At 57.1% G+C, this 57,671-nt stretch carries 47 protein-coding genes (1 of these 47 running past the window's edge); 4 read left to right on the top strand and 43 right to left on the bottom strand.

Features of this window, described 5'->3' with window-relative positions; translation table 11 throughout:
* The 10 genes from BLO51_RS08540 to BLO51_RS08495 form a co-directional block, all read right to left on the bottom strand.
* On the bottom strand, positions 1 to 1,974 hold the 5' portion of the coding sequence (locus BLO51_RS08540; RefSeq protein WP_090669782.1) for an HD family phosphohydrolase. Its footprint begins 312 nt before the window's first position; the window shows 1,974 of its 2,286 coding nt (coding positions 1-1,974); it begins with the start codon at positions 1,972 to 1,974; its stop codon lies off the left edge, out of view.
* 20 nt (positions 1,975 to 1,994) lie between these two features.
* Positions 1,995 to 2,957: a PhoH family protein gene (locus tag BLO51_RS08535; protein WP_090669779.1), complete on the bottom strand. Its 963-nt coding sequence runs from the start codon at positions 2,955 to 2,957 to the stop codon at positions 1,995 to 1,997.
* A 294-nt stretch (positions 2,958 to 3,251) separates the two neighbouring features.
* A complete protein-coding gene (yqfD, locus tag BLO51_RS08530) occupies positions 3,252 to 4,433 on the bottom strand; it encodes a sporulation protein YqfD (RefSeq protein WP_090669775.1) in 1,182 nt (393 codons plus the stop codon).
* A gap of 21 nt (positions 4,434 to 4,454) precedes the next feature.
* Complete coding sequence (gene yqfC / locus BLO51_RS08525) at positions 4,455 to 4,733, bottom strand: sporulation protein YqfC (protein WP_090669772.1); 279 nt, start codon at positions 4,731 to 4,733, stop codon at positions 4,455 to 4,457.
* Positions 4,734 to 4,903: 170 nt separating this feature from the next.
* On the bottom strand, positions 4,904 to 5,407 hold the full coding sequence (locus BLO51_RS08520; RefSeq protein WP_090669769.1) for a hypothetical protein: 504 nt from the start codon (positions 5,405 to 5,407) through the stop codon (positions 4,904 to 4,906).
* A gap of 34 nt (positions 5,408 to 5,441) precedes the next feature.
* Positions 5,442 to 6,434: a flotillin-like protein FloA gene (floA, locus tag BLO51_RS08515; RefSeq protein WP_090669766.1), complete on the bottom strand. Its 993-nt coding sequence runs from the start codon at positions 6,432 to 6,434 to the stop codon at positions 5,442 to 5,444.
* A 52-nt stretch (positions 6,435 to 6,486) separates the two neighbouring features.
* Positions 6,487 to 7,887, bottom strand: coding sequence for an NfeD family protein (locus BLO51_RS08510; RefSeq protein ID WP_090669763.1), 1,401 nt, complete (start codon positions 7,885 to 7,887; stop codon positions 6,487 to 6,489).
* A 132-nt stretch (positions 7,888 to 8,019) separates the two neighbouring features.
* On the bottom strand, positions 8,020 to 8,463 hold the full coding sequence (locus BLO51_RS08505; protein ID WP_010491814.1) for a GatB/YqeY domain-containing protein: 444 nt from the start codon (positions 8,461 to 8,463) through the stop codon (positions 8,020 to 8,022).
* Between the two features lie 12 nt (positions 8,464 to 8,475).
* The gene (rpsU, locus tag BLO51_RS08500; protein ID WP_010491812.1) at positions 8,476 to 8,649 is read right to left on the bottom strand and encodes a 30S ribosomal protein S21; all 174 of its coding nucleotides are present in this window, start codon (positions 8,647 to 8,649) and stop codon (positions 8,476 to 8,478) included.
* A gap of 129 nt (positions 8,650 to 8,778) precedes the next feature.
* Positions 8,779 to 9,123, bottom strand: a complete 345-nt coding sequence (locus tag BLO51_RS08495; RefSeq protein WP_090669760.1) for a histidine triad nucleotide-binding protein — start codon at positions 9,121 to 9,123, stop codon at positions 8,779 to 8,781.
* Positions 9,124 to 9,427: 304 nt separating this feature from the next.
* On the opposite strand from BLO51_RS08495, the gene BLO51_RS08490 reads away from it, so the two are divergent.
* A complete protein-coding gene (locus BLO51_RS08490) occupies positions 9,428 to 11,338 on the top strand; it encodes an FAD-dependent oxidoreductase (protein WP_245719586.1) in 1,911 nt (636 codons plus the stop codon).
* A 92-nt stretch (positions 11,339 to 11,430) separates the two neighbouring features.
* Here the strand turns inward: BLO51_RS08490 and BLO51_RS08485 are convergent, their stop codons facing one another.
* From BLO51_RS08485 to gnd, 9 genes are all read right to left on the bottom strand, one after another.
* Entirely contained in the window at positions 11,431 to 11,886 is a 456-nt protein-coding gene (locus BLO51_RS08485) for a stalk domain-containing protein (RefSeq protein WP_245719585.1), read from the bottom strand.
* 109 nt (positions 11,887 to 11,995) lie between these two features.
* Positions 11,996 to 15,454 (bottom strand): AAA family ATPase, encoded by a 3,459-nt coding sequence (locus tag BLO51_RS08480; protein ID WP_090669754.1) that lies wholly within the window; start codon positions 15,452 to 15,454, stop codon positions 11,996 to 11,998.
* Positions 15,455 to 15,493: 39 nt separating this feature from the next.
* The gene (locus BLO51_RS08475; RefSeq protein ID WP_090669751.1) at positions 15,494 to 16,672 is read right to left on the bottom strand and encodes an exonuclease SbcCD subunit D; all 1,179 of its coding nucleotides are present in this window, start codon (positions 16,670 to 16,672) and stop codon (positions 15,494 to 15,496) included.
* A gap of 131 nt (positions 16,673 to 16,803) precedes the next feature.
* On the bottom strand, positions 16,804 to 20,805 hold the full coding sequence (addA, locus tag BLO51_RS08470) for a helicase-exonuclease AddAB subunit AddA (RefSeq protein ID WP_090669748.1): 4,002 nt from the start codon (positions 20,803 to 20,805) through the stop codon (positions 16,804 to 16,806).
* Positions 20,802 to 24,485, bottom strand: coding sequence for a helicase-exonuclease AddAB subunit AddB (gene addB, locus BLO51_RS08465; protein ID WP_090669745.1), 3,684 nt, complete (start codon positions 24,483 to 24,485; stop codon positions 20,802 to 20,804). Before addB ends, addA begins: the two co-directional genes overlap by 4 nt.
* A 248-nt stretch (positions 24,486 to 24,733) precedes the next feature.
* Complete coding sequence (gntK, locus tag BLO51_RS08460) at positions 24,734 to 26,281, bottom strand: gluconokinase (RefSeq protein ID WP_090669742.1); 1,548 nt, start codon at positions 26,279 to 26,281, stop codon at positions 24,734 to 24,736.
* A gap of 17 nt (positions 26,282 to 26,298) precedes the next feature.
* Positions 26,299 to 27,660, bottom strand: coding sequence for a GntP family permease (locus BLO51_RS08455; RefSeq protein WP_090669739.1), 1,362 nt, complete (start codon positions 27,658 to 27,660; stop codon positions 26,299 to 26,301).
* 134 nt (positions 27,661 to 27,794) lie between these two features.
* Positions 27,795 to 28,466: a GntR family transcriptional regulator gene (locus BLO51_RS08450; protein WP_090669736.1), complete on the bottom strand. Its 672-nt coding sequence runs from the start codon at positions 28,464 to 28,466 to the stop codon at positions 27,795 to 27,797.
* A 113-nt stretch (positions 28,467 to 28,579) separates the two neighbouring features.
* Positions 28,580 to 29,479: a phosphogluconate dehydrogenase (NAD(+)-dependent, decarboxylating) gene (gene gnd / locus BLO51_RS08445; protein WP_090669734.1), complete on the bottom strand. Its 900-nt coding sequence runs from the start codon at positions 29,477 to 29,479 to the stop codon at positions 28,580 to 28,582.
* 178 nt (positions 29,480 to 29,657) lie between these two features.
* Between gnd and BLO51_RS08440 the strand changes: the two genes are divergently transcribed.
* A complete protein-coding gene (locus BLO51_RS08440; protein WP_217266704.1) occupies positions 29,658 to 30,581 on the top strand; it encodes a hypothetical protein in 924 nt (307 codons plus the stop codon).
* A 25-nt stretch (positions 30,582 to 30,606) separates the two neighbouring features.
* Here the strand turns inward: BLO51_RS08440 and BLO51_RS08435 are convergent, their stop codons facing one another.
* The 20 genes from BLO51_RS08435 to gpr form a co-directional block, all read right to left on the bottom strand.
* Positions 30,607 to 31,209 (bottom strand): nitroreductase family protein, encoded by a 603-nt coding sequence (locus tag BLO51_RS08435; protein WP_090669727.1) that lies wholly within the window; start codon positions 31,207 to 31,209, stop codon positions 30,607 to 30,609.
* Between the two features lie 150 nt (positions 31,210 to 31,359).
* Positions 31,360 to 32,730 (bottom strand): class I SAM-dependent rRNA methyltransferase, encoded by a 1,371-nt coding sequence (locus BLO51_RS08430; protein ID WP_090669724.1) that lies wholly within the window; start codon positions 32,728 to 32,730, stop codon positions 31,360 to 31,362.
* Between the two features lie 66 nt (positions 32,731 to 32,796).
* Complete coding sequence (locus tag BLO51_RS08425) at positions 32,797 to 33,228, bottom strand: NUDIX hydrolase (RefSeq protein WP_025851299.1); 432 nt, start codon at positions 33,226 to 33,228, stop codon at positions 32,797 to 32,799.
* 136 nt (positions 33,229 to 33,364) lie between these two features.
* Positions 33,365 to 34,771 (bottom strand): tRNA (N(6)-L-threonylcarbamoyladenosine(37)-C(2))-methylthiotransferase MtaB, encoded by a 1,407-nt coding sequence (gene mtaB / locus BLO51_RS08420; protein ID WP_090669721.1) that lies wholly within the window; start codon positions 34,769 to 34,771, stop codon positions 33,365 to 33,367.
* A complete protein-coding gene (locus BLO51_RS08415; RefSeq protein ID WP_090669718.1) occupies positions 34,772 to 35,548 on the bottom strand; it encodes a 16S rRNA (uracil(1498)-N(3))-methyltransferase in 777 nt (258 codons plus the stop codon).
* Positions 35,549 to 35,681: 133 nt separating this feature from the next.
* The gene (locus BLO51_RS08410; RefSeq protein ID WP_090669715.1) at positions 35,682 to 36,368 is read right to left on the bottom strand and encodes a site-2 protease family protein; all 687 of its coding nucleotides are present in this window, start codon (positions 36,366 to 36,368) and stop codon (positions 35,682 to 35,684) included.
* Positions 36,369 to 36,378: 10 nt separating this feature from the next.
* Positions 36,379 to 37,359 carry a 50S ribosomal protein L11 methyltransferase gene (gene prmA / locus BLO51_RS08405; RefSeq protein ID WP_090669712.1) on the bottom strand — a complete coding sequence of 327 codons (981 nt, stop codon included), beginning with the start codon at positions 37,357 to 37,359 and terminating at the stop codon, positions 36,379 to 36,381.
* 167 nt (positions 37,360 to 37,526) lie between these two features.
* Positions 37,527 to 37,922: a hypothetical protein gene (locus BLO51_RS08400; RefSeq protein ID WP_090669709.1), complete on the bottom strand. Its 396-nt coding sequence runs from the start codon at positions 37,920 to 37,922 to the stop codon at positions 37,527 to 37,529.
* A gap of 21 nt (positions 37,923 to 37,943) precedes the next feature.
* Positions 37,944 to 38,102, bottom strand: a complete 159-nt coding sequence (locus BLO51_RS08395) for a YfhD family protein (protein ID WP_090670055.1) — start codon at positions 38,100 to 38,102, stop codon at positions 37,944 to 37,946.
* Positions 38,103 to 38,241: 139 nt separating this feature from the next.
* The gene (gene dnaJ, locus BLO51_RS08390; protein WP_090669706.1) at positions 38,242 to 39,357 is read right to left on the bottom strand and encodes a molecular chaperone DnaJ; all 1,116 of its coding nucleotides are present in this window, start codon (positions 39,355 to 39,357) and stop codon (positions 38,242 to 38,244) included.
* A gap of 82 nt (positions 39,358 to 39,439) precedes the next feature.
* On the bottom strand, positions 39,440 to 41,287 hold the full coding sequence (gene dnaK / locus BLO51_RS08385; protein WP_090669703.1) for a molecular chaperone DnaK: 1,848 nt from the start codon (positions 41,285 to 41,287) through the stop codon (positions 39,440 to 39,442).
* A 69-nt stretch (positions 41,288 to 41,356) separates the two neighbouring features.
* Positions 41,357 to 41,965, bottom strand: a complete 609-nt coding sequence (grpE, locus tag BLO51_RS08380) for a nucleotide exchange factor GrpE (protein ID WP_090669700.1) — start codon at positions 41,963 to 41,965, stop codon at positions 41,357 to 41,359.
* A gap of 98 nt (positions 41,966 to 42,063) precedes the next feature.
* Entirely contained in the window at positions 42,064 to 43,602 is a 1,539-nt protein-coding gene (locus tag BLO51_RS08375; RefSeq protein ID WP_090669697.1) for a TCP-1/cpn60 chaperonin family protein, read from the bottom strand.
* Positions 43,599 to 44,630 carry a heat-inducible transcriptional repressor HrcA gene (gene hrcA / locus BLO51_RS08370; RefSeq protein ID WP_090669692.1) on the bottom strand — a complete coding sequence of 344 codons (1,032 nt, stop codon included), beginning with the start codon at positions 44,628 to 44,630 and terminating at the stop codon, positions 43,599 to 43,601. Before hrcA ends, BLO51_RS08375 begins: the two co-directional genes overlap by 4 nt.
* A 335-nt stretch (positions 44,631 to 44,965) precedes the next feature.
* A complete protein-coding gene (locus BLO51_RS08365) occupies positions 44,966 to 45,433 on the bottom strand; it encodes an N-acetyltransferase (RefSeq protein ID WP_090669690.1) in 468 nt (155 codons plus the stop codon).
* Between the two features lie 78 nt (positions 45,434 to 45,511).
* A complete protein-coding gene (gene hemW / locus BLO51_RS08360) occupies positions 45,512 to 46,690 on the bottom strand; it encodes a radical SAM family heme chaperone HemW (protein WP_090669688.1) in 1,179 nt (392 codons plus the stop codon).
* A 63-nt stretch (positions 46,691 to 46,753) separates the two neighbouring features.
* Positions 46,754 to 48,568, bottom strand: coding sequence for a translation elongation factor 4 (gene lepA / locus BLO51_RS08355; RefSeq protein ID WP_090669686.1), 1,815 nt, complete (start codon positions 48,566 to 48,568; stop codon positions 46,754 to 46,756).
* Between the two features lie 121 nt (positions 48,569 to 48,689).
* On the bottom strand, positions 48,690 to 49,091 hold the full coding sequence (locus BLO51_RS08350) for a hypothetical protein (RefSeq protein ID WP_090669684.1): 402 nt from the start codon (positions 49,089 to 49,091) through the stop codon (positions 48,690 to 48,692).
* Between the two features lie 42 nt (positions 49,092 to 49,133).
* Positions 49,134 to 50,384 carry a stage II sporulation protein P gene (gene spoIIP / locus BLO51_RS08345; protein WP_174551215.1) on the bottom strand — a complete coding sequence of 417 codons (1,251 nt, stop codon included), beginning with the start codon at positions 50,382 to 50,384 and terminating at the stop codon, positions 49,134 to 49,136.
* A 222-nt stretch (positions 50,385 to 50,606) separates the two neighbouring features.
* Positions 50,607 to 51,605: a GPR endopeptidase gene (gene gpr, locus BLO51_RS08340; RefSeq protein WP_090669679.1), complete on the bottom strand. Its 999-nt coding sequence runs from the start codon at positions 51,603 to 51,605 to the stop codon at positions 50,607 to 50,609.
* A gap of 188 nt (positions 51,606 to 51,793) precedes the next feature.
* Between gpr and rpsT the strand changes: the two genes are divergently transcribed.
* Together rpsT and BLO51_RS08330 are read left to right on the top strand one after the other, a co-directional pair.
* The gene (gene rpsT / locus BLO51_RS08335) at positions 51,794 to 52,066 is read left to right on the top strand and encodes a 30S ribosomal protein S20 (RefSeq protein ID WP_090669676.1); all 273 of its coding nucleotides are present in this window, start codon (positions 51,794 to 51,796) and stop codon (positions 52,064 to 52,066) included.
* A 132-nt stretch (positions 52,067 to 52,198) separates the two neighbouring features.
* Entirely contained in the window at positions 52,199 to 52,690 is a 492-nt protein-coding gene (locus tag BLO51_RS08330; protein WP_090669673.1) for a EutP/PduV family microcompartment system protein, read from the top strand.
* Positions 52,691 to 52,739: 49 nt separating this feature from the next.
* Here the strand turns inward: BLO51_RS08330 and holA are convergent, their stop codons facing one another.
* The 4 genes from holA to BLO51_RS08310 form a co-directional block, all read right to left on the bottom strand.
* Positions 52,740 to 53,759: a DNA polymerase III subunit delta gene (gene holA / locus BLO51_RS08325; protein ID WP_090669670.1), complete on the bottom strand. Its 1,020-nt coding sequence runs from the start codon at positions 53,757 to 53,759 to the stop codon at positions 52,740 to 52,742.
* A gap of 285 nt (positions 53,760 to 54,044) precedes the next feature.
* Positions 54,045 to 55,382 carry a zf-HC2 domain-containing protein gene (locus BLO51_RS08320; protein WP_090669668.1) on the bottom strand — a complete coding sequence of 446 codons (1,338 nt, stop codon included), beginning with the start codon at positions 55,380 to 55,382 and terminating at the stop codon, positions 54,045 to 54,047.
* 53 nt (positions 55,383 to 55,435) lie between these two features.
* The gene (locus tag BLO51_RS08315) at positions 55,436 to 55,993 is read right to left on the bottom strand and encodes an RNA polymerase sigma factor (RefSeq protein ID WP_090669665.1); all 558 of its coding nucleotides are present in this window, start codon (positions 55,991 to 55,993) and stop codon (positions 55,436 to 55,438) included.
* 279 nt (positions 55,994 to 56,272) lie between these two features.
* Positions 56,273 to 57,490 carry a YbfB/YjiJ family MFS transporter gene (locus BLO51_RS08310; protein WP_167670138.1) on the bottom strand — a complete coding sequence of 406 codons (1,218 nt, stop codon included), beginning with the start codon at positions 57,488 to 57,490 and terminating at the stop codon, positions 56,273 to 56,275.
* Between the last annotated feature and the right edge of the window lie 181 nt (positions 57,491 to 57,671).

Genomic DNA, 57,671 nt, shown 5'->3' with positions numbered 1-57,671 from the left:
TGCTTCCTTCGTCTGGGCTTTCGGACCGGGATAGCGGTACTCCGTCTCCTCCGGCGGCTTCTCCTGACGTTCTTCGGCGAGCTTTTTCGCTTTATGATAAAAAAATTGCAGCAAGGTCGTGCCATGGTGCTGTTCCGCAATATCGCGGATCGGCTTCGGAATGTTATGATCCTTCAGCATTTCGACGCCGTCGCGCGCATGGGCCACAATGATCGATTTGCTCAGCGCCGGCTCGATTTTGTCGTGCGGGTTTTCCGAATGCGACTGATTCTCGATAAAATAACTCGGCCGCTTCGTCTTCCCGATATCGTGATAATAGGCTCCGACCCGACAGAGCAATCCGTCGGCGCCAATCGCGCCCGCCGCAGCTTCCGACAAGTTGCCGACCATGATGCTGTGATGGTAGGTTCCAGGAGTCTCGGTCAGCAGCTTGCGCAGCAGCGGATGGTTCGGGTTGGAAAGCTCGACCAGCTTGAGCGGCGACAAAATGCCGAAGGCGACTTCGAAAAACGGCAGCAGGCCCATAACGAACACGGCGGTCAGCAGTCCGCTCCCTAAGGCGAACGAAGCGGCAAACAGCACGTTCTTTCGCGTTTCGTGATCTTCGAGCAGCAGCAGCGCGGATACGAGCGCCACAGCGAATAGCGATACCATCATCCCCGCTTTCAGGATCGAGGAGCGCTGGCTTGCCCGCTGGATCGAGAAAATCGCCGCAAATGAGCTGGTCAGCGTCAGCAGGCTGTATTTGAATTCGAACGACTGCAGATGATCCGAGTTAAAAATGACGCTGGAAATGACGCTCAAAACGACCGCGGTCACAAATGCAAGATGCGAATTGAGCAAAATCGTCACCATCATGGCTGCCATCGCCGTAGGGGCCAAGTAGCCGATATACGGGTAATCCAAATTTTGCAGCAGTGAGAACAGCTTCATCCCGGCAATCGTCAAGACGACGATCAGCACGTACATGAACAACTGAGCGTTATTCTGATTGATCGGAAGCGAGCTTTGTCTGACATACATATACAAAAACAGGCAGCACAAGACGATAAATAAAAAGAGTCCGAGATTCGGCCAATAGCTGGCTTCGTCTTTCAGCAAATCGAGCGAAGCCAAACGTTGATACAGTTCTTCCGTTACTTTTTCGCCCTTGGGAACCAGCACTTCGTTTTTGTTGATCATCACCTGCTTGACATTGTCGCGCGCGTGTCCCTTGGCTTCCTCGGTTCCTTTTTGGTCGTAAAATTTGTTCGGTGAAAGCGCCGCGCGCACGAGCTCCTGAACCAGCTCGCGCGCATTGTTCTTGGTCAGCGTCGAAGAATTCACCAATTCCGGCACCTTGACTCTTGTCGTCTGCGCATCTGTAATCTGGTCGCTCACCAACTTGACGACGATCTCTTTCGCCACGGGCTCCATCGCGGTCAGGTCTTCTTTGGCGAGCCGTGGAATTTTGTAGAACGTTTCCTCCGGAATCCGGTACTGCTGCTCACGGATGTTTTTGCGCATTTCCGCCAGCAACAGGTCATTGTATTGACCGCTATCCGTGAAGCTCTTGGTCTGGCGGTCCAAATGATCCTGAATGATCGTCGGAATGACCGTTTTGTAAATATTGACTTTGTCCGCGACGGAAACCTCGGCATCGCTGTTGATCTGCTGCAGCTTCTCAAAAATCGCTTCGACCGCCGCTTCGTTGCGCAGCGAGGCGATCTTATATACCGGCTGCACCCGTGCGGCCGCTTCTTCCTTCGCTTTTTCCGTTGCTACTTCGTTCGCAATCGCCCTGGGGGCCAGAATATCCTTCTCCGTAACGCTTCCCAACTGAATGTCATACGTCTGCGGCACAATGCGGTACAGCAGAGCGACGTAAAACACGACGGCAAGCGCTAAAAACAGAAGAAAGCGCACGATGGCGCTGTATCTCCAGCCGGCAAGCCGGTATTGAAATTTGCCTTGAATGGAAACGCGGTTGTTCATGACGAAAGGTCAGCCCTTCCTCAGCCTTCTTTGTCCTCATTATAGGCCATGATGATTTTTTGCACCAATGAATGTCTGACAACGTCCTGCTCGGCAAACTGGATAAAACCAAGCTCTTCAATGTTCGCAAGGATGCGCTGCACCTCCACCAGCCCCGATGATTTGCCCCGCGGGAGGTCGATCTGCGTCACATCGCCGGTGATGACCATCTTCGATCCGAATCCGAGGCGCGTCAAAAACATCTTCATCTGTTCCGGCGTCGTATTTTGTGCTTCGTCCAAAATAATGAACGAATCGTCGAGCGTCCGGCCGCGCATATAGGCGAGCGGGGCGATCTCGATGAGGCCGCGCTCCAGCGATTTGAGCACCTGCTCCGGCCCGAGCACGTCGTTAAGAGCATCATACAATGGACGCAAATAAGGGTCAACCTTTTCCTGCAGGTCGCCGGGCAAAAAGCCGAGGCTCTCGCCCGCTTCGACCGCAGGTCTCGTCAGTACGATCCGCTTCACTTTGCCTTCCTTGAGCGCGGAGACGGCGAGCACGACGGCGATGTACGTTTTGCCCGTGCCGGCCGGTCCGATCCCGAAGACGATATCTTTTTTCTTAATTTCGTTGACATACTGCTTCTGCCCGATCGTCTTGATGCGAATCGGCTTGCCTTTGTGGGTATGGGCGATTTCGCCTTTAAACAAATCGAGCAGTTGATCGGCCTTCATCTCTTTGGCCAGGTCAATCGCGTAATGAATATCCCGCTCCGTCAGTGCATATTGGTTGCGGACCAGCTCCAGCAGCACGGTGAACAGCTGCTCAAGGCGCGCCGTATCGGCAGCTTGACCCTGGATGACGATCTCTTCCTCGCGGGTAAAGATGGCGGCCTGCGTATCCTGTTCGATCAGGTGCAGGAATTTGTCCTGCGGCCCAAAGAGCGCGAGGGCTTCGGCCGTATTTTTGAGTCTGACTTTTACGGTGGTCTCTTGATCCATGTACAGGGCTTAATCTCTCCTCCGGGTTTTCGGCGGGAAGGCGATTCATTCACCCAAGTGGCGCGAAGCTGCGAGCAAGACGTTGCTGCCTCCGGCCGCTCTTGAATTCGGATTCTATGAATATATAAATGATCGGGGAGAATCCGAATTCAAAGGCGGCACGTAAACTCCAAGTTTTCCGTAAGGAGAACTGCTTCGAAAGCATACGCTACGGCAGCAATGTGCAGCTCTTCGCCCGCACTGCTGTTGATGAATAAAAAACCTTCCGGCCGTAAACCGCTCCGTCAGTAGTCTTTATGGGACGATCGGTTGCTCGGTTGCGATCGGTTCTTCCACTTCCAAAAGTACTTCCATATAAACTTTACCATTCTCCGCCTTTTCATGCAAAATTTTTTCCGAAACGATACGCGAATCGCTGCCCGACGCCGACAAAATTTGCGCTTTGGCCTGCTCGATACCGAGCTCCGAGGCTTCCTTCGGGTCAACCGTCTGCTCGACGATCTGCACCTCCAGCAGCTTTTCGCTGAGCCATCCGATCGGGAGCGTGTAGCCCCGCCAGCTGAGCGTTTTCCGTTCGGGGACCGTTTCGTACTGCTCAAACGGAATTTCCCCGTAGCCGCTTAGCTGAAGGCCGCGGCTGCCAAAGACGAGGTACGAGCGGTTTTTCGTTTCGCCGGTATAGGTCTTGTACTGGAGCGTAAGCGGCACTTCGACGGTCGGCTTGTACCACACAATTCCCTTGACCTTTCCCGCGGCGACAACGCTCTGCTGGTTCGCCTCGACGCCGATGATGCCGGATATCAATACGTCTCCTTTGCGTACATACGTATTCGGCTTAACAAGCGGCCTGCCTTTTTCGGCGAAAATTTCGGTGACCAATGCGCTCTTGGAAGCGACCAGATGCCTCGGGCTAAGGAGCGGCGGTGTATCGGGCACGGTCGATTCGACGACCTTAATAATCACATGCGTCCCGCTTACCTCCACACCGACCCAAGCGGTGCCCGGCAGCTCCCGCTGCAGCGCCCGGGACAGCTCGGCGGGGTCTTTCAAGCGGAATTTCCACTGCAGCTTGTAAATGCCTTGCTGCTTCGCGGCTTGCAGGACCTGCCCCTGGCTCAGCTTCTCGTTGCCTTCTACGCGAACATGCCATACGAGCGAGGACAGCACATAGATTCCGATAACAAAAGCAAGTACGCCCAGAGCAAAAAATTTGCGTTTCTCCAGCTTGTTTATCCAAAAAGGAAATCCCTGTTTCTGGCGAATACGAGTGCGAGAGCCTGTCTCCTTCAATAGCGGGCGAAGCCGGAAAAAGTCGCGGATCGTGATCGACAGCTCGGCTTTATTTAGCGCCGCATACTGGATGTCCCAGATAGCCATCTGCCGCTCCGTCATACGGTTCAGCAGCTTCTCGAGCTGCCCGCCTTTTACTTCGACCCGAACAAAGCCTCGCAGGCGTTGGATATACGAAGATTTCACGATCGACTTCTCCTTTCCGGGCTACGGAATATATTTGATATCGTGGATCATGCCTTCGATGAACACTTCTTCCGTCAAGATGGCGCGGATCACAAGCTCCGAGCCGTACACCTCCACCCGCCCCGTCGCCAGCGCCAGCTTGAGCATCTCGTTGGAAAAATGCAATACGCCGCGGTGATTTTCGATATAAAGCTGCCTGTTTCCGATCATCGTTATACGGGGCAAGTCCATCACGACATCCTGCGGCAGGTCGAGTAATTTGGCGGTCAATTGATTGAATCGGCGGGTCAGCTTTCGCATAGGCAACCTCCTCCGCAGTCCAAAAAGCATAACACGGCTATTTACACCTTATGCCGGGAATTGGAAAATATGACCCGGAACACGGTATGCTCCTCTCGTGCCACAACAAAAAGCGCCTTCCCGCCAATCCCGGAAACCGGGACCGAAAGGAAGACGCTTCGTATGAACGATTAACGCCGGAACGGGCGTTTGGCCCGCGGAGGGCCGAGAATCTCGGCCCACAGCACACCGCGCGCCGCATCCTGCGGCGTTAGGCCGCCGAAGGCAGCGGCTGCGCTTTCGCCTGAGCTCCTTGGCTCGGCGGAAGGAAACGCTGCAGCGGCCGCAGATGGCTGCTCGGGCGCCGGTGAAGCCGCAGCGACATCCTCGGGCAGAGGCGCCAGCTGCGACCGGCGGGGCTCCATTTCGGCAGGCCGCGGACGGACGCTGCCCGAAGCAGCCGGCCGCGCTTGGACCGGCTGTGCCTTAGGCATCGGCTTCGCCGAGCCTGGCCAGCCAGAGCCGTCGCCACCGAAGGGCGGCATGCTGTCTTTCGGCGTTCTTCTCTGCGGCTGCGGAACGCCTTGCCCGCCCTTGCCGCCGGTCTTTAATTTTTTCACGATGCTGCTTAACACGATATACAAAATAACGACGACAAACCAGTTGCTCAATATCAGATCCAAGATGGTACGCATCGGTTATCCCGCCTTTCCGCCCGGCTGGAGGCTATCAGGCATTGTCGTCGTTTTTGCCCGGCTCGTTCATTTTGCCAAGGCTGGAGCGCATTTGCGTGTCCGCGTCGATGTTCTTAAGGTTCATGTAATCCATCACGCCGAGCTTGCCTTCACGCAGCGCTTCCGCCATCGCGAGCGGCACTTCGGATTCGGCTTCCACAACCTTCGCTTTCATCTCTACGACCTTCGCCTTCATCTCCTGCTCTTGGGCAACGGCCATTGCGCGGCGCTCTTCCGCTTTCGCCTGCGCAATCCGCTTGTCGGCTTCTGCTTGCTCCGTTTGCAGGTGCGCCCCGATGTTTTTGCCTACGTCCACATCGGCAATATCGATGGACAAAATCTCAAACGCCGTACCGGCATCAAGCCCTTTGCCCAGTACCGTGCGGGAAATCATATCCGGGTTTTCAAGCACGTCCTTGTGCGAGCTGCTGGAACCTACCGTGGTGACAATCCCTTCGCCGACACGGGCGATGATCGTTTCTTCCCCTGCGCCCCCAACCAGGCGGTCGAGGTTGGTGCGTACCGTCACCCGTGCGATAACCCTCACTTCGATCCCGTCTTTGGCGACGGCGGAGACGACCGGCGTTTCGATCACTCGCGGGTTGACGCTCATCTGTACAGCCTGAAGCACGTCGCGGCCGGCCAGATCGATCGCCGCCGCACGCTCGAATTCCAAGTGAATGTTGGCGCGGTGCGCCGCGATCAACGCATTGACTACCCGATCGACGTTACCGCCGGCTAAGAAGTGGCTTTCCAGCTGGTTAATGGTTAAATCCAGTCCGGCCTTGGTCGCTTTGATCATCGGATTGACGATCCGGCTCGGAATGACCCGGCGCAGCCGCATCGCCACGAGCGTAATGATGCCGACTCGCACCCCGGACGCCAGCGCGGAAATCCACAGCATGACCGGGACAAACGTAAAAAATACGGATAGCGCGATAATCACGACAGCTGCCAGCAAGAAAATTGAAATAAGGGATGTATCCATCGTACAAATTCCTCCTTTGTTGTAGGTCCATCGACGTACCGGCAAGGCGCGTTCAGCCTAGGTCCTTGACTTCCTGTACGACAACCCGGACGCCTTCGACATGAGTAACCTTGACCGTTCGGCCGGCTTCGACAAAATCCCCCACTGTGACGACATCGACGCGCTCGTCGCCGAACAGCGCGGTCCCGGCCGGTCGGAGCGGCGTCACCGCCTTGCCTGACTGACCAAGCAGATCGCTGCGGGACGACGCGGAAACGTAGCCTTTATCTTCGGTGAGCTTTTCCCGCAATATAAACCGGTTCCAGACGCCGCGATGCTTAAAATATTTCACGACAATGGCGACGACGACGACCGCAACGACGAAAGCAATACCCAAGTTCATCGCGGCCGCTTTCGTGCTGTACGCGGCAAGCACGACGCCGCTGATCAAGCAGGCAGCGCCGAGAAAACCCAAAATCCCGAAGCTCGATACGAACACCTCGATCAACAGCAGCAGGATACCGGCGATAAACAGAGCAATCTCCTCGAACCCGGCGAATCCGGCGATATAATGTCCGAAAAAGTATAGTCCGAAGCCGAGTACGCCGACGATTCCGGGCAGCCCGAAGCCGGGGACGAACAGCTCGATCGCGATACCGGCGATCCCGATGATCAACAGCAGCGTCGATACCAAAGGCTGGGTCACGTACCGTGCGAACGATTCCGCCAGACTCGGTTTCAGCGTGACGAGCGGATGCTCTTCCCCGCCGATGAACTGTACGACCTCCTGCAAGCTGGCGGCCACTTTCTCCGCATAACCGACTTTTAGCGCTTCCTCCGCAGTTAGCGTCAGGATTTCGCCCCTAGGCAACGTTCGGCCAATCTCCGGCATGGACACGCCGACGTTTTTGTCGACCATCGCTTCGGCGATTTGCGTCTTCCGTCCGCGCAGTTCCGCGGCAGCTTTCATCTGGCCGGACCAATACGATACTACTTTGACGCTTTCGATTTCATTCCCGGCCCCATCCACTACGGCTGCCGCGCCGAGCGAGCTTCCCGGCTCCATGGCGATTTTGCCGGCATTCAGCGCAATGTAGCTCCCTGCCGAGATGGCTTTGCCGTGCACGTAAGCAATCGTCGGAACCAGGCTGTTTTTGATCAGTTGACCGATTTCCTGCGCCGAATCGACGCGGCCGCCAAGCGTATCAACGTCCAGCACGATGTAATAGGCGCCCATCGATTGCGCTTCCTCCAGCGCCCGCTGCAAAAAGGTCTGCAGCCCGTTCTCCACCGTTTGATGCACCGGAATCACGACGACCGGGGCAGCTTTCGGCGGCGAGGACGACGATTCGGCGCTTGCGGGTTCCGCAGGCAGAAATCCGGTTAGAGCGGACAGCAGAAGCGCCGCTGCGAGAAAAAAGATAAGCGGAAGCCGAAAAAGCAGCGCTGAGCGCTTGTTCCCGAATGAATGCACAAGATGACCTCCTTTTCGCGCGTTTTTTGCAATGCTTCCAAGAGGTACTACGCAATAATTGCAAGTTTGATTCACAGCACTGCGAACAAAAAAGAAAAACACTCCTACTATTCGGAGTGTTTCCCGCTGTTGTTAAGACAATAACTGTTGGACGAACTGATTGACGACTTTGCCGTCTGCTCGTCCTTTAACCTTTGGCATCAATGCGCCCATGACTTTGCCCATGTCCGCTTTGGAAGAAGCCCCCACTTCTTGGATGGTCTGCTGTACAATGGCTTTTACTTCTTCATCGGTAAATTGCTGCGGCATGTACTCCATCAATATGGCGACCTCGGCCTTCAGGTTTTCTGCCAAATCGTCACGACCGGCCTTTTCAAATTCTTGGAGGGAATCTTTGCGCTGTTTGATCTCGCGATTCAAGACGTCAAGTACTTCTTGTTCATCTAAGGTTTTACGCTGATCTATCTCAAGATTTTTGATAGCTGCACGAACCATACGGATTACGGAGAGTTTGAACTTGTCTTGACTCTTCATCGCAAGCTTCATGTCATCGTTTAGTCTGTCGCTTAAGCTCATCGATTAAGCCTCCTAGAACTTTCTCTTGCGAGCAGCCTCTGACTTCTTCTTGCGTTTCACGCTTGGCTTCTCATAATGCTTGCGTTTTTTGACCTCCGCCAAAACGCCATCTTTGGCGATGGAACGCTTAAAGCGACGAAGTGCAGCATCTATAGTTTCGTTCTTGCGAACTCGAGTTTCTGACACCAGTTTTCCCTCCCTCCGAACAGACCGTCCAAGACGAAAAAAGACATTCATCAAACCTCATTATAGGTGATAAGGAAACTGGGTGTCAACCTATCCGGAACAAAACTTCAAAAATGAGCCGCACCGGGTTTAGCGGGCATTGAGCGGCCCCAGTTTTTCTCCGCCAAGCAGGTGATAATGAATATGGAATACCTCCTGCCCGCTGTGCTTGCCGCAGTTGTTGATCAGACGGTAGCCGGATTCGGCAACGCCCTGTTCTTTGGCGATTTGCTGCGCCGAGCTGTGGATTTCTCCAAGCAGATGCCAGTCGTCCGCTCCGACGTCGTTCATCGATGCGATATGTTTTTTCGGAATGATTAAAATATGTACAGAAGCGGCCGGATGAATGTCGTGAAAGGCAACGACATGCTCGTTCTCGAACACTTTTTTCGAAGAGATCGACCCTTCGACGATTTTGCAAAAAATGCAGTCCACGTTCTCCCCTCCTTCCACTATCAGGTTCAGGTTTGTCTCCTTCCACTATACCCGAAAACTTGGCAAAAAGAAAACTCATCGCGGCAAAAAAACAAGAACACGATTTTTTTGCGCGGCACTGTCTATCGTGAGCTGATCGTTCTCAAAATGTGATCTATTTTAACGAAAATAAGCATCGATTTAGGCCCGAAAACAGGGATTCATTTATAGACTATCGGTCTAATATTATCTATAATACTAATTGGAACGATTCAATGCTTGGCAAACGGTGCTAACCAAAGGGGGTTTAGGGGTGGACCGGTTCATGAGAGCGTCGACGCGAAAAAAACGCGACTACCTGATGGATGTCGCCCTGAAGCTGTTTGTGGAACGCGGATACGAGCATGTGTCCGTGGACGATATCATCGCCGCGACTCAGACGTCCAAAGGAACGTTCTACCATTATTTTGAAGGCAAAGACGAAATTCTGCGAGAGATCCCGAGAAAACAGATGGAGCTTATTCAAGCCTGGTGCAGCCGCACGCCTTCGCAAGTGCGGTCACTGGAAAGCCACGTCAACCGGCTGATGCTGGATTTGACCGAAGCGCTGGGCGCCTCCAGGCGGCTGATCCGCAGCTGGATCGCCCTTTCGATGCAAAACGAAGGCCTGAAGGCGGCCATGGAAGAGCTGAAACGAACGCTGTACGAAAGCCTGCTGCGCTGGCTGCCCGAGTCGGGCAAAGCCAAAATGCTGACCACCGCTTATTTCGGCACGGTCATGCTGTGGTGCACGATCGAAGAAGAGACGGATTTGACCGAGCGGATGCGGGAGCAGCTCGCTTGGATTTGGACAGGGCTTCGCCATAACAAGGAAGCGGAACCGATTCTACTTGAAGCAGAACGGAAAGGAGAACACAACATGAAGGTTGCTATCATCGGAGGAGGGCTTGCGGGGTTGACCGCAGCCGCTTATTTATCGGAGCATCAAGGAATCGAAGGCGTCCTGTTTGAGCGCAGTCCGCAGCTGGGCGGACGGGCATTTACTTATGAAAAAGCGGGCTTTACGCTGAATTACGGCGCACACGCGATTTACGGCATCGACCGCCATACCATCGGCGATATGGAGCGCGAGCTGGGACTATCGTTCAGCTCGAAGCAGGTGGATAGACGGCGGGTCATGTATTGCAAGAACGACCAGCTGACGCCGGCCCCGCTCGACTTTGTCAACCTGATGCGGACGGAGCTGCTGAATCCGCTCCAAAAGATGCGCTTCGTCGGGGAAATTACGGCGACCATCGCCAACATTCACAACGTGCGCAATTACAATACGCTGGGCGATTATTTGGCACAGTCGGACGCAGACGAAGACGTGAAGGAGCTGTGGGAGCATCTTGTCTGTACGAACTTCTTCATCACGCCGGAAGAGGCGCGGAAGGTTTCGGGCGCGGTGATCAGCGAATATTACCAAAATCTCTTTTTGTCGAACCGTCCGGTTAACTATGTGCTCGGCAGTTGGGCCGTCATTACGAACCAACTCAAGCAAAAAATCGACTTGACCTCCCGCTGGGAAATCGCGCTGCGCGAAGGCGTAGACAGCATCCGGTACGCGGACCGCAAGTTTCGGCTGCAGACGAAAACCCGCGAGCTCGACTTCGATCGCGTCATCTTCGCCATGCCGGTACAGCAGGTGTGCAAGCTGCTCAAAGATACGCCGTGGGAGCCGTTCATGGCCCCTTACGAGGACAATACGTCGACGGAGGTCATGGTGTACGACATCGGCCTGAATCGTGTAGTAGCCCGCCCGTTCAGCTACATCAGTGACATGGACAACAAGCTGTTCATCAGCGACGTCTCGGCGACCGACCACACGCTCGTTCCAGAAGGCGGGCAGCTGCTGCAGGGCATCGCGTACCTGAACGACAACTTCGAGGGCGAGGATGAGCGTAAGGCGTATCTGGATAAAAAGACCGAGCAGATGGAAGCCTTGTTCGATCAGCACTATCCGGGCTGGCGCGAAGCGACGGAAGTGAAGCGCGTTTCGAAAAAAGCGATGGTATCGAGCGTCAAAAATATCGCAAGCAACCGGCTGCTGCCGAACCGGATCGAGAACGTGCCGTTCTACTTCTGCGGCGACGGCTGTCAAGGCAAAGGCGAGCTTGCGGAACGCGCCTTCTCCAGTGCGCGGCTGTCGGCCAAGGCGATCTTGGAGGAAACTCCGCAGCTTCAAAGAGCATAATCCGATTATAGACGTGCGAAATATAAAGCTCGAATGGCTCGGTTCTGTGAAAGGCGGAACCGGCCGTTCGAGCTTTTTTGGCAATTCAATCGTTATATCAGATCGTTCCAAAGCTTGGTTAGCTGCTGCACCACCCAGCCAAGCCATGCGCCGACCGCCTGAAGCGGCCCCGGTTTGGTATCGGACGGCGACTTTTGCTCCGTTGAGAGCACAGTGACGGTCGTCGAGCCTTTTTTCCCTATGGCCGTCCGGGTCGCCTCGTCCCATTCCACCTTCGCCCCCATCGCTTCAAAAATCGCGCGCAGCGGTGTCAACGTATTGCCCTCGATCAGAACCGGAGGCTGCTCGAACGGCACGGCTTTTCCGTCCACATCGACGGAAATTCTGGAGGTGATCGGAAACGAACGGGAGCCGCTCTTCTGTCCTTCGCGATTATAGACTGCGAGTTCAAGAACCGAGCCTTCCGGGATCGCGTCGGCCACTAGGTCGATCCCGAATGGCGGGGCTATCTGCGTCGCAAGCAAGCCGCGCGCGCTTCGGCGGTTCATGCCGTGCTCCCCGGACGGTCCGGCTTGCGATTGGTGATGGTCATTCCCTTGCGCTGCAGCTTGTTCTATTTATTCTATCATTAGCTATGACCGTCCGCGTAGAAGTATGCTACATCGTTTCCAGCGTCACCCGGCTGCCTCGTCCGTTCGGCTCGGCGGGGTGAACGACCAGCCTGCGCGGCAGCCGCGCTCGCAGCTCCGGCACGTGGCTGATGACGCCGACGGTCAGCTTGTCCAAATGCAGCTTTTCCAGCGCGGTGATAACCGTGTCGAGCAGCTCTTGGTCCAGCGTGCCGAACCCTTCGTCCAGGAAGAAAAATTCGAGCGGATGCTCTCCCTTCAGCTGGATTTGCGTCGAAAGGGCGAGCGATAGCGACAGCGAGGTCAGGAACGTTTCGCCGCCGGACAAGGTGGTCACTGGTCGCTTCACGCCGCCATTCGCGTTGTCGCGGATGACGAAGCCGCCGCCGGAGTCGACCTCGATCGCATATTTTTGCCGTGTCAGCTGACCGAGCCGTTCCGATGCCACACGGCTGACGTGTATGAGCTGCTCCTCCGCCAAAAATTCGACGAAGGCGTTGCCGCGCAGCACGCTTTGCAATTTGCCAAGCAGGGACAGCTCCTGCTGGCTTTTCTCCCGCTCCGCCTCCAGTTCGCTCCACCGGGCATGCTTCGCCTGCAGCTCCTCGTGGTCGCGCTCCGCTTTGGCCGTCGCCTGCAGCGCCGCTTCGTCCTCGGCTTTGCACCAGGCCAGCTCTTCCTCCAGCGCTATCCACTCTTCTTCGGTGACCTGCCGTCCCGCCAGCTCGGCGTCAAGCTCCGCTTGCCGCGCGGCGAGCTGGTGCTCCTGCTTTCCGTGGGCTTCCACTTCGGCAGCCCATGCCTGCTGCTGCTCCGGTTCGACCAGCGCTTGCATCACTTCGTCTGCCGTCGCGAAGCCTTCCGCGGACGCTTGCTGCGTCCATTCCGCTTCCGCTTCCTCGTAAGCGAGCCGAGCCGATTCGGCCGCTTGGCGCGCCGCGGCTTCCGCCTGCGATTCGGCCTGCTGGCGGGCCTGCGCTTTTTCGAGCAGTTGCACAGACCGTTGTGCTTCGGTGCGCAGCTTGTGCAGCTCCGCCTGCGCCTTGGCAGCCAATGCGGAAGCGTCTTCGTCTCCTACCCAAGCCCGCAGCCGCTCCGCCTGTTGTCCCGTCTGCTGCTCAAGCGCTTGCCGTTCCGCCGCTAACCGGACGGATTCTTTCTCGGCCTCGCTCAGCTCCTGCTGGAGCTGCTCCATCCGGTTCCGCTTCTCGTCCAAAAACTCCACGCTTTTGTCCAAGCGGCCCCGCAGTTCCTCCGCCAGTTGATCCTGACGCTTCAGCCGCTCCGCCAGCTCTTCCAGCTCGTCCGGCCGGAACTCCGGAAATTTGGCCTGCCAGCCGGCACGGACGGCGTTCAGCGCTTCGCGGGTCTCGCCCGCTTTGGCCGCATGGGCGTCGAACAGCGTTTGCGCCGTTTGCTTGCGCGCTTCTCCGTCATGCCGCTGCTTGTCCAACTGTCGCTTGCTTTGCAGCAGCTCTTGAAGCTTCACTTGCAGCCGCTGAATCTGGCGACCGACCTCCGCAGCAGATTCCGCCGCTGCCCACAGCGTTTCCGCAATCCGTTCGCCGGCGATGCCGGGCTGCGCGTTGTCCGCGGAAGATTCCGTTGCGGTAATAGCCGAGGAGACGGCCGCTTCGCCTAGCGCAGCGGGCAGCCCTTGCGGCTCTTCCTCCACCGCCTGCCGCCACTGTGTTTCCAGCGCTTGCAGCGACTGCAAATGGCCTTGGACCGCAAACCGGCTTTCACGGGCTTCGTTCTGCTGCCGCTCCAGCATTGCCGCTTCGTCTTGCCGCGCAGGCGAATTCCCGTTCGAGGCTCCCACGGCCTGCGGCAGCGCCGGATTTGGATGCGCCACGGAGCCGCAAACCAGGCAAGCTCCGCCGTGATGCAGGTGCGCCGCCAGCGCCTCGGCCATTGCCGACAGCTCCGCTTGCTGCTGAGCTTTGCGGCGGTGCGCCATCTCCTCCGCGATGCGGCTCTCCAGCCCCGTCAGCCGGCTTTCCGTCTCCCGCGACGCCCGATAAGCCGCGAGCAGTTCCTTCGCCCACTCCTCGGCGCGCAGCTCCCATTCCCGCTGCGCCGCTTGCAGCGACGCCTCCGCCTGACTCAGCCGCTGCAGCTCCGCCTGCAGGCGGCTCGTTTCCGCCTGCTGCTCCGCCTCCTGCTTCGCAAGCCGCTCCAGCTCGCGCTTGTCCTGCAGCGCCTCCTGCAGGCGCTCGCGGTGCGCGGCGGGCACCTCCGCCCGCTTCAGCTCGTCGCGCAGCTGCGCCTGCCGCTGCAGCGCCTTCTCGCGCAGCTCGCGCTCGCGCGTCTGCTCCGCGCACAGCGTCGCCAGCTGCACCTCGCGGCGCCCGCCTTCGGCGGCCAGCGCGGCCAGCCGCTCGCGCGCCGCGGCGAGCTCGGCCGCGAGCTGCGCGGCCTGGCGCAGCTGCTCGAGCCGCGCAGCCAGCGGCGCCTCCTGCGCGGCCAGCGCTTCGCGCGCGGCAGCGTGCGCCGCCTGCGCTGCGGCGAGCGCGCCCTGCGCGGCGCCGAGCGCCTCCGCGGCGGCGCGGGCAGCGCCGCGCTGCTGCGCGAGCTGCGCCTCTGCGGCGCTGCGCCGGCGCACGAGCGGGCGCAGCCGCTCGGCCTGCGCCGCGCGGGCGAGGCGCGCCGCGAGCTGCGCCACGCGCGGCGTCTGCGCGGCCAGCGCGGCCTGGCGCGCGGCCAGCGACGCGCGCTCGCGCTGCAGCTCGCGCACGGCGCGCAGCTCCGCGGCGCGGCGCTCGCAGGCGGCGAGCCGCTCGCGCAGTCCGCGGGCGGCTTCGCGCGTTTCCGCGAGCCGCTGCTCGGCCTGCGCCAGCGCCGCTTGCGAGGCGTCGCCGAGGCCCTGCTGCTCCGCTTGGAGCGCCCGGATCGCCACGTCCGTTTCCTTGAAACGGGCGGCAGTTTTCGCGCTCAGCCGGTCGCCGTACGGCTCCAGATGGAACAAACGCTGAAGCATCGCCCGCCGGTCTTTGCCCGTCAGCGTTAGAAACTCCGCAAACTTCCCTTGCGGCAGCACGACCGCCCGGGTAAAATCGGCCATCGACAAGCCCAAAATATCCTGAATCCGCTGATTGACCTCGCCCGCCTTGTCGGCCAACACGACCGCTTCGTCGTCCCGGTACTGAATCAGCCGGCACAGGCTGCCTAGCACCGAGACGTCGCCGCCCCGCTTGAATTGGCGGTCGACGCGGTAGCGCTTGACGCCGAGCGCATGCCCCAGCTCGAAGGTAAACGAGACGGACAACGTCTGCTCCGCCTGGTTCATGATCGCCTGCGTGCCGCCCTGCGCCCGCTCCACCTTCCCGAACAAGGCCAGCGTCATCGCATCGAGCAGCGTCGACTTGCCGCTGCCCGTCGGCCCGAAGATGCCGAAGACCCCCGCGCCCGTCAGCGCGCTGAAATCGATGTCCTGCGCTTCCCGGTAGCTTTGCAGCCCCGCGATTTGCATATGAATCGGCCGCATGAGCAAGCCCCCTCTCCAATCAACTCTATAACTATCCGGCTACACGGCCGGATCATCTTCCTCCGTATGTAACAGCTCCAGAAACAGCCGGAGCAGCTCCGGCTCGGGCTGCGCCCCGCCGGTCTGCCGCTCGTAAAAGCAGCGGAACAGCTCGTCCATCGGCAGCTTCGTCGCCGAGACGGCTTCCTGCAGCGACGTCTCCAGATCCGGGTACACCGGCCGGATATGAATAAACCCGTCCCGGGCCAGCCGCAGCCGGTGCAGCTGCTCCATCGACATCGTCTCCTGCAAGTGAACCTCCAGATCGATCCAAGCGTTGGCGTCCTTGCCTTCGTCCAGCCAACGATGCACCTCCGCGAGCCCGCCCTTGGCTTTCCATTCCACAAGCGGACGTCCGCTGGAGAGGAAGATTTCTTCCAATTGGGGAGCCGCGCCCGGCTTTAGATCGAGCACCGTGACCGATTTGGCCTGCCCGGCCTCCGAGAAGCTGTAGGCGAGCGGCGAGCCGCTGTAGCGAATCGTCGTCGTCTCTGACTTCAAAAATTGCGGCCGGTGCAAATGGCCGAGAGCAACGTACTGCGCCCCGGCTTCCAGCGCCGACGTATCTACCGTATAAGCGCCTCCGACTTGAATCGGCCGCTCCGATTCCGTTTCCTGCCCGCCTAGCACATACAGATGGCTCATGAGCAAATTGACCGTATCAGCGCGGTAATGCTTTGCCTGCTCCGCGACGATATGCCGCACCCGCTCGGAGTAGACGGTCCGCAGCAGCGTCTCGTCGGCCTCCTCCGACAGGAGCTCGCGCAGCCGCGACTCGGACGGATACGGCAGCGCGAACAGCACCGCCGTTTCGCCCGTGCGCCGGATGTCCACCGTATGCACCCGCGCTTCCGGCAGACCGACCAGCGTGACGCCAAGTTTGTGTGCCAGCGGGTCGGCGGCAGCCAGCCGGTCAGGGTGATCGTGGTTGCCCGCAATGACGTACACCGGCCGCTGGCCTTGATCCGACAGACGCGCCAGCGCATCGTAAAACAACTGCTCGGCGGCGGCCGGAGGATTCACCGAATCGTAAACGTCTCCTGCCAGCAGCACCAGATCGATCTGCTGGTCCTTCACAAGAAGGGCCAGCTCGTCGACGAACGCTTCCTGCTCGGCGAGCCGGCTTCTTCCTTCCAGCGTCCGGCCGAAATGCCAATCCGCCGTATGCAATATCCGCATAGCTTTTCCTTCCTTCCCTAATAGCGGCGCAATGGAGCGGCGCTTGGCTTAAGCCAAGCTCTATGTCTTGCTCCCGCTTCCATGGTCGACGCCCGCTCATATCGTGCGTCTGCTTCCACTCGTACTTTTATTCACAGCTGCACCACATGAGCGCCGTCGAATAAAAAGATATATTTTCCGGTTACCGGCCGCTTCCAGATTGTCTCGACGGCTCTGGCGTACAAGTCAAGCTGCAGCCTGTATTTTTCCGCCAGCCGGAGCGGAGAAGCGCCTTTTAACTGGTCCGTCTTGAAATCCACCAGCACGAGGCCGTCGCCTTCGTCGATCAGACAATCGATTACGCCCTGCAGCATCACCGTCTCATCCGATAAACCGCCCCGCTCTGGGCCGTAGACGTCTCGCGCAGGCAGCCCAAAGCTGAACGGCGTTTCCCGGTGCACCCGCTTGGCGTGAAGCAAACGCCGTCCCAGCTCGCTTTCAAAGAACGTCACGATCACCGCAGGGTCAACCAGACCGCACTGCTCCTCCGTCAGCAGCTCGCGCTGCACCAGAGAGGCCAACAGCTCGCGGACGTCGGATTCCGAAGGAAGGCGATCCATCGGCATATGCTGCATCACCGTATGAAACACCGTTCCGCGCTCGGCAGCATTCGGCCCGCTTCGCTCCATAAAGCGCGGCCTTCGGACAATCACTTTATGAAAAGCCCCGCTATCGGCCCCCCGCCCGGACCTTTCTTCCGTTACCGCTTCTCCGGAATCCGCCCCGATTCCCGGCCACAATGCTGCAGACGGCTCGTCCGACAGCAGCTCAAGCAGCTTCCGGTGCTCCGAATGCCGCTTCAGCTCCGTAACGGACGTTTTGGACAGCACCCGCGTCGCATCCTCCCGGGGATAGCTCCAAGACAAGCGCCGCCATACTTCGTGCTCCCACCGCTCCGTTTCGTCGACCGGCTCCAACCGGACCACCGACTGCCATCGGGTATCGGCGAAGCTCACCGCCGCCGCAGCCTGGGACATCCCGGCGAACAGCTCCGGCCTCAGCAGGCGCACCTGCCATTCAGAGGGCTCGCCATCCATAAACGACCAGAGCTGATAGTCCAAAGCACCCGCTTCCCGGAGCGGTTCCGCATCAGGATGCCGGATCAGCGCCGGACCGATCCAGTCCAAATAACAACGCGCGCCCGCCAGCACGTCGTCCGGCAGCGCAAGCCGATCGTGCAGGACAAACCGTCCCCACGCGTCCAACTGCTTCTGCAAATTTTTGACCGACGCAATCAGAATAAGCTTCTCCCGTGCCCGAGTCAGCGCCACATACAGCACGCGCATTTCTTCGGCCAGCATTTCCATTTCGATTTTGCGCCGGATCGCCAGCCACGGCAAGGTCGGATAACTGACCCGCGTGTCCGTCTCCATCAGCTTCGGTCCGAACCCAAGCTCCTTGTGCAGCAAAAAGCTGTCCGTCAAATCCCGCCGGTTGAACGCCTTGGCCATCCCGGCGACGAAGACGACAGGGAATTCCAAGCCTTTACTTTTATGGATCGTCATGATGCGAACGACATCTTCCTGCTCCCCAAGCGCCCTCGCCGTTCCCAGATCGCCGCCTCTGTCCTGCATCCGCTCGACAAAACGCAAAAACCGGAACAGCCCGCGAAACGACGTCTCTTCGTACTGTCGCGCCCGATCGTAAAGTGCGCGCAAATTGGCCTGCCGCTGCGGACCGCCGGGCATGGCGCCGACAAAATCGAAATAGCCGGTTTTCCGGTAAATATCCCAAATTAAATCGGCCAGCGAGCTTTGCTGCGACTGCAACCGCCACTGCCCGAGCCAGTCGAGAAATGTCCGCAGCTTGCGCCGCGTTTCCGGGTTCCGCTGAAATTCGTCCCTCGTCCCGCCGCTCTCGCAGGCCGGCTCCTCCTCGCCCGTTCCATATGCTGCGAACGTTTCGGCAGTCCCGTCTTCGCGGTCCGTTTCGGCACCTGCAGCCTCTCTCGGCGCGCAGGCCCTCACGGCGTCGAAGTATGCCCCGTGCGGCCGGCATATGCGGATATGCGCCAATTCCTCGGCGTCGAGCCCCACGATCGGAGAACGCAGCACGGCGGCAAGCGGAATGTCCTGATACGGATTATCGATCACTTTGAGCAGCGACAATACCATCTGCACTTCAACGGCTGTAAAATATCCGGTGCTCAGCTCCGCGTAAGCGGGAATGCCCTGCTGCCGCAGCTCCTCGATCATGACAGGCGCCCACTGCTGCGTCGCCCGAAGCAGCACGACGATGTCCCGGAACTGGGCGTCACGCATGCCTTTGGCGGATTTGTCGTATACCTGCCGACGGCTTCCGCCGTCCATTCCCATCATCTCGCGGATTTGCCGCGCGATATACCGCGCTTCGAGCTGTACCGTCTCCAGCTCGCGCACCTCGGCTGCCGCATCGTCCGCGGACTCCTCCGTCCCGGCGGCAAAGCCCTCCGGGGAATCTCCCGCGTTTTCTCCCGGCGCCCCGGCATCCTGCGGCGTCCGGTCGATCAGCACAAGCTCGGCCGCAAATGCGCCGCTTGCGTTCGGCGGCTCGGGATAGCCCGCGCCGTAGACGAGCTCCGCCCGCTCGTCGTAGTCGATCTCGCCGACATCTCCGTGCATCAGCTGGCGAAAAATAAAATTCGTGCCGTCCACCACTTGACGGCGGCTGCGAAAGTTGCGCGCCAGATCGATGCGCCGCCCCGGCCCGCCGCCGTCGGTACGGTAGCTTTTGTACTTCTCTTGAAACAAGCCCGGCTCCGCCAAACGAAACCGGTAAACACTTTGCTTGACGTCCCCAACCATAAACCGGTTGCCCGGCGTGTCCTTGGCGATCAGTTGGACTATCGCTTCCTGCACACGGTTCGTATCCTGATACTCGTCCAGCAGCACCTCGGCGAACTGCTCCCGGTATTCCAGTGCTGCGTCGGAAGGAGCGGGCTTCTCGGGAAGCGATTCATCGGCGCTGAGGATCTTCAGGCAAAAATGCTCCAAGTCCGCAAAATCGACGAGCCGCTTGCTCATTTTGGCCGTCCGGTAGCGCTCGCCGAAATCGATTACCAGACCGAAGAGCGCCTCCATAAGCGGTCCCATTGTCCGCAGCTCCGCCTCGTACTGTTCCGGCGTCCGTCCGAACAATTCTTCCTTCAGCTCGTTCAGCCGATCTTTGACCTCGCCCCGCATGTCCTTCACTTGCTCCTGAAGCGCTTTGTCGAAGCCGTCCCCCCGGCAAGCCTTCAGCTTGCCGAAAGCGGCGCCCTGAAACGCTTGATACAGCGGTTCCCACGAGCCTTCGGCAGCCAGCTCCAGCAGTTCGCCGACGACCACACCGTCATCTTGTAGATTCGTCAAATACGGCGCTGGTCCTTCGGGCTGCTCTGCGATCCGCACGGCTTCCCGAAGCCGCGACGCCATAGCCTGAAGCTCCAAGCGGACGTACGCTAGCAAGCTCGCCAGCCACGGGTTGTCGCCGGAAGCGACGGGCCGCTCGAACATGCGGACGCACTCGTTCAGCCAATGCTCCGGCCACGGGTGGCTCCGCGAATCGTCATACAGCCGCTGCACAAGCGAGAACAGCGCGTCGTCGTTTTTATCCCCGCTGAACGAATCCGCCAGCCGCCAGAACAAATTACCTTCATCGGCTTCGCCATACCTCTCCTCCAACAGCTCCTCCAGCAAATCCTGCCGCATCAGCGCGCTTTCCGTTTCATTGGCGATTCGGAAGTTCGGATCGAGTCCGATCCGCTGGTAATGCCGTTGAATGACCTCCATACAAAAAGAGTGCAGCGTCGTAATCGAAGCCTGCGGCATCAACGCAAGCTGCTTGCGCAGGTGATCCGAGCCCGGATTGTCCGCCAGCGCCTTCTCCAGCGCCTCGCTGATCCGGTGGCGCATTTCGGCGGCCGCCGCCTTGGTGAACGTAGCGACCAGCAGCCGGTCTACGTCAAGCGGCTCGCGCTCGTCCGAAATACGGCGGATAATCCGCTCGACCAGCACGGCCGTTTTCCCGGAGCCTGCAGCGGCAGCGACGAGCGTGGAACGGCCGCGGACGGCGATGGCCTGCCATTGTTCGTCCGTCCAAGTGCTGTTCTCAGGCTTCAGCATCGTTTCCGTCATTGTTCGTTCCCTCCATTCTCGTTATCCGGCTCTTCCAAGACGTTCTCTTCCTCCGGCTCCGCTATCCGGCTCTCTTCCGCAGTCGGCCGTTTTGCGGCGGCGCGCGGCCGATAAGCCGCTCCGGCGGAACGGGGAGCGGATGCAGCCTTCTGCTCCATCATTTCCCATATCCTGTCTTTGCCAATCGGCGTAAGCTGCTTGTACGCATTGCCGTCGAGCTGCGTGTCGAATTGGCATACGGAACGGTAAGCGCACATCGTGCAGGCCGTCGCTTGGCCCATCCGGTAAGGCGCAATCTCGATGGTACCGTCCGTCAGCGACGTCCCGATCTCGCGGATCGTCCGCTTGACGTACCGCCGAACGGTGTTCCACTGTTCTTCGGAGGCGACCGACGACGTTTTATAGAAGCTGCCGTCCGTCTTGAGCGCTACCGGCAGCAGGTCGGAATGCCCTCCGGCTTCCGCCAGCCCTCTGTCCATCAGCCGGATCGTATCCGCGTCGGCGCGAAGCAGCCCTCTCATTTTGAACCGCTTCTTCAACTCGCTGTCGATCTCTTGGGCGGAAAGCCCGTTTCTTGCGTTCAGCACCGGATTATGTACATGGAAGTACAACACGCCCGCCGGCTGCGCTTCGTGTCCGAGCCAAATCGGCGCATGCGTCAGAATGACGTCCAAATACGTGAGCATTTGCAGCGATAACCCGTAATATACTTCGGTCATGTTCAGCGACTTGGAACTCGACTTGTAGTCAATCACCCGCAACAGCGTTCCTTGCTCGGTATCCGCCCGGTCGATCCGATCGATTCTTCCCCGGAGCTCCATGCGCACGCCGTTGTCCAAATCGTAAAGCAGCGGCGGGATCGGCTGTCCGCTACCGAAGCCGACCTCCAGTCCGATCGGCCGGAACTGCCCCCGCCGGGCATGCTCGCCCAGCATCAGCGCCGCTCGTCCGATCACCTGCTTGAGCTTGCGCGCAATATAGGAATACCGCTTGGAGCTGAGCAAAATTTCGCCCTGCAGCTTCGGCGCAAGCGCGTCGACGACAAGCGCCGCACGCTGCTCGCATTCCGCGGCCGACAAGCCGCCCCAGTCGAATCCTTCGCGCTCCGCCTGCTCCGCAAACTTGGTCAATGCGGCGTGAAACAGCTGCCCGATATCGGGCGCTTCCAAGCGAAAAATACGGCGTTCCTTCAGCCGCAGTCCGTGAGAGACGAACTGGGAGAACGGACACGCGACGAAGCGCTCCATCCGGGATACGCTCGTCTGGATGCTTTCCCCGTACAGCTCGCGGCTCGTTTCGGCGCTCAATTCCTTCGCCCGGTTCGCATAGAGCAGCGCCTGCACCATCCGCGACAGCTTCAGAGCGTGTTCGGGTTGGCGGGCGAACCAGTTGTACACCGACCACCAGACGGCGTTCATCGGAGCCCCCCCCATCCACTGCTTCAACTGCACCATCAACAGGGACAACGCTTTATCCGGATGTGCGACATACTCCATTTGCTCCCCGGCATGGCCGTCCGGGGTCGGATCGTTCAACAGCAGCCGCTCCTGCAGCGACGGGTACATCCGCTTCACTTGACGGATCACGTCCGAGGGCAGAAGCGACCTCCCTTCCTCGTCGGCCAGCGGATAGCTGAGCCATAATCCGTGCGAAGGCGCGCAAAACGCGCAGTAGATCAGGAACGACTCGTCAAGCAGCCGCCTCCGGCTCCCTTCAGCGGTTTGCAGCCCGTTTCCAGCCAACTGCTCGCGCTCCGCTTCCGACAAGACGCCACTTTCGGGCATTTTGGCGGGCATGACCCCCTCGCTCACGCCGAGCACGAACATGTGCTTGACCTGGCCGGAACGGGTCCGGTCCATGCTGCCGACCAGCACCTGATCGAGAGTGGGCGGGACATGGCCGAGCTTGATGCTTTCAAGTCCCGTGTCCACCAGCTCCGCGAACGTTTCCGGCGTCATCGTCTCGTCTCCCATCAGCTCCGCGAGCTGATCGAACATATCCACGACCCGCTCCCATACTTGGGCGTGCTCCCGCGCTTTCTCCGCTTGTCCTTGCGCAAGGGCCGCCTGGCTCCAAGATTCCAGCCGCTCCGGCACCCGCAGCTGCTCCAGCAGGCCGTACAGCGCCTCCACCCGCTGAAGCACCGTCGCTTTCCGGCGCATGCGTTCCTGCAGCGCCCCGAGAGGTTCCGCCACCAGCCTGCGGCAGGCGTTGAGCTTTCGCAGAAACGCCTCGTCCGCCTCGCTGGCTAGCGTATCGTCCTGTTCGAGCGTGGTCCGGTACGAATACGTCCAGTCCTTCATCCATTTGTGTCCTTGAATGCCGAACGCCAGCGCATAGTTTTCGAGCTGGTCCATCGCATGCCGGTCGACGATTAAACCGTCCTCTCGCGCTCTTGCCTCGCCGAACGGCAGGAAAAATCCGGTTTTGACCGCGCGAAAAACCGCTTCGTATTTCCAATAACGGTTGACCGTTTCGAGCGCGGAACGAATCAATTCGACGAGTGGGTGATGAACGACCGGCCGCTTATGATCCAAAAAGTGCGGGATGCCGTAGTCGGCAAATGTGCCCGAGATCAGCTCGCCATATGATTCCATGTTGCGGACCGACACGGCGATGTCGCGCCATCTAAGCCCTTCGTCACGGACGAGCTTGACAACGTCCCGGGCCAACGCCTCCACCTCCGCCCTGCGGCTGGCCGCCGCCGATATGCGAACGGCCGACAACCGGTTATCCCCCGGCTCGGATCGGTAAGGCTTTTTCACCCGTTCCTCCCATTGCGCCTCCAAAAATCCGAGCGACGGCGTATCCCGGAACCTTGCCGGAGGCGACGACGGCAGGATGATCGAGGCTTCGGTTTCCACCTCCAAGGCATCCAGGCGCTCCCGGAGCGTCTTCATCGTCCGGGCGGTCGGATGGAACAAGTCCAGCTCGTGCGGCTGCTCCCCGCCCGCATACGGACGGTTCAAAGAGAGCGTCATCGTGACCCGGCCGGCGTACAGCGCAAGCTGTTCCAGGACGGCAAGCTCCTGAGGGGTAAACCCGTGAAATCCGTCGACCCATAGTTCTGCGCCCCGTAAATACGCCGATTCGCCGACCTGACGGGCCAGCAGCGTCAAATAATCTTCCCCGTCCAGATACAGCTTGGACAATTCCGCCTCGAATTCAACGTACAGAAGCTGCAAATCGTGCAGCTTGTCCGGAAGCGTGCCGGAAACATTGCCGCCGTCGGATGCAAAGCGTGACGAATAAAACTGCTCAAGCTGATCGGGGCTGATACAGTACCGTTTCAGCTCCGCAAACAGCTCGTTCAATTTATCCAGAAAGCCCGTTTGTCCTGCCGACGCTTGAAAACGGCGCAGACGATCTTTTTGTTTATGTAAAATGCGGTGCAGCAGCAGTTTTTTACCTGTTTCATCGATCGGCAGGCGCGAGGCGCCGCCTACCTCCTGCATGACGCGCCAAGCAAGCCGCCGGAAGCTGAGCACTTGAGCGCGCAGCGTGCCTCCGAGCTCCGGGGATGACACCAACGCATATTCCGCCTGAAAGGTAGCCTGCTCCGGCACGAGCCAGATCAGCGGCGCACCATTCGGCTGATCCAGCAGCTTTTGCTTGATCGCGCTCAGGCAATACGTCGTTTTGCCACTGCCCGCACGGCCCAGCACAAATTGAAAAGCCATAGTCGCTCCTCCAAATTTCACTTCAATTCACGTAACTCTACTATTCTACCAAAATGTCGGACATTACGGAAAAGACAGGTTTTGGTATAGTATAGCACAATCGAATACACCGGAACACTCGTTCCGCCCCGACTTATCCTTTGGTTGCAGCATCGGCTCGGCAAAATAGGAAAAGCCGGGAAAAGGGCTGCCCTTTAAGACAGCGCGCTTTTCCCGGCTTTTTCCGTGTGATCGAAGCTTGAAGCTTGCTAGAGACGTTCCCGCTTTTGCTGAAATCGAGCGATCGCCTCGTATTCTTCCTCCATGCTTCGCGCAATTTTAATGTAGATGGGCAGAAGCTCATGATAGATTTCGGCATGCTCCCGTATCGGCTTATGCACATGCGTTGCACCGACCATCCGGGAAACGATATGCAGCGAATCCGCTCTCCCTGTCGCGTATAATCCAAGCACGACGGCTCCAAGACAAGAGCTTTCGAAGCTTTGGGGCACGACCACTTCCTGATCGAAAATATCCGCCATGATCTGACGCCAGAGAGAGGAGCGGGCAAAGCCGCCGGTGGCCTGAATTTTTTTGGGTCGCCCGATCCGCTCCCCCATCGCCAGCAAGACGGTGTACAGATTAAAAATAACCCCTTCCAGCACAGCGCGGATCATATGCTCCTTGCGATGGTGCATCGTCAAGCCGAAAAAGGAGCCTCTCGCATTCGCATTCCATAAAGGAGCGCGTTCCCCAGTCATATAAGGATGAAAAATCAAGCCGTCGGAGCCCGGGCTCACCTTCTCCACAATTTGCGTCAACAGATCGTAGGCGTCGATTCCAAGACGTTTGGCCGTTTCGACCTCCGATGCGGCAAACTCGTCCCTTGCCCACCGGAACAGCATGCCGCCATTGTTGACCGCTCCGCCGATGACCCAATGCTTTTCCGTCAGGGCATAGCAGAAGATTCTCCCCTTGGGATCCGTTGAAGGCCGGTCAATCACGGTGCGGATCGCGCCGCTGGTGCCGATGGTCGCCGCCACGACTCCGGGCTCAATCGCATTCATGCCAAGATTGGAAAGCACGCCGTCGCTCGCGCCGACAATAAACGGCGTCGATTCGGCAAGGCCCGTCTCTTCCGCAAAAACGGCTTTCATTCCTTGCAGCGCATACGTCGTCGGAACGAGTCTGGACAATTGATTTCTCGATACCCCGACAACGTCCAGCGCCTCTTCGTCCCAGTCCAGCTTCTGCAAATTCATCAGACCGGTCGCCGAGGCGATGGAATAGTCGACCACGTATTCGTCGAACAGCTTGGCAAACACATATTCCTTGATCGAGATGAATTTGCCGGCGTGTTGAAACAGCTCCTGATGATCATGGCGAAGCCACAGCAGCTTGGAAAGCGGCGACATCGGATGGATGGGCGTCCCCGTCCGCAAATAGATCTCATGGCCGTTCATGTCCCGCTTCAAACGTTCCGCCCAGGCGGCGCTTCGGTTATCCCCCCATGTGATGCAGCGCGTTAGTGGCTTGCCTTCGGCATCGACCACGATAACGCTGTGCATGGCCGAGCTGAAGGAGACAAACAGGACCTGCTCCGGCCTCGCGGCGCTCTGCGTCATTACGCGCTTCAGCGTTTGGATCACCGCGCGGAATATGCGGTCCGGGTCCTGCTCGGCTATAGACGAAGTAGGCGTATACAAAGGATATTCCTCGTCCGCCTTGGTCACGATTTTCCCGTCTTCCTCGAATAAGACGGCTTTCGTGCTGGTCGTTCCGATGTCAACGCCAATCATATAGGCAGGCTGGCTCAATGAAATAACCCTCTTTCTTAAACCACGACGCTAAGGAGAAGAATGAAGATCAGTCCCACCACGGATAAAATCGTCTCCATCGCCGTCCATGATTTTAAAGTTTGCGATACGCTCATATTAAAAAATTCCTTGACCATCCAAAAGCCCGCATCGTTTACGTGGGACAGTACAAGCGATCCTGCGCCCGTAGCCAGCACGACCAGCTCTACATTCACGCCCGGACTCAGCGCAAGGACAGGAGCAATGATGCCTGCGGCCGTCGTCATGGCAACCGTGGCCGACCCTGTCGCGACACGGATGAGAGCCGCGACAAACCACGCGAAAAAGATAATGTTTACATGCGACTGGGTGGCCATCGCAGCTATAGCGCCGCCTACCCCGCTGTTAATCAATACTTGTTTAAAGGCTCCGCCTGCCCCGATGATCAGAATGATCGTCGCGGTCGGAGCCAAGCATTCGCTGGCAAAGCGGGAAATATCCTCTTTCTTAAAGCCCCTCGCAAAGCCGAGCGAAAAGAAGGAGAAGACGACCGCGATAAGCAGAGCGATAATTTCATGGCCAATAAATGCGCTGAACCGGGTAAGGCCGCTCGTCGCTTTCGGGTCGACGATGGTGGCGATCGATCCGATCAGCATGAGAAGGACGGGCAATAAAATCGTGAGCAGCGTGATCCCGAACCCCGGAAGGCCGCGGTTATCCTTCGCCGCGAATTGCTCTGCCAGATCGGCCGGCGGCTCTACCGCCAAGCGTTTGCCGATAAATTTGCCGAACAGAGGACCGGCAATAATGGCCGTCGGCAGCCCGATCAGAATGGAATACAGAATCGTCTTCCCCAGATCGGCATTATAAGCGGCAATGGCGATCATCGGCGCCGGATGAGGCGGAACAAGCCCGTGCACGGTGGAAAGCCCGGCCAGCAGCGGAATTCCGATTTGCAAGAGCGACATTTTCGTCTTGCGCGCCACGATAAATACGATAGGAATTAAGAGGATGACCCCCACCTCGAAAAACACGGGAATCCCTACAATGAATCCGACAACCATCATCGCCCAGTGAACGCGTTTTTCGCCGAACCGGTCGATCAGCGTGGTCGCGATCCGCTCCGCGCCTCCGGACTCCGCCATCATTTTGCCCAGCATCGTCCCCAGCCCGATGACAATGGCGATCGTCCCAAGCGTGCTGCCAAGCCCTCCTGTAACCGCTTTAATGATGTCCGCAGAATTCATGCCGGCCAAAAAGCCTAAAAGCAACGAAGAAATCAAAAGCGCCACAAAAGGGTTCCATTTGAATCGAGCAATCAGAACAACAAGAAAAATAATGGAAAGTAACGCCCAAATGATCAAGGTCAAGTTGGGATCGAGACCAAAAATACGGTTCATAAGCACTCTCCTTATTATTCATGCGAGCATGATTTGTATCCAGAGTATGCCCTTTTTATAGTGTGGCAATGAATTTATACATGTGTACTTGTCGACAAGTATGGTGATAAAAAAGCCTGCATAGCAGCGGCCTTTTAAGGAAACCTGCTATGCAGCGTTTTATGCGAGTCGGCAAAATATTGCTGAACGACAGATTGAATGACGGTGACGTCCTTCGACTCGAGCCCGGCGACAATCGACCGGTGCTTATCGACGACGGACTTGAGTTTGTTCTCGCCTTTGGAGAATATCTCCGACGTCGTAAGGTACATGACGGTCAACACGATTTGGCGGATGCTTTTCCACAAATGCAAGATCCTTGCATGCTTGGCCTCCACGATGATCGATTCGTGAAAGGAAAAGTCCAGATACGAAAATTCCGCGATATCGCGATGCTTCATCGCCAATTCCATCTTATCGATGTTCCGTTTCAGATTGGGGAGCAGCGACTCGTGGTTTCCTTCGGCCAATCGCTGCTGCGCAAAGCTCTCGATCAAAAACCGGACGTCATACAGCTCTTCGACATCCTGTGAGCTGAGACCGTTCACGACGGCGCCCATTCTCTCTAGGCGAATGAGACCTTCGTTTGACAATGTTTTCAAGGCTTCTCTGACGGGTGACCGGCTTGTTCCGAATTCCGCGGCCACCTTGTTTTCGGATATGACTTCGCCTAGTTTTATGTTCCCAGCGATAATTTGCAATCTTAATTCGCAAGCCATCCTTTCTCCCAGAGACAACCCTTGCAACCATGCAGCAGGATAACGCATGAACAACTCCCCCATACAGACCGTTTTTCGATAACCGCGATAAAGTATCGTAGACAAGTATTTCTAGATTTTATCACATAGTTACGAAACGAATCCATCAGGAAAAATCGATCTTACGAATTTCTTACGACTTCATGACCGCCAAATTCATTGCGCAAAGCGGCCACCACCTTGCCGTGGAACGTATCGTCTTCCATAGACCGGTATCGCATCAGCAGGGACAACGCGATGACAGGCGTGCTGATTTCCATATCGAGTGCCGTTTGAACCGTCCATTTTCCTTCTCCGGAGCTTTTCATAATTCCCCGAATCCCGTCCAGCTTGGGATCTTTGGAAAACGCGTTTTGGGTCAGCTCCATCAGCCATCCCCGAATCACCGAACCGTTCGCCCACACCCGCGCAACCTCTTCGTAATTGAAATCAAACTGACTTTTCGATAAAATTTCAAAGCCTTCTGCAATCGATTGCATCATGCCGTACTCAATGCCGTTATGGACCATCTTGAGAAAATGCCCGCTTCCGTGCCCGCCGGCATACAAATAGCCTTTGTCGACCGCGATGTCTTGAAAGAGCGGTTCAATGGTTCCAAACGCGTCTTGGTCGCCGCCGATCATGAAGCAGCCGCCGCGGGCAGCGCCCTCCGTGCCTCCCGATGTTCCCACGTCGAAAAAATGGACGCCCCGCTCCTTCAGCTTATCCGCACGAGCCACCGATTGCTTGTAGTGGGAGTTCCCGCCGTCAATCACGATATCCCCTTGCTCCAGCAGCGGACCAAGCGTGTCCAGCACCTGATCCACAATCGGACCGGCCGGAACCATGATCCAAACGATGCGGGGAGTTTCCAGCTTCTCTACCAGCTCGTTAACGGAAGCGGAAAGCTCTGCGCCACATTCTTGCAGTTTCTTTCCCGGTTCGGGATTGACGTCATACACCACCACCTCATGCTGCTGCTGAAGCAAATTTCGCACGAGGTTAAACCCCATTTTTCCAAGTCCGATCATCCCTAGCTTCATAATTATCACCCCAACAAATATTGTGTACTTGTATACAAGTATTCATGTGTTTAAAAATAATATACCTCGATCCCGCTTGTCTGTAAACTACGAATTGTTCTCCTCCTCTGTCTTGAGAGCATTGGATTTCGGAACACCTCCGTCTTGCGCCGGAACAAATGCCTTGCCCGTAGAACGTATGTTTGGTAAACTCGTGGTAAGATATAACAACGTAACGTTTGAAACGGAGGAATTTATTATGATGCCGCTTGCCGAACAAGACTGGAGGCGCGATGCGGCGGACGCCGCCTCCAGCGGCTCAGCTTCCGCCTTAACGGCTGTCCTGGGCCCGGTCCTCGGTACGCTGCCCGATAAACAAGCGCGCGCTGTCAAGCATCAAGCGCTGCAAGTGATCGAAGCCGCGCTGCCCGATCCGAAGCGGCTCGTCCGCTTGGCTTCCGGACTAGCGCAATCCGGGGACGAAACGGCGCAGGAGCTCGCCGTGTTTCTATTGTCCGGCCATTACACAGCCGCTCCCGACGAGACGGCCGAACGGCTGCGCATCTTGGCCGAAAGCCCGCACGCCACCGTCCGGCGCTGGACGGGCGAAGCCTGCGGAACGCTGCTGGTCAAGCAATTTCAGGCGTTTTATCCGCAGCTAGCCGCATGGTCTGCCTCGCCTATGCCGCACGAGGTCACAGCCGTCGCTCACGCCGTCCGGATCGCGGCAAAAACCCGTAACCCAGCATGGAGCCGGCCGCTGCTGGATTTGATCGAGCTGCTGATGTCGGGCACCCCGGTCTCCGCCGGAAAACCAATAAGCCCGCTCACGCTCGGTGAGGGGCTTCTCGCTTCGTACCCGGAGGAAACGGCTGCACGGCTTGACGTATGGATCGCCAGTGCGAAAGAGGCAGTCCGCATCCACGCGACGAATATGTATGCCTCAACCGCAGCGGCTGAGCATTGGGACCTTCTCGCGCCCGCCTTCGCCAAGCTGGAGCAGGATGTATCGCCGGCGGTCCGCAGAGCCGTTGTCCGGGCCCGCAAGCAGCTGCTGAAACGACTGCCTCCGGATCGGTCCGCCCCATCCGTTCAAGTCCGAAGTCAGACGGATTCGGAATAGCCCCTGCCAAGGTATGGGAAGCGGGTTACAGCTTGCTGTCGGCATCACCGGTCATCCATACCGTTTTGTCCGCTGCCGGACGGCGCTTGCCCTCGGATGGCGTCGACTCCGGAATGCCGACGTACACTAACCCTACGATGGCATCGGCTTCGCCGAGACTGAACGCCTGCTTCATCCGAGGGTGATAGGCCGTCTCCCCGGTCCGCCAGATCGCTCCAAGTCCGAGCGAGTGCGCCATGAGCAGCATATTTTGCACGGCGGCGTGCGCTGCGGCAAACTCCTCGATGCGGCTGACCCCTTTCGCCGTGGACGGAGACACGGCAACGGCGATCACCACCGGCGCACGGAATGCTTTTGCGCCCTGCTTCTCCCGCAGCTCCTCCAGCTCTTGCCCGGACACGCCAGCGGCCCCTTCGGCTGCAATATCCGCATACGCATCAGCCAACGCTTGCCGGCCGCTGCCGGTCATTACATAAAAGCGCCAGGGCTCAGTCGCATGGTGGCTGGGCGCCCAGTTGCCTGCTTTCAGCAGCTGCTCGATCAGCTCCCGCGCAATCGGATCGCTCTTGACGCGCCCTACGCTTCTCCGACCGCGAATCGCCTCGGTTAATGACATGTTCGAATTCATCTGACCAGCACCTCCGAAATCATCTTATGAAGAAGCTACCGCAAGGATCATAATACAACGGTCTCTCCGACGTCAAATCTATCGTTCAAAGAATCAAAAAACCTTAATTCGGGCGTGTACCGAACTAAGGCTTGTTCCATGGCGATTCTGTTATCGTTTGCTGCGGACCTCAAAAATAGCGAACTTCAAATAGTTGCCTTCCTCCACACCGAGAATACGGGGATGGTCCTTGCCGGCATTGCGGAATTCGATCAAGCGCAGCGTTTTGCCCGCATCGTAGGCGGCCGCGTGGATCGTTTCGAGGAACAGCTCCGGCTTCATATGGTAAGAGCAGCTAGCCGTCACCAAATACCCGCCTTCGTTTACCAGCTTCATGCCGTGCAGGTTAATATCCTTGTAGCCGCGGCAAGCCCCTTCGACCGCGCTCCGCGACTTGGCGAAAGCCGGTGGGTCCAAAATGACCACGTCCCACGTTCTGCCTTTCGCGGCAAGAGGCACCGACGTATCGACCTTTCGTTCGCCCGGTTTTCCCCGCTCCTGTCGCAGCTCCAAGCCGCGAGCCTGCTCGCGTAGATAATCGAACGCGTCGGCGACAACGAACTCCACCCGGTCGCTGAAACTGTTCAGCTCCACGTTCCGCTTGGCCGTCTCGATGGCATGCTCGGAAATGTCGAGGCACGTTACTTTTTTAGCGCCGAATTGGCATGCATGAAGCGTAAAGCTGCCGGTATGTGAGAAACATTCCAGCACCGTCGCACCATCCCAATAAGGAAACGTCACTTCGCTGCCGTTCCGGTTGATCGGCACGCGCTTTACCGTCCCGTCGTCCAGCACCCGCTCTTGCAGTTCAATGCCGCCCCGATGGCCCCAGCCCTTCATGAGCGGTTCCAAGGCGGCCCGGTTTTCCCGCTGGTCGAAAAAATAACCGGTCTTCTGCCCCTGCGCAATATCCACTTCCAGAACGATCCCGTTCTCGCGGATCGTGACATGCTGGGGGCATTCGCCGTACAGCACGCCGGTACGCTGCTCCAAACCTTCGAGCTCCCGCACGGAGACGTCGCTGCGCTCGTAAATGCCGGCCGGCTGCATGACCTCCACCAACGCGGAGACAATCGCCTCCCGCACCCGCTCCATGCCAAGCGTTAAAATCTGGACCACCAGCACGTCCTCAAACTTGTCCACGATCAGGCCCGGCAGGAAATCTGCCTCGCCGTATACGAGCCGGTACGACCCTGCGTTCGGCAAAAACCGTTCCCGGTGCTCCTTGCATTCTTGAATCCGGCGGACAAAATAGGCGTGCGTCATTTCTTCCATCGGTTCGTAGGAAACAATCCGCACGGTCAATTGCGAAGCCGGATTATAATACCCGGTCGCTAAATATTGACCGGCGTACGTATGTACGGATACGAGCCCTCCCGCCGGCGCTTCGCCCTCCACGCGTTCGATTTCCGAGCGGTACACCCATGGGTGGCCTTCTTCCAATCGTTTTTTTCTTTTTTTCTGCAATACGACGACAGCCATGCCGAAGTCCTCCCAATGTTTAGTACGATTAGGTGCCGCTGAGCCCCCGCTTCAGGTCAAATCCGGTCATTGCCCGTTCACTTCATAGCCCAGCGCATTCAGCGCCTTTTGCAAAACGGAATCGTTGTTCCCGTATCCGGAATGCGTCTGCTGATGCCATGCCTCAAGCGGATGAAGCCATTCGACGCCGCGAATTTCCTCGACCTGCGCCTGCAAGGTGCCTCCGGTCGCTTCCACAAGAAAATAGTGGACCTCTTTGTCGATGACCCCGCCGTTCATGGCGAATTGGTACGTGATCGTCTCCAGCGGACGCACGATGGTTCCCGTAATTCCCGTTTCTTCGAGAATTTCGCGCAGCGCCGTTTGCTCTATCGTTTCCCCGGCTTCCATCTTGCCTTTCGGCAGCGTAATTTTGCCGTACCGGTCCTGGATCATTTGCACCTGCACGTCGTTTCCGATTTTGCGAAACACTACGCCTCCCGCCGAAATTTCCTTCATCGACATCACCCTTTCCTATTGGAAATCGAAAGGACTTCACCCGGCGGACGCAGGCGGTCTTACCGGCGGCTTGAATCATGGATGCCGCAGGAAAACGCGCCTGCTTATCGTCGAATGAAATCCTTCGTTCTTCAGCTTATACGATCGCTTTAGCCGCTTGTCCCGGAATCGTCTCTACCGAAACGTCCGTGCCCGTCGCTCTGGACGACAGGTGAACGGCTCCCGCTTCGGGGGCGCGGACAAGCTGGCCGCGGCACTCGTTGACTCCGGCTTCGGTGACCTTCACCCGGCACACTTGGCCGATCCAGTCCTCGCTGCCTTCGAACACAAGCTGCAGGTAGTTGTCCGAATAGCCCATGAGCAGGCCGCTTCCCGGCTGACCCTTGTAGTCCCGCTCCGGAATGACCTCCAGCACTTGGCCAACAAACGTCTCCGCGTAGCTGAGCTGCATCCTTTCGGACAAATCGATCAGTTCGTGCACGCGGGCGTTTTTGATTTCCTCGTCAATCTGATCCTCCATCCGCGCGGCCGGCGTACCAGTCCGCTTGGAATACGGGAATACGTGCATTTCCGAAAATTTCATCTGTTCCATAAATTGGTAGCTGCGGCGGAACATCTCATCCGTCTCCCCTGGGAAACCGACAATAACGTCCGTCGTAATCGCGACGCCCGGCATAATCCGGTGAATATGCTCGATTTTGGAAGCAAATTGCTCCGTCGTATATTTCCGCCGCATCCGCTTAAGCACCTCGTCGTCTCCAGCCTGCAGCGGAATATGCAAGTGACGGCACATTTTGTCCGAGGCTTGCAGCACCTCGAGCACCTCGTCCGTAATTTGGCTCGCTTCGATCGAGCTGATGCGAATCCGCTTCAGGCCGTCGACCTTGTCCAGATCCCACAGCAGCTTGGCGAGGCTGTAATCCTCCATATCTTCCCCGTAGCCGCCGGTATGAATCCCCGTCAGCACGATTTCCTGATAACCGGCGTCCACGAGCATGCGGGCTTGATTCAGCACGCTTTGCGGCTCGCGGCTGCGCATGAGGCCCCGCGACCACGGAATGATACAGAAGGTGCAAAAGTTGTTGCAGCCCTCCTGAATTTTCAGGAAAGCGCGTGTACGATCCGAAAAATCCGGCACGTCCAGTTCCTCGAACGCGCGTGTTTTCATAATATTGCGCACCGCGTTAATCGGCTGACGTTCCTGCTCCAGCTGTTTCACGTAAGGCATGATTTTGTCCCGGTCCTGCGTTCCGATGACCAGATCGACGCCCGGAATCGCCAAGATTTCGGCCGGCGACGTCTGCGCGTAGCAGCCGGTCACCGCGACGATCGCTTCCGGGTTTCTACGAATGGCGCGCCGAATCATCTGGCGGCTTTTTTTATCCCCCGTGTTGGTCACCGTACAGGTATTGACGACATAGACGTCGGCTGCCGATTCGAAATCAACCTGCTCGTAGCCTTCCTGTTTAAACAGCTGCCAGATCGCTTCCGTATCGTAGAAGTTGACTTTGCATCCAAGCGTATGAAAAGCGACGGTTGCCATTTATTGTTCTCCCCCCATCTCTCCGGATTCGTATAAAATGCATGTGAGTCCGACCAAGGCGGCCGTCTCTGTCCGTAAAATTCGTTTGCCCAAGCCGACCGCCACGCAGCCGGCCGCCTCCGCCTCCGAGACTTCCCGCTCGCTGAACCCGCCCTCGGGTCCTACGATAAGCATCAGCTTGACGCGGCTTCCTTCGGCCCGGTCACTTCTCCACGAAACCGCTTCTCGTATCGCCCGGCGAAGCTGCTGCGCGTCCTGCTTCTCATAGCAGATCCAGGCGGCATCCGCCTCCGAAGCCGTCCGCAGCAGCTCCTTCCACGAGAGCACGGACTCAACCGCGGGAACGCGGTTGCGGTGCGCCTGCTCGGCTGCTTCTTTAGCAATTTTCTGCCAGCGTTCAAGCCGCTTGCCTTCCTTTTTGCCGTCCAATTGAACGACCGTGCGCTCTGAAACGAACGGCAAAAAACGGACTGCGCCGATTTCCGTCCCTTTCTGGATGACAAGCTCCATCTTGTCCCCTTTGGGCAGGCTTTGAGCAATCCATACGTCAACCACCGCTTCGTTCTCCATCGGCAGACGGTCCACAATATCCGCCGTCACCTGCCGGTCCTCCAAAGAACGAATGCGCACAAGCGCCTCCCGGCTTAGGCCGTCGCTTACAATGCACGTATCTCCCGGCTTCGCCCGCATCACGCGAATCAAATGATGCGCATCGTCCCCGGTTATCGTAACCACAGCATCCGCAAATTCGTCCGGATGAATGAAATATCGCTGCATTCCGTATCCTTCGCTTCCACAAAAATAGGTTGACCGCTTATACGAGACGTAGAAACGGTCATCCTCCATCATACACTTTTTTCGTTCCAAACGCCAGTTTCTGATGAAAATTAACCAATTCTACCGAAAACGGTCACACCCGGATGCCTACCCCGAAAATCAGCTGCGCTACGGAATCGAACGCCTTAAAAATCGGCCCTTGCAGGGCAAAGATCGGCCCGAGCGTAACTTGCCGGATCGGCGGAATAAAGAACATCAGTAAAATCGCGTAAAACAGCCACTGCTCGTAAGGCTTGATCTTCATCATGATTCTTCGCGGCAGCAGATCCTCCACGATGCGGTAGCCGTCCAACGGTGGGAATGGAATCAGGTTGAGTATGAACAAGAAAATATTCATCAGGACCATCTGAGTGAAAAACAGTTGAATTGCCAGGCTTACCCCTTGCGACGTTCCGGTTAACGCGCCCATACGGATCAACGCATAGAACAGGATCAAGCTAACGAAAGCAAGCACCAGATTGCTGAGCGGCCCGGCTAACGACACGATAATGCCCATCAGCCGAGGCTTTTTGAAATGGCTGCGGTTAACCAGAACCGGCTTCGCCCATCCGATGCCGACGACCAGAAAAAAGATCATCCCCAGCAGATCGAGATGTACGCGCGGATTCAGAGTAAGCCGCCCCATCGACCGCGGCGTCGAATCGCCGAACCGGTCGGCGAAATAAGCGTGCGCGAATTCGTGCACGGTAAAGCTGATCAACAGCACAAGGAAAACAAACGGCATTTGCTCCAGCGGGTACGCGAAAAAATTCCAATTCATGTCCGCTTACCTACGGCTTTCTGACGACGAGCACAACCCAATCCTGCTCCTCGGTTTGCTCGATCAACTCGAAGCCGGCTGAGGTCAACGCTTCTTCCACCGCCTGCTGCTTGCTCTTGATCACGCCGGATACGATATAGCGTCCGCCCGGCTCCAGCACCTCGTACACGTCTTGGACGAACAGCAATATAATTTCGGCCAAAATGTTCGCTACAACGACCTGCACGGGCAGTTTGACGCCGAGCGCGCCGCTTCCGGTCGCTTCCGCTTTGTGCTCGTTAAGCACCTGCAGCAAGTCGCTCAGCTTCACGGTGATCTGCTGATCCAGCCCGTTCAGATGCGCGTTCTCCGTCGCGCTGGACACGGCCACCGGATCGAGGTCAAGCGCCAGCACATGCTTCGCGCCCAGTTTGGCGGCCGCAATGGCCAAAATGCCCGAGCCGGTGCCGACATCGATCACGTCCTCGCCGCCTTGGATCACACGTTCGAGAGTGCGCAAGCAAAGCGAGGTCGTCGCATGCGTGCCCGTGCCGAAGGCCATTCCGGGGTCCAGCTCCAAAATCAGCTCGGCCGCTTCCGGCGTATACTCTTCCCAGGTCGGCTTAATCGTCAGCCGGTCCGTTACGCGCAGCGGCTTGAAGTACTGCTTCCAAGCGTTCGCCCAATCCTCGTCGTCCACATCCTTCAATTCGTAGACAGGATTCCCGGTATCGATATCGTATTCCGCAAGCTGATCGACGGACCGCTTCAGTTCCTCCAGAATCGCTTCCATGTCGGTCCCTTCGGCGAAATAGCCTTTAATGACGGCCCGGCCTTCCGGGATATCGTTCAGCGGCAGATCATACCATTGCCCGAGCGACGTATCCCTCTGCTTGTTAAGCGTTCCGGACTCCTCAATCGATACCCCGCCCGCGCCAAACTCGTGTATAAAATTCGAAATCATCTCGATTGCTTCTTCTGTCGTATGTACCGTTAATTCATGCCAACGCACCGGGTATTCCCTCCCATATTTTGCTTATGCAAGCACACGTAAGTCCTAGTATACAACAATTACGGGCGCGGGTAAAACGGCTCGGCCGCATACGAAAAACGGTTCCCTGCATGTCGGACATGCAAAGAACCGTTATCACTGGCTGCGAATGCCGCCTTTGCCGGGCTTCAAATGTTACCGCCCGCCTCGCGGATGACTCGCAGCGCTTGGTCGTAGGTCGCTTCATCCAGAACGACCGTCAGCAGAATGTCCCGGCGCGTCATATCCTCCGGGTCCGCTGCCAACAGCTCTCTACTGCCGTCGGCCATGCCGCTGGCATCCACATCGACGGCGGTCAATATCCGCGCATCCTGACTCATACCGGACCCGCCGAGCGTTAAATAGGCCAATCCCGGAAAATCGCTGTTGCTTAAAGGATTGAACGTTTCCTCCACGCCATGTCCCGGATACTCCCCGAATTGATCGATTTGAATATCGGCGGCACGCAAGGCTTTCAGCTTCGGCAAGCAGCTCTCCGCTTGCTGTCTGGATTGGAAATAAGCCAAGATGCTTTTTTCAGCCATAAAAAAAATTACCCCGCTTCCCTACGCTTGCCCTTGTTGTCTCTCATCGGCATCCGCCGCACGCTCGCGCGCTTCGACGTCCGCTTGATCCGCCAATTCGGAAGCAAATTCGACGTCTTCGTTTTTGGCGATGGGAAGCTGCCGATTCGCTTGATTGGCCTGACGTTCATTTTCGCTCATGTCTGTATCCTCCTTCACGTTGTACATTCGGTTTGGATAACCACCTCCTGTATTATCCGCCAATGGAACGGAAAATATGCAAAAAAGCACAGCAGCGAAAAAAAATCGCCGCCGTGCCTGCGTATGCCTGTTGAACTGCTTATTCGCCTAAAAAGGCCTTTTTCATCCGGTCGAAAATCGATTCATTTTGCTCGTGCGTATGCTCACCGCTGAGCCGTGCGAATTCGCGCAGCAGCTCCCGCTGCTCGTCGTTCATGTTGGTTGGCGTGACGACGACCACCTTCACGTGCTGATCGCCTTGACCGTACCCGCGAAGCCGCGGAACGCCTTTGCCTTTCAGACGGAAATACGTATCCGTCTGCGTACCGGCCGGAATTTTCAGCTTCACTTTCTCGGTCAGCGTCGGAATTTCGATTTCGTCCCCAAGCGCCGCTTGCGCGAACGTCAGAGGCACTTCGCAATAAATGTCGTCGCCTTCCCGCTCGAAAAATTCATGCGATTTGACGCGAATCACGACGTACAGGTCTCCCGGAGGACCTCCCCGCGTCCCTGCTTCGCCTTCTCCCGTTACGCGAAGCTGTGCCCCATCGTCCACGCCCGCCGGAATGTTCAGGCTGATCGTGCGCTGCTTCTTGATTTTCCCCGAGCCATGGCACGTTCCGCATTTGTCTTTGACGGTTCTTCCCTGTCCTTGACAAGCGGAACACACCCGGCGGTTGACGATTCGCCCGAAAGCCGTATTTTGTACGACTTCCTGCTGCCCCGACCCGTGACAGACGCCGCACGTTTCAGGCTTCGTTCCCGGCTTCGCGCCGCTGCCGTGACACGTATCGCACGTTTCCGTGCGAGGAATATTGATTTCGGTTTTTTTGCCGAATACCGCTTCCTTGAATTCGACGGTCAGCGTATATTGCAGGTCGCTGCCCCGCTGCGGCGCGTTCGGGTTGCGCCGCTGGCCGCCGCCGAAGAACATGTCGAAAATATCGCCAAATCCGCCGAAGTCGGCGCCGTTAAAGCCACCGCCCATGCCCTGATTCGGGTCAACATGGCCGAAGCGGTCGTACTGCGCTTTCTTCTGATCGTCGCTCAGCACGTCGTACGCTTCCTTCGATTCTTTGAACTTGGCCTCCGCATCGTCCGCCTTGTTCACGTCCGGGTGGTATTGGCGGGCGAGCTTACGGTAAGCTTTCTTGATATCCTCTTGGGAAGCGTCTTTGCCTACGCCAAGCACTTCATAGTAATCGCGTTTACTCATCGTTCCACTCCCACTCCCCGGGCGACAAACGGAAAGTCAAAGCCGAATGCCGGCTTTGACTTCCTGCTAACCGCAAGGGTTATTACTTCTTCTTCTCGTCGACCACTTCGTAATCCGCGTCTACCACGTTGTCTTTGCCTTTGGCCGCGCCTTGCGCGCCTTCGGCATCTGCGCCGCCGGCCGCTTGAGCCTGCTGCGCCGTCTGTTCGTACAGCTTCGTGGAAAGCTGCTGAACGATCTGCGTCAGCTCCTCGGTCGCTGTTTTGATCTCGAAAAGGTTGTCGCCTTCAAGCGCTTTTTTCACTTTGTCTTTCGCCGCGTTCGCCTTGTCGATTTCAGCCTGATCGACTTTGTCGCCCAGATCTTTAATCGTCTTGTCAACGGAATAAACGAGCTGATCCGCCTGGTTGCGGGTTTCAACAATGTCCTTGCGCTTGCGGTCTTCGTCGGCATGCGATTCCGCGTCCTTCATCATGCGGTCAACTTCCTCATCGGACAGACCGCTGGAAGACGTGATCGTAATTTTTTGGCTTTTGCCTGTGCCTTTATCCAGTGCGCTAACGTTGACGATACCGTTGGCATCGATGTCGAACGTAACTTCGACTTGCGGCACGCCGCGCGGCGCGAGCGGAATATCGCCTAAGATGAAGCGGCCCAGCGTTTTGTTGTCGGCCGCCATCGCGCGCTCCCCTTGCAGAACGTGGATTTCCACGCTCGGCTGGTTGTCCGCGTAAGTGGAGAACACCTGCGATTTCGTTGTCGGAATCGTCGTGTTGCGGTCGATCATTTTTGTAAATACGCCGCCTGCGGTTTCGATCCCCAAGGACAGCGGAGTCACATCGAGCAGCACGACGTCTTTAACGTCGCCCGTCAGTACGCCCGCTTGCACGGCAGCGCCGAGCGCGACGACTTCGTCCGGGTTAACGCCTTTGTGCGGCTCTTTGCCCGTCAGCCGTTTCACGGCTTCTTGAACGGCCGGAATCCGCGTGGAACCGCCGACCAATACGATTTTGTCGATTTGGTTCGCGCTAAGGCCCGCATCGCTCAGAGCTTGACGAGTCGGTCCCAGCGTTCTTTCCACCAACTCAGCAGAAAGCTCTTCGAATTTGGCGCGGGTCAGGTTCATCTCCAAGTGCTGCGGCACGCCGTCCACAACCGTAATAAACGGAAGGGAGATTGTCGTCGTCATAACGCCGGACAGCTCTTTTTTCGCTTTTTCGGCAGCGTCTTTCAGACGTTGAACGGCCGCTTTGTCTTTGCTCAAATCAATGCCTTGCTCTTTTTTGAACTCAGCCACGAGGTGGTCGATGACCACTTGGTCGAAATCGTCGCCGCCCAGACGGTTGTCCCCGCTGGTCGCTTTAACTTCGAAGAAGCCGTCGCCAAGCTCCAGAATGGAGACGTCGAACGTACCGCCGCCAAGGTCGTATACGAGAATCGTTTGGTCTTCGCTTTTCTCCATCCCGTACGCGAGAGCGGCTGCCGTCGGCTCGTTCACGATCCGCAGCACTTCGAGGCCCGCAATTTTACCTGCGTCCTTCGTCGCTTGACGTTGGCTGTCGTTGAAATAGGCCGGAACGGTAATAACGGCTTGGGTGACCGGCTGGCCGAGGTAAGCTTCCGCATCGGCTTTCAGCTTTTGCAGAATGATCGCCGAAATTTCTTGCGGCGTGAACTCTTTGCCGTCGATTACTTCTTTGTGGTTTGTCCCCATATGACGCTTGATGGAGATGATCGTACGGTCAGGGTTCGTAATGGCTTGGCGCTTCGCCGTTTCGCCGACGACGCGCTCGCCGTCTTTCTTGAAGCCTACGACGGAAGGAGTCGTACGGTTGCCTTCCGGATTCGGGATAACGACGGCCTCGCCGCCCTCCATGACGGCTACGCAGGAGTTCGTCGTCCCAAGGTCGATACCGATTACTTTACTCATGAGGGTTAGCCTCCTTAATTTCGCTGTGCTTTGTATGGGTATACGCTTATCGCGTTCATAATTTATGCTTTATGAGCTCACTTTGACCATTGCAGGTCGGATGACTTTATCTTTCAGCAGGTAGCCTTTTTGCACTTCTTCCGCGACGATGCCTTCCTCGTACTCATCGGATTCCACCTGCATGATGGCTTGATGGTACTCGGGATTGAAAGGTTGACCTACCGCTTCCATCTTTTGCAAGCCTTCGCTCGTCAGCACTTGCTCCAGCTGGCGGAAAATCATATCGATCCCTTTCGCCAAAGCTTCGTAATCGCTGCTGTCCTTGCTGACGGCAAGCGCCCGGTCGAAGTTGTCGACCACCGGAAGCAGCTGCTCGATCAGCTTGAACGAAGCGTATTTGGCAAACTCTTCTTTTTCCTTTTGCGTGCGGCGTCTGAAGTTGTCAAAATCAGCCTGCGCCCTCAAAAAACGCTGGTGATTTTCCTCCGCTTGTTTTTTGAGCTCTTCCACTTCCGGATGGACTGCCTCCTGAGCCTCCGATTGGCTGGTTGCCTGTTCTGTGTCGGCAGCGCCTTCGGCCGATGCTCCGGCGTCATATGTAGCTCCGGCTTCTTGCTCCTTGGTTTCGACGTCCGTCTCCGGGCGTCCGTTCGCTTGATCTTTTTGTTCCGCGTTCAATTGTGTCACCTCCTTAACCGAATCTGCCGTCCGGCCTCTCTATCTCTACTTATTGTAACCATCCCTCGCGGCCGGGAAACGCTCGGCATGCTTGGGCCCTACTCTTCCGTGCGCGGGCGCATCTTAATGACCGTGTGGATGCGAAGAACCGCGCATGCCACCTCGCCGGCAGCCCGCAGCGCATGCAGCTTCACCTCCGCCGGGTCGACGACGCCGGCGGCCATCATATCCGCGACGCTTCCGGTATCGCAGTCGATACCGAGCGCATCGTTGCTGGAAGCGATCTGCGCCGCTTTCACCTCTTCGACTTTCTCCAGAGGGTTGTAGCCCGCGTTCACGACGATTTGGGCCAGCGGCTTGCGCAGCGCCTGTGCGACGGCGGCAATGCCGAAGCCTTCCATGCCCTGCACCGTCTCCCGGTGGCGGTCAAGCTCGTGGGCGACGGCCATTTCGGACGCCCCGCCGCCGGGCAGGCAGCCGCCGCGCAGCGCGGCCTGCACGCTTGAAGCCGCGTCGCGGGCGATGCGCAGCCGCTCGCCGACCACCTCGCTCGTGCTGGCGCCCACGACGATGGATACTTGCGTACGGCCTTTGCCTTCGGCCATCCGCACGCTCTCCAGCCGCTCGTCATAAGCGACGTGCCCGGCGAAGCCGAGATAGCCCGCCAGCTCCGAGGCGGGCTTGCGCAATCCGCTGCGGCGGATCGGCCGCGCACCGGTGTATTCGGCGATGCGGCGCAGCTCCGCCCGCGGCAGGCGCTGCAGCACCATGATCCCATGGTCGGTGCAAAACTGCTCCGCATCGGGGTCGACGCCCCGTTCCGAGGCCACGAAGCCGACGCGCAGCTCGACGAGCTTCTCCAAGAGGGCGCGGAACTGCTCCCGCAGCTGCGTCTGCTTGTGGAAGCCTGCATCGGTCATGAGCGCTTCTTCATCGACCGTCTCCGGCTCGAACGCATCCTGGAACAGCAGCACCTGCGCCGTATCCGGAGGAAAATCAAGCTGGGCATTGGCCGGCTTTTTGTTAATCAACAGGCCTGGCCACACTTCGTTCGCCGCTTTTCCGTGCGACATCACGACGTCGGAGAAGCGGAAGTGCGGCTCCCGCAGCTTCGCCGGGCCGAGACGCTTCGCTCCTTCGACAATCAGCTTGGCGAGGTCGGCGTGCTCCCGCCCGGCAACGTACGCGATCCGGTACAGCAGAGGATCGCTCATTCCTTCCAGCGGGCGCGCCCGGCGGGCCAGCGACTCCAGCGCCGCGGCCACGCCGTCCTGCACCCCGCGGACGACCTTCGCCACCGGTACGCCCCGCGTGACCTGCGCCACGCCTTCGGCGACCAATGCGCCAGCCAGCACGGTAGCCGTCGTCGTGCCGTCCCCGACTTGATGCTGCTGGGAACGGGCGACTTGAATGAGCAATCTCGCGGCGGGGTGGGTGACGTCCATCTTTTCCAAAATAGTCACGCCGTCATTCGTAATGACGACTTCCCCCTGCGTCCCGACCAGCATCGTATCGAGCCCCTTCGGTCCGAGGGTCCCTTCCACCGCGGAGCAAATGGCGCGGATCGCATTCGCGTTGTTCCGCAGCGTGGCAAACGCCTCTTCGCCTTCCTGGCCTGTCGGCTTGATTTGGCTCATTTGTACCAACGCCCCATCAACTGATTCAAATCTTTCGTCAAATGCTCGAGCAGCTTGATGACTTTACCGTAATCCATCCGCGTCGGTCCAAGGATGCCGATCGTCCCGAGCAGTTGCCCGTCTATCGAATACGAAGCGGTGATCAGACTGCAATCGTTCACGGCTTCCAGCTTGTTCTCGCTGCCGATCCGCACCTGTATCCCGTTCGTTTCGCCGGTTCCGTCAAACAGCTGCACCAGCTTTGGCCCTTCGGCGAGCAAGTCCAGAATGCTTTTTACTTTATCGACATCCTTGAACTCGGGCTGCGTCAGCATGTTCGTCGTGCCGCCAAGGAAAATCCGCTCTTCCTCTCCGCGGTCCATCACATGATCCAGCATGAGCAGCAGCTCTTCGTAACCGGAGACGTAGCTGCTCAGCTCCGAGGCGATCTCCGTGTACAGCTTCGACTTGAAATGAAGCAACGGCACGTTTTTGAGCCGGGCATTGAGCAGGTTGACGAACTTCTCGATCTCCGACATCGGAACGCCTTCGGGAATCGTGACGGTCTTGTTCTCCACCTGTCCGGTATTGGTCACGATAATCGCGACAGCCGTCCGCTCGTTGAGCGGAACGATTTGCAAATGCTTCATCGTCGTGCCCAGCATCTCCGGTCCCATGACGATGGACGTATAGTTCGTCAGTTGAGACAAAATTTGCGCCACATGCTGGATGGTACGTTCCATCTCCTGCATTTTTTCGGAAAAAAACTGCTTGAGCATGTCGACATCCTGAACAGGAAGCTGGATATAATGCATCAGATGATCGACGTAATATCGGTAGCCCTTGTGGGAAGGAATCCGGCCAGCCGACGTGTGCGGCTGCTCCAGAAAGCCCATTTCCTCCAGGTCGGACATTTCGTTGCGGATGGTGGCGGGGCTGAATCCCACGTTGCCGCGCTTGGATATGCTGCGGGAGCCGACCGGCTCCGCAGAACGGATGTAATCATCGACGATGGCGCTTAAAATATGACGTTGTCGTTCGGTTAGCACACCAAGTCCCCCTTGCTTTGGAGGTTTTTCGGGAGAAAAGGGAATTGACTGCGTGAAAGGAACTGCAGCCTCCGGCCGCTGTTGAACTCGGGTTCCAATTGAACTTACCTGTCGGTAAGAACCCGAGTTCAAAGGCGGCACGTAGACTCTCCGACTGCAGTTCTTTCCTCCGTCAAAAGCTTTTTACCGAAAAACAAATATATTTAAAAGAAATAAACCAGGGCATACCTCGCTCGCCTTGTATCTTAACATTCAAACCGCTCTTTCGTTAGCACTCCGTGTTAGTGAGTGCTAAGCTAATACAAAAATAACAGACCCATAGGGTCTGTGTCAAGTCAGTCGAGCCGTTTCAAGACGGCGATTTCGTCGCAGCAATGCTGCTTTTTGCAGTGGATGCAGTCGCGCCATACCTTCTCGGGGAAGATATCCTTCTCGACAACGGCAAAGCCGTTTCTTTCGAAGAACGCCACCTCGTAGGTCAGCGCCATCACTTTCGGAATGCCCTGCTTCTTCGCTTCGTGCAGCAGCGAGTTGACGAGCGCCTTGCCAATGCCTTGACCTTTGTATCCGTCTGAAACACCGAGCGACCGGATCTCGACCAGATCCTGCCCGAGTCTTGTGAGCGAGCCGCAGCCTACAAGCTGACCATCAATCTCCGCTACGACGAACGTATCGAGCTGCACAGACAGCGTCTCCTTGGTACGCGGGAGCATAATTCCTTGTTCAGCATAGCCTTGAATAATGTCGTATAATGTGTCAATGTCCTGCGCGGTCGCTTTTCTGCAGGTCAAGGTCGTCGTCATAGCGGTTCCCACCTATCGCCTAGTAATATCTCATGGAGAAAATGATATGAATAAATATACAACAAGACGTATAAAGGATCAACCTATTTTTGACGTATTTTTTATGGCTCCCAAAAATTCGCCGAACACTTCGTTTCCGAGCAGCACGCCGCGCTCACTCAGCTTGTAGCCCTCGGCGCTCGCCTCCAGCAACCCGAGGCTGCATTGCCGCTGGAGCACGTGTCCGAACACGTCGTCCAGCTCCATGCCGAACTGCTCGTTAAAATCCGCCTTGCGCACGCCGCCGAGCATCCGCAGCCCGACCATCATGAAATCTTCCATCGCTTCATGAACTTCCACCGCGTTCTTCTCCAGCAGCGGCAGCCCGCTGCGCGTCGCGTCGATATAAGGCTGTACGCCTTTAATATTCACGTGCCGCTGACCGTGGACATAACCGTGAGCCCCGGCTCCAAGGCCGTAATAGCTCTGATTGCGCCAGTACATCGCGTTATGCCGGCTCTCGTGCCCGGGTCTGGCGAAGTTGCTGATTTCATACTGGCCGTAGCCGGCCGAGCGCAGCCGCTCCATGATCAGCAGAAACATGCCGATTTCCTCATCTTCTTCGGGCAGCGGCAGCTGTCCGCGCTCATAGAGCGTGTGGAACAACGTATTCTCTTCTACCTTTAAGCTATAGATCGAGTAGTGCGGCAGATCCAGCGCGAGCGCTTCCTTCAGCGTCGCTTCCATCACTGCCTTGGTCTGCTTCGGAAGCCCGAACATCAGATCGATGGACAGATTCGTAAATCCGGCCTTCCGCGCGTTCTCCAAGCTCCGGTACACGTCATCGGTATTGTGGATGCGCCCGATGCCTTCGAGCAGTCCGTTATCAAACGACTGCACCCCGAAACTGATCCGGTTGACGCCACCTTCTTTCATGGCTTGAAGCTTCTCCAGGTCGGTTGTGCCCGGATTCGCCTCCATCGTAAATTCCAACTGCGGCGACCAGTCCGGGAAATAAGCGCGGACGCGGCGCAAAAACAGTTCCATCTGCTCCGGCGTCAATACCGTCGGCGTTCCGCCCCCGACGAAGATCGTCTCGATCTCCCCCGGCGGGACCGCCTGCACCGTCCGTTCCATTTCGCGCTCAAGCGCATCCAAGTAATCCATGACGGGCTGGCCTTTCAGCACGTAGGAATTGAAATCACAGTAGTGGCATTTGTTCGTGCAAAAAGGGATATGAATATACACCGCTTGGGGTGTCTGGGTTCGCTGCAGCATTTAGGTTCCCCCTAATGGCAAAAGCAGGCGTTCGGAACTCCGAAGCACCTGCCTGCTTTTTTCTTAGTTATCGTCGATCTTCAATACGGCCATAAACGCTTCCTGCGGCACTTCCACGCTGCCGACCTGCTTCATGCGCTTTTTGCCTTCCTTCTGCTTCTCCAGCAGCTTACGCTTCCGCGAAATGTCGCCGCCATAGCATTTGGCGAGGACGTTCTTACGCATCGCCTTCACCGTCTCGCGCGCGACGACCTTCTGGCCGATCGCCGCCTGTACCGGCACCTCGAACATTTGGCGTGGAATGAGCTCCTTCAGCTTCTCACAAATGATGCGGCCGCGGTGGAACGCCCGATCGCGGTGCACGATGAACGAGAGCGCATCCACCTGCTCCCCGTTCAGCAGAATGTCCATTTTCACCAGATTGGAATGCTTGTAGCCCGACAGTTCATAATCGAACGAAGCGTAGCCTTTGGTGCTCGATTTCAATTGGTCGAAGAAGTCGTAGACGATCTCCGACAGCGGAATATCGTAAGTGAGCGTCACGCGGGTCGTGTCGAGATATTCCATATTGATATATTCGCCGCGCTTGGATTGGCACAGCTCCATGATGGCGCCGACATAATCGTTCGGGACGATGACGGACGCCTTGACGTAAGGCTCCTCAACGAAGTCGATTTTACCCGGCTCCGGGAACAGCGACGGGTTCTCGATGTTCAGCACTGTACCGTTCGTCTGCGTCACGCGGAACACCACGCTCGGCGCGGTCGTAATCAGCGGAATGTTGAATTCGCGCTCGATCCGCTCCTGAATGATCTCCATGTGGAGCAGCCCCAAAAATCCGCAGCGGAAGCCGAAGCCGAGCGCCGTGGACGTCTCCGGCTCGAAGCTGAGCGACGCGTCGTTCAATTGCAGCTTCTCCAGCGCTTCACGCAGATCGTTGTAATCGCTCGTTTCGATCGGATACAGCCCGCAGAATACCATCGGGTTGATTTTGCGGTAGCCCGGCAGCGGCTCGAGCGTCGGATTTTTGGCGTCCGTTACCGTATCCCCGACCCGGGTGTCGCCGACGTTCTTGATCCCCGCGACGACGAAGCCGACATCGCCGACCTCCAGCGAAGGAACCGAGCCCATGCGCGGCTTGAATGCGCCGACCTCGATGACCTCGAACGCTTTGTCCGTCGCCATGAATTTGATTTTCGAGCCCGCTTTGATCGAGCCGTCGAGAACACGGACGTACACGATAACGCCCTTGTACGGGTCGTAGTGCGAGTCGAAAATGAGCGCCTTGAGCGGGTTGTCCGGATTGCCTGTCGGTGCGGGAACCTTCTGTACGACCTGCTCGAGAATTTCCTTAATGCCGATTCCGGCTTTGGCGGAAGCCAGCACCGCATCGCTTGCATCAAGCCCGATCACGTCCTCGACCTCCTGCTTCACCCGTTCCGGCTCCGCGCTTGGGAGGTCGATTTTGTTGATGACCGGCAAAATTTCCAGATTGTTGTCCAAAGCCAAGTAGACGTTGGCGAGCGTCTGCGCTTCAATCCCCTGCGCCGCGTCCACGACGAGCAGCGCGCCTTCACAGGCGGCAAGACTGCGGGAAACCTCGTACGTAAAGTCGACGTGTCCCGGCGTATCGATCAAATTCAATATATAATCTTCACCATCGTCGGCCCGGTAGTTTAGACGCACCGCCTGCAGCTTGATCGTGATGCCCCGCTCGCGCTCCAGATCCATCTGGTCGAGCACCTGGTCCTGCATTTCACGCGACGTTAGCGCGCCGGTATATTCGAGGATGCGGTCTGCAAGCGTCGATTTCCCGTGGTCGATATGGGCGATGATACAAAAATTTCTTATTTTCTTTTGTCTGGCTTGGATATCCATCGGCAGCTTTACCCTCACTAACCTGCAAATTTACAATACTTCTAATTATAGCAGTTGTGACGGCGGGCATCAATGGACACCCCTAAAACTTCCATGTCCGTCCCGTTGCAGAAGACGGCACTTATGGACTTAACGCTTCAAATAGAGATACGACAAGACGAATGCTGTGATACGCCGCAATCTGCAGCAGCTCTCCCGTCTTGTTCCCGACACGGTTGATGCCCGTGTTCGCAGCCGGATCTTCCGGCATGGCCGGCTTTGCTTTGGCCTCCGCAGGTCGCTGCGCATGCGGCTTGGGCACCGGCCCCGCTGCATTCGCTCCGGCCGGAGGCGCGACAGCCTGCTTCCCTGCTGGCGCGGCGGTATACGCGTGCTGCTTCGCTTCCCCGGCCCCGGCCTGCGGCTTGGTCAGCGGGCCGTGAATCCGCTCGGTTCCCTGCGTGGCAAGCGTGACTCCGAAAAAGATGCAGAAGGCCATCGCCAATCCTACGACGCCGACTTTGACGAACGTATTTCCTCTCACCGCGCTCTCCTCTCTTTCTCCCCGGGGGCCCGGTACCGGCTGTTACTTATTCCCGTCTTTCCCGTCCGTAACCGGCGCATCAACCTTCTCCGCATTCAGGATTATTTCGGAAACCGCCTTGGCCAACGCATCCACGGTGCGATAGCATTCCTCCAGGCTGTTGTCCACCCCGCCAACTTCGATCAGCACGTTGTTCGGGGAGAAGGTCTGGTTGTAGACGCCGTTGCCTTCTCCGTTTTTGGCATGAATCCCCTTGGAGAGGCCGGGATACTTCGCTTCGAGTACCCGGTCGATTTGTTCGGCGAACTGGTAGTTTTGCTTCCAATTCGGATTTTTGCCGCCGATGATAAAGTAGATTTGCGCGTAATTTTTTCCGTTGATCGTCGCCGTCGTCTTGTCGCGGCGCTGCGAATCGCGGTGAATGTCAAAATAAAATTTCAAATCCGGATGCCCGGATACGGCCTCTTCCAGCGTTTTGAACGAATATTTGTAGGAGTAGTAATAGTTGAAGCTTTTTTCGATAGCCGGATAGTTTTTATCCGAGTGCACGGCACCGATGCCTTCCTTTTCCAGCATTTGGGCGAGCCGCCGCCCGACCAGCGTTACGTTCCGTTTCGGGTCGTACGCCTTGTCCGGATCTCTGACGCCGGGCAGCTCCGGCAAATACGATTCCTGATTGTGCGATTGATAGACGAAAGCGACATTTTTGCCGGCCATTTTCGGTCCTTCGGCCGCAGGCAGCGGGATGGCCGGTCCCTGCACCTTCCCTTCATCGACCGATCTCGCTCCGGGATTAGCCGTAATCGAACCCGCTTCCCCCAGGTCCCCGCGCTGGAACACGTCCGATTTGGGGCCGTAGTCCTCGGGAGAATCGACGACGAAGCCGTCGGCTCCGCTCAGCAGCACAGAGCGCTCCTGCGATAGTCCGGGCACCTCCCGGGAAATGAGCGTCTTCGGGTCCTTCGGATTCAGATCGGTGAACAGCGAGAACAGGAAGCCCGACACGTTCGATTGCGAAAACGTAAACGACTTGCGGTCCTGTTGAAGACCCGGCACCTCCATCCCCATCATATCCATGAAAAAACGGCTGGATACGGAAGCTGCAAGTCCCTTCATCGACGTGGAAGGGGAAGGGTTCGAGACGGTCGAATGCACATACCCTAGCAATCCGATGGATATAAAAAACAACAGACATCCTGTCATCAGGATGGTCAACGTCCTTGAGTACATGCCGATGGCTTGTCCTATTTTCCGGTACTTGCTTAAATTGACGGTGACGGCCGGCCACTTCATGATCTATTCCTCCTTGTTCGGCTTCTGGTGCATCTTCGGCTGAGCAGGCACCTTCCGACGCTTTTATTACCGCCAGAATTCCCGCTTCTCTATTACCTACTCTATGAAGCCGCGCTAGAAGATAGAACCTGAAAATCATAGCCATAAGGAAATTTACCGGCATAATCAAAAGCGTCCGGGGCGGAGGATCGTCATCCTGCCGTGCCCGGACGTTCGTTCGGCTTAATGCGTATACGCAGACACGTTGCTCTTATCGACCGCCTCATGCAGCGCGGCATTCAGCCCGCTGGCAATCATATTGGCGATGTCTTCGATGAACTGGTCGATTTCCTTCGGTGTGACGAGCAGATCGTGGCCGAGCGGGTTCAGCACTTCCTTCACCAACTGCAGCCGCTCCTGCTCCTGCATATTGTCGAGAAGACCGAGAATATGTCCGGTGTTCGTCGTCTGCTTTCGGAAATGGTTATGCATCATGTCGAACGCATTGTTCACGATCGTTGACGCATAGACGACGGTCGGCACGCCGATGGCGATGACAGGCACTCCAAGCGTATCCAGCGTCAAGCCTCTGCGCTTGTTGCCAATGCCCGACCCGGGATGAATGCCCGTATCCGCAATCTGGATCGTTGTGTTGACGCGCTCAAGCGAACGGGACGCAAGCGCGTCGATGGCGATGACCAGATCGGGCTTCGCCTGCTCCACGATTCCCTCCACGATTTGGCTCGTTTCGATCCCGGTCGTCCCAAGCACGCCCGGCGCCACGGAGCTGACCGGACGATAGCCCGGACTGACCTGATCCGGCATCAGCTCGAAATAATGGCGGGTCACCATGACGTTCTCCACGACCATCGGTCCCAGCGCATCGGGCGTTACGTTCCAGTTGCCGAGTCCGATGATCAGTACGCTCGCCTTCGGCCCGATATTCAGCTTGTGCAGAAATTTCTCGAACTCCTGGGCGAATATCGTGGCTACCCGGTCCTGCAGATCGCTGTCTTTTTGACGCAGCGCCGGCACGTCCAAGGTTATATAATGACCCGGAAGCTTCCCGACCGCCTGGGAGCCCTCCTGGGAAGTAATATCGATCACGCTGACCCGGACGCCTTCCTCCTCGTACTGCGTCCGCTCAATGCCCGGTATCGTCATTCCGCCGGCCGATGCCAAATCGTGCGCCTCAAGGGCGAGATCCGTCCGCACGGAGTAAGCGCTCAAATCCAATCCCATGCTCTCGTCTCCTTTCATTCTGGCTCGCCACGTTATTGTGTGAAAAAGCCAAATTCGTTATGCAAAAGTTTTACAGGCTCGGTCCGGCGTTTCTATTGCATTTTCATATCGCCCATGTTAGAATATCTAGAGTTGTCAACAAAACATGATCTATGTTTTTTTGCAAGTTGTGGTAGGAGGTGAACGTCATGCCAAACATTAAATCCGCGATTAAACGCGTGAAAGTAAGCGAGAAGCGCCGTCTTCGCAACGCTTCGCACAAATCCGCGCTCCGCACGGCTGTAAAAACAGCTGAAACTGCAATCGCAGGCACCAACGTGGAAACGGCTAAAGCCGCTCTGATCGCTGCCAGCAAAAAGTTGGACAAAGCAGTGACCAAAGGATTAATCCATAAAAATGCCGCTGCCCGCAAAAAGTCCCGCCTCGCGAAAAGACTTAACGTGCTTTCCGCACAATCGTAAGGTACTTCTAGCGGCGTTGCAGCAGGTACGAGACTTTGTTTCTGTACCCGTTGTCAACAACATACACGCATAAAGAAAGACCTTCAGGCCATTCGTCCTGTCGGTCTTTTTTATTTACAATAAGGAGATCATATGAAAAAGGTCCTTATCATTGGCATTGTAGCTAGCGGTAAGACAACCTTGGCAAAGCGGTTATCCCAAAAGATGAATGTCCCTTGGTATGAGTTGGATGATATCGTTCATCATCAAACGCCGACCAGGCGGTATAAACGTACAGCGGATGAGCAGGTCGAGGTTATTATGGATATCGATAAAAACGGAGCTTGGATATTCGAAGGAACGGACCGGGAATCGTATCAATGTTTATTTGACATGGCGGACACCATTATTTTTCTCGATACGCCGCTATGGAAACGCAGAATCCGAATAGTTACCCGGTTTCTTAAGCAAAAGCTGGGGATTGAAAAGTGCCATTATAAATCGGATCTTACGATGTTAAAGATGATGTATAAATGGACGCGGGATTTTGAAAGCAACAGAGTAAGCTTTGAATCCAAGCTGCAGTTATATCAACACAAAGTAATTCGATTATATGATAATAAAGACTTGAGTTTTGTTAAGTAAAAGAGCATGCCGTCCCTTCCCGGAACGATCATGCTCTCCAATTATATCCTCAAGATGCCAGCCGCAGCAGAAACATTTCCAAGCCCAGCACCTTGTCGATTTTCCCGCTCTTCATCCGGTAATCGAGATCCGCCAGCTGCCGCAAAATGTCAGCAAGCTGGTTCAATTCAAACTTGTTCGCCTGACCGGCCGCAACCTTCACGCCGTACGGATGGAGACCGAGCTGACCGGCGATTTGCTGCTGTGAATAGCCCTGCTGCATTAAATCCTTCACTTGGAACATGATTCGGAACTGCCGGGCGATCAGCATCACAATTTTGATCGGCTCCTCCTTGCGGCGGATGAGCTCGCTCAGCATCGTAAATGCCTGATCCAGCTTGACCTGAACAATATGCTCAATCAGCAGAAAGATGTTCTGCTCGATGCTCCTCGTGACGAGCTGCTCCAAATCTTCGGCTTGAAGCGTCCCGCCCTGACCGACGTAGAGGGCGCATTTCTCCACTTCCTTTACGAGCGCCTGAAGGCTGGTGCCCGTGTACTGAATGAGCTGCTCCGCAACCCCGGGACCGAACGAAAACCCGGCTTTCCCCGCTTCCTGATTGACCCATCCCGTCAGTTCGTCTGCAGACAGCATAGCGCACGGGACGAGCGCATCGGCTTCCTTCAGCGCCTTGACGATCTTTTTGCGCTCGTCCAGCTTGTCCGCCTCGACCGTAAAGACGATGATGGAGAAATCCGCCGGGTCTTTCAAATAGTTCGCAAGCCGTTCGAGTGAATGCTCCACTTTGCCGCTTTCCTTGGCGCCTGTCAGAAAAAGCGCATTCGTCGCGACGACCAGCTTGCTCGGTACCATAAAAGGCAGCGTTTCCGCCTCCTCGATGACGACACCGACCGGCGTCTCCGTCAGATCGTACCGCGAAACGGCAAACGCTTTATGCTCCGGCTCGATCAGCTTGTCCGTCAGCCGGGCAATCAGCTCCTGAATCAAATAGCTTTCCGCCCCATAGGCTATATATACGGGTTTAAACTGCCCCTTGTTGATGTGCCTCATCGCCGTTTTGTAATCCATTGTGCTGCCCACCGTTCCTTCCCGCTCTGCTTACGTCCTTCATGATACCAACAACAAAGGGATTACGTCAAAGCCCTAAGGCCCGACCTAATCCCTTTGTCCGAAACGCATCTATATAAACACCTGCCGGCAGGCTCTAGAAACCGGCTGGCAGATGGTCATACGACGTGAATCGTCTTCCGTCTTCATCTATTGTATATATACGTGAATGGACGCCGTGGGGTGCAACAGTTCCCTTTACCAATATGTTAAACTTTCATGAATTTGTTGAAAATCCGATTTCGGTTATGGCTTGCTCGGCTTGACTTCCGTTTCGGTCTTGGCTTTGAGGTCGATGATGAACGTCTTGGACTGTTCGGCCATCATGACCCGGTACGTCAATTTCCCATCGCCGGACCATTCCACAAGGTCGATGCGATCCGCACCCTTCCAATTGTAGCCGGACGCATACACTTCTTTGCCGTCTTTGTCAACAATAACGATTTTCTCTTCCCGGACCGATGCCTTATACTTCTCGTCCGGGGATGCAAGCTCGTGAACTGCGGGCTTCGAGTCCGGCTTCGCGGAAATGCCCATAGACGAGCCACCATTCTTCTTAGCGGTGCTTTCCGGCCGCGGCTGATTGTCCGTCGCTCCTTCGCCCGTGTCAGCCGACTCAGAGGCTACCGCTTCTTCCGAAGGCTGGGACGGCTCCGAGGCGATGAAGCCCTTAGCTTGCTCGTGATTGCCATTCTCTGGAGAAATCCCTTTGTCCTCTCCCGGAGGAGACGCAGGCTGCTGAGAAGGCACCGCTGCACTAAAGCGTTTCTCTACCGGAGCCTTCGGCTGCTTCTCCCGAACGAGCTGCTCCGTTTCCACCGTCTTGCCTCCGGGCGTCTGCTGCCGCGGTACGGCCGTTTGACTTGTGCTACGGTCCGCATCCGCTGCATCGGAGCTTCTCGATTGAACAGAAACTTCTTTGTTGGTGTCGCCGCTTCCTGCCGATGAATTTTGGGGCTTGTGCTCCTGGGAGGCCGCTTTGTTATCGGAGCCGCCAGCGGGAAGAGACTGCTCCGCCTTGCCTCCCGTCTGCGCCGCTGGCTTGCTTTTTACCGCTTCAGTCGCTTGGCCAGCCGCCGGCAGACCCTCGCTTTCCGCTTTCTTATCCGTCATCGAGAGCAGCAATCTTCCCGCATCCGACTCGGGATTGGACTGCTGGCTCTGGAACAGGAAAAATCCAAGCACGAGCCCGACCGCTACGACGCCGCCGAACACGGGGAAGGAAATCCATTCCCGCACATTTTTACGCCAGCTTCCCCAGGCTGGACGTTCGTCCGACGGATCGGCGGCGGCCGCTGCCCGCAGCGCTTCCGTCTCGCGCTCTATCTTTCCGGAAGCGGCATCCGGTGCGGTTCCTGCCGCCTCAAGCTGTTCCAGCTTCGGCAATATGGCGTCGACCAAGCTAAATGGCGGCGTTACCTTGGGCAAGCACTCCAGCTCGTTCGATAAATTAACAAGACGTTCGAACAATCCCGTGCAATCCGGACACTGCTGCAGATGCTGAAGCATCCGGCCGTACTCCGTTTCATCGAGATCCCGGTCCAGGTGTCTCTGCATCAGTTCGATCACCTCTTGACACATCATCCCCGTACACTACCTTTCCGTAACGATTCGTATATCCTCTTCATGCTGCCCACTTACCCTCGAACCGCGTCTCCGCTTGGCTTTTTGTACTCCCTCAGGATGGTTTGGAGCTGCTGTCTTGCCCGGAACAAATAAGATTTCACCGTGTTAATCGGCAAATCAAGCGATTCCGCTATTTCATTATAGGAAAAATCCTGCAAGTATCGAAGCACCACAACGGACCGATGGTGCTCGGGGAGCTTGTAAATTGCATCTCGGATGTCCTGAGCAATATACGTAGACATCACTTCGTCTTCCACCGTTTTATGGTCGGTAAAGCTCAAATCGTGCTGCTCGATCGAAACCGTAGGCTTGGCCCGGCGGAATTTATCGATGCACAAGTTGGTCACGATGCGCTGCACCCACGTTTTAAACTGTGCCTTTTCTTCGTAGGAGTTGATCTTTGTATAAATTCGGATTAACGCTTCCTGAGCCGCGTCCATCGCATCCTGCTCATTGTTCAAAATGTAATAAGCGGTACGGTAGACGTGGTTTTCAATTTCGCGCAATAGGGTAATTAGAGCGTCGCGATCGCCCGACTGGGCAGCCTTGATAACTTCAGGCGCTACCACTGGGATCCCCCTCTCTTGCAACCTTATAAACGAGTGCGTGGGGCGAAATGTTGCAGCCCGGGACACAATTCTATCAGCATATCAAATTTTGACTTCGAGGTACATAGAAGTTTTTAGCCTTGACCAGCCGACTTATGTCGTTCAATTATACGTGAAAGGGACTTTTTTGTTTCGCAGCAAAAAAAGACCGGATTCCCCGCGGTTCCCCGGCTGACGATGTCCCGTTTAACGGCTCGTTCCCGGAGATTCGCTGAGAATCCGATGATCAAATGGTACATGTTACCGTTTGGCTCCCGACGTTCGGGCTGTCTTTGCGAAAGCGCCTTTCCGTCCGGCTGGAAAGATCGTGGCGAGCGCTCCGGCGCACACGATCGAGGCTGCGCCGATTAGCGCCCCTTGGTAGTTCCCTGTGCCCGATACCATCCAGCCTGCAACAATCGGACCGATCACCTGCCCGGCGCCGTAAACGGCGGTGAGAACGCCGACAAATCTTCCGGCATCGGCCGGCATCCGCTGCCGCGTCCACGAGATGGTCAGCGTCGTGACGCCCATGAACGTCAAGCCGAACAACACGGCTCCCAGCAGTACGCCCGGCCAGGCCGGATAAACGACGGGAAGCGCGATCCCGGCCGCTTGGAGCGCCAAGGCCGCGAATAAAGCCGACCTGCTGCCGAGCCGGCCCGCGAGCAGGGACCACAGCCAGCAGGAAGGAATGGCCGTCGCGCCGACCAACATCCAGATCCAGGCTGAAAAAGACTGCATCGCCGGAAGCTGCTGCACGTAAGCGACCAGAAACGTACCGGTTACAATGTAGCCGAGCCCTTCCAGCCCGTAGACGATCAACAGCCGGATTTTGAAGCTTGTCAGCGAGCTGCGGTCCTCGGGGACGGATGAACCGGTACGGGCCCCCGTAGCCGCTGAATCCGTCGGTTCCCGGAGTTTCGTCCACGCCAGCGCCAGCAAAACGGCGCATACAAGCGCCATGCCAAGCCACGTGCCGCGCCAGCCGTACTGCACATCCAGCCACGGAACCGCAAAGCCGGTCGCGGTAATGCCAAGGCCAACGCCGCTGTAAAAGAGCCCCACCGCATGATGAGACTTCGACAGCCCCGCCAATCCGTCCATAACCAATCCGGAAACGTAGACGAAGATCACGGCGCTTGCGAAGCCGGAGACGAAGCGCAGCGCAAGCCACAACGCATAGTTATCCGCGACCCCCATCCATGCCGTCATCGCCACGCTGACGACGAGCGCGAGCTTCAGCCTGCTTAATCTGCTCTCCTTTCGGGCTCTCAAGGCGGTCATAATCGCGCCGGCCAAGTAACCCGCATAATTCGACGATGCCAGCGCGCCCGCGCCCGCCTCTGTAAACAGCTGCTGCTTCAGCATTAGCGGAAGAATCGGCGTATATGCGAACCGCCCGACACCCATTGCGATAAAAAGAGAAGCGATTCCCGCGCCGACCAATAATAGCGAACGCTTTTCTCGTTCGTTCATCCTCATCCCTCCGATATCTCGTTAAACAGAACGGTATTGTCTTGTTTATACTATATAAGTTGAACTAAAGACCTTAGAAATCTATGGTAAGGAAATTCATACCTACTTGTCGAATAAGTAATGAAACATGAACAGACAGGCAGGGAATGAAGATGGAAAACGCACAAAAATTAGAAGAAGT

Source organism: Paenibacillus tianmuensis, from assembly GCF_900100345.1.
In the GTDB taxonomy this organism is placed as follows: domain Bacteria; phylum Bacillota; class Bacilli; order Paenibacillales; family NBRC-103111; genus Paenibacillus_G; species Paenibacillus_G tianmuensis.
This window is presented reverse-complemented; position numbering and strand designations above follow the sequence as displayed.

Excerpts from the sequence above, each read along its gene's own strand:
- floA (WP_090669766.1), bottom strand. The coding sequence starts at position 6,434 with ATGGATACATCCCTTATTTCAATTTTCTTGCTGGCAGCTGTCGTGATT.
- BLO51_RS08375 (WP_090669697.1), bottom strand. The coding sequence starts at position 43,602 with ATGAGCCAAATCAAGCCGACAGGCCAGGAAGGCGAAGAGGCGTTTGCC.
- addB (WP_090669745.1), bottom strand. The coding sequence starts at position 24,485 with ATGGCTTTTCAATTTGTGCTGGGCCGTGCGGGCAGTGGCAAAACGACG.
- gpr (WP_090669679.1), bottom strand. The coding sequence starts at position 51,605 with ATGGGATTGGATTTGAGCGCTTACTCCGTGCGGACGGATCTCGCCCTT.
- BLO51_RS08480 (WP_090669754.1), bottom strand. The coding sequence starts at position 15,454 with ATGCGGCCGATTCATATGCAAATCGCGGGGCTGCAAAGCTACCGGGAA.
- BLO51_RS08435 (WP_090669727.1), bottom strand. The coding sequence starts at position 31,209 with ATGAATTCGAACATGTCATTAACCGAGGCGATTCGCGGTCGGAGAAGC.
- lepA (WP_090669686.1), bottom strand. The coding sequence starts at position 48,568 with ATGGATATCCAAGCCAGACAAAAGAAAATAAGAAATTTTTGTATCATC.
- holA (WP_090669670.1), bottom strand. The coding sequence starts at position 53,759 with ATGGATTACAAAACGGCGATGAGGCACATCAACAAGGGGCAGTTTAAA.
- BLO51_RS08310 (WP_167670138.1), bottom strand. The coding sequence starts at position 57,490 with ATGAACGAACGAGAAAAGCGTTCGCTATTATTGGTCGGCGCGGGAATC.
- BLO51_RS08415 (WP_090669718.1), bottom strand. The coding sequence starts at position 35,548 with ATGCAGCGATATTTCATTCATCCGGACGAATTTGCGGATGCTGTGGTT.
- BLO51_RS08505 (WP_010491814.1), bottom strand. The coding sequence starts at position 8,463 with ATGAGCTTAAGCGACAGACTAAACGATGACATGAAGCTTGCGATGAAG.
- addA (WP_090669748.1), bottom strand. The coding sequence starts at position 20,805 with ATGACGGAAACGATGCTGAAGCCTGAGAACAGCACTTGGACGGACGAA.
- yqfC (WP_090669772.1), bottom strand. The coding sequence starts at position 4,733 with ATGCGAAAGCTGACCCGCCGATTCAATCAATTGACCGCCAAATTACTC.
- BLO51_RS08400 (WP_090669709.1), bottom strand. The coding sequence starts at position 37,922 with ATGGCTGAAAAAAGCATCTTGGCTTATTTCCAATCCAGACAGCAAGCG.
- BLO51_RS08485 (WP_245719585.1), bottom strand. The coding sequence starts at position 11,886 with ATGAACCGCCGAAGCGCGCGCGGCTTGCTTGCGACGCAGATAGCCCCG.
- BLO51_RS08320 (WP_090669668.1), bottom strand. The coding sequence starts at position 55,382 with ATGATGTGTCAAGAGGTGATCGAACTGATGCAGAGACACCTGGACCGG.
- gnd (WP_090669734.1), bottom strand. The coding sequence starts at position 29,479 with ATGAAGCTAGGGATGATCGGACTTGGAAAAATGGGGTTTAACCTCGTG.
- BLO51_RS08535 (WP_090669779.1), bottom strand. The coding sequence starts at position 2,957 with ATGGATCAAGAGACCACCGTAAAAGTCAGACTCAAAAATACGGCCGAA.
- mtaB (WP_090669721.1), bottom strand. The coding sequence starts at position 34,771 with ATGGCAACCGTCGCTTTTCATACGCTTGGATGCAAAGTCAACTTCTAC.
- BLO51_RS08440 (WP_217266704.1), top strand. The coding sequence starts at position 29,658 with ATGTTTGGTAAACTCGTGGTAAGATATAACAACGTAACGTTTGAAACG.
- BLO51_RS08475 (WP_090669751.1), bottom strand. The coding sequence starts at position 16,672 with ATGCGGATATTGCATACGGCGGATTGGCATTTCGGCCGGACGCTGGAA.
- BLO51_RS08365 (WP_090669690.1), bottom strand. The coding sequence starts at position 45,433 with ATGACGACGACCTTGACCTGCAGAAAAGCGACCGCGCAGGACATTGAC.
- BLO51_RS08520 (WP_090669769.1), bottom strand. The coding sequence starts at position 5,407 with ATGCGTACCATCTTGGATCTGATATTGAGCAACTGGTTTGTCGTCGTT.
- dnaK (WP_090669703.1), bottom strand. The coding sequence starts at position 41,287 with ATGAGTAAAGTAATCGGTATCGACCTTGGGACGACGAACTCCTGCGTA.
- BLO51_RS08425 (WP_025851299.1), bottom strand. The coding sequence starts at position 33,228 with ATGAAGGAAATTTCGGCGGGAGGCGTAGTGTTTCGCAAAATCGGAAAC.
- BLO51_RS08330 (WP_090669673.1), top strand. The coding sequence starts at position 52,199 with ATGAAAAAGGTCCTTATCATTGGCATTGTAGCTAGCGGTAAGACAACC.
- BLO51_RS08430 (WP_090669724.1), bottom strand. The coding sequence starts at position 32,730 with ATGGCTGTCGTCGTATTGCAGAAAAAAAGAAAAAAACGATTGGAAGAA.
- rpsT (WP_090669676.1), top strand. The coding sequence starts at position 51,794 with ATGCCAAACATTAAATCCGCGATTAAACGCGTGAAAGTAAGCGAGAAG.
- spoIIP (WP_174551215.1), bottom strand. The coding sequence starts at position 50,384 with ATGAAGTGGCCGGCCGTCACCGTCAATTTAAGCAAGTACCGGAAAATA.
- BLO51_RS08410 (WP_090669715.1), bottom strand. The coding sequence starts at position 36,368 with ATGAATTGGAATTTTTTCGCGTACCCGCTGGAGCAAATGCCGTTTGTT.
- BLO51_RS08450 (WP_090669736.1), bottom strand. The coding sequence starts at position 28,466 with ATGCGTTATCCTGCTGCATGGTTGCAAGGGTTGTCTCTGGGAGAAAGG.
- dnaJ (WP_090669706.1), bottom strand. The coding sequence starts at position 39,357 with ATGAGTAAACGCGATTACTATGAAGTGCTTGGCGTAGGCAAAGACGCT.
- BLO51_RS08455 (WP_090669739.1), bottom strand. The coding sequence starts at position 27,660 with ATGAACCGTATTTTTGGTCTCGATCCCAACTTGACCTTGATCATTTGG.
- BLO51_RS08395 (WP_090670055.1), bottom strand. The coding sequence starts at position 38,102 with ATGAGCGAAAATGAACGTCAGGCCAATCAAGCGAATCGGCAGCTTCCC.
- BLO51_RS08490 (WP_245719586.1), top strand. The coding sequence starts at position 9,428 with ATGAGAGCGTCGACGCGAAAAAAACGCGACTACCTGATGGATGTCGCC.
- hemW (WP_090669688.1), bottom strand. The coding sequence starts at position 46,690 with ATGCTGCAGCGAACCCAGACACCCCAAGCGGTGTATATTCATATCCCT.